Annotated in this window: 37 protein-coding genes and 6 tRNA genes; 36 read left to right on the forward strand and 7 right to left on the reverse strand. The window is 66.2% G+C overall.

Features of this window, described 5'->3' with window-relative positions; all coding sequences use genetic code 11:
• Positions 1-3 precede the first annotated feature (3 nt).
• On the forward strand, positions 4-528 hold the full coding sequence (locus tag BM013_RS33985; protein ID WP_093133417.1) for an OB-fold protein: 525 nt from the start codon (positions 4-6) through the stop codon (positions 526-528).
• Between the two features lie 89 nt (positions 529-617).
• Here BM013_RS33985 and BM013_RS33990 read toward each other — a convergent pair whose 3' ends face one another.
• Positions 618-1,385, reverse strand: a complete 768-nt coding sequence (locus tag BM013_RS33990; RefSeq protein ID WP_093133419.1) for a tetratricopeptide repeat protein — start codon at positions 1,383-1,385, stop codon at positions 618-620.
• 83 nt (positions 1,386-1,468) lie between these two features.
• The gene (locus tag BM013_RS33995) at positions 1,469-3,826 is read right to left on the reverse strand and encodes a TonB-dependent receptor (protein WP_093133422.1); all 2,358 of its coding nucleotides are present in this window, start codon (positions 3,824-3,826) and stop codon (positions 1,469-1,471) included.
• A gap of 408 nt (positions 3,827-4,234) precedes the next feature.
• Here BM013_RS33995 and BM013_RS34000 point away from each other — a divergent pair, with 408 nt between their 5' ends.
• The 4 genes from BM013_RS34000 to BM013_RS34015 all read left to right on the forward strand — a co-directional run bounded on the left by BM013_RS34000 (position 4,235) and on the right by BM013_RS34015 (position 9,896).
• Positions 4,235-6,313, forward strand: a complete 2,079-nt coding sequence (locus tag BM013_RS34000) for a carbon starvation CstA family protein (protein ID WP_093133424.1) — start codon at positions 4,235-4,237, stop codon at positions 6,311-6,313.
• A gap of 4 nt (positions 6,314-6,317) precedes the next feature.
• Positions 6,318-6,524 carry a YbdD/YjiX family protein gene (locus tag BM013_RS34005; RefSeq protein WP_093133427.1) on the forward strand — a complete coding sequence of 69 codons (207 nt, stop codon included), beginning with the start codon at positions 6,318-6,320 and terminating at the stop codon, positions 6,522-6,524.
• Positions 6,525-6,634: 110 nt separating this feature from the next.
• Positions 6,635-7,450: a class I SAM-dependent methyltransferase gene (locus BM013_RS34010; RefSeq protein ID WP_093133509.1), complete on the forward strand. Its 816-nt coding sequence runs from the start codon at positions 6,635-6,637 to the stop codon at positions 7,448-7,450.
• Between the two features lie 268 nt (positions 7,451-7,718).
• The gene (locus BM013_RS34015; protein ID WP_093133430.1) at positions 7,719-9,896 is read left to right on the forward strand and encodes a TonB-dependent receptor; all 2,178 of its coding nucleotides are present in this window, start codon (positions 7,719-7,721) and stop codon (positions 9,894-9,896) included.
• 15 nt (positions 9,897-9,911) lie between these two features.
• Here BM013_RS34015 and BM013_RS34020 read toward each other — a convergent pair whose 3' ends face one another.
• On the reverse strand, positions 9,912-10,826 hold the full coding sequence (locus BM013_RS34020; protein ID WP_093133432.1) for a LysR substrate-binding domain-containing protein: 915 nt from the start codon (positions 10,824-10,826) through the stop codon (positions 9,912-9,914).
• A gap of 76 nt (positions 10,827-10,902) precedes the next feature.
• Between BM013_RS34020 and BM013_RS34025 the strand changes: the two genes are divergently transcribed.
• Complete coding sequence (locus BM013_RS34025) at positions 10,903-11,961, forward strand: YeiH family protein (protein ID WP_093133435.1); 1,059 nt, start codon at positions 10,903-10,905, stop codon at positions 11,959-11,961.
• A gap of 128 nt (positions 11,962-12,089) precedes the next feature.
• Positions 12,090-12,503: an SEL1-like repeat protein gene (locus BM013_RS34030; RefSeq protein ID WP_093133437.1), complete on the forward strand. Its 414-nt coding sequence runs from the start codon at positions 12,090-12,092 to the stop codon at positions 12,501-12,503.
• 16 nt (positions 12,504-12,519) lie between these two features.
• Here the strand turns inward: BM013_RS34030 and BM013_RS34035 are convergent, their stop codons facing one another.
• Complete coding sequence (locus BM013_RS34035) at positions 12,520-13,359, reverse strand: hypothetical protein (RefSeq protein WP_093133440.1); 840 nt, start codon at positions 13,357-13,359, stop codon at positions 12,520-12,522.
• Positions 13,356-14,795 carry a DUF2314 domain-containing protein gene (locus BM013_RS34040; RefSeq protein ID WP_177225644.1) on the reverse strand — a complete coding sequence of 480 codons (1,440 nt, stop codon included), beginning with the start codon at positions 14,793-14,795 and terminating at the stop codon, positions 13,356-13,358. The genes BM013_RS34035 and BM013_RS34040 overlap by 4 nt, the downstream gene beginning before the upstream one ends.
• A 191-nt stretch (positions 14,796-14,986) precedes the next feature.
• On the opposite strand from BM013_RS34040, the gene BM013_RS41465 reads away from it, so the two are divergent.
• The 22 genes from BM013_RS41465 to BM013_RS34145 all read left to right on the forward strand — a co-directional run bounded on the left by BM013_RS41465 (position 14,987) and on the right by BM013_RS34145 (position 34,257).
• Positions 14,987-15,163 (forward strand): hypothetical protein, encoded by a 177-nt coding sequence (locus BM013_RS41465; RefSeq protein WP_177206456.1) that lies wholly within the window; start codon positions 14,987-14,989, stop codon positions 15,161-15,163.
• A gap of 95 nt (positions 15,164-15,258) precedes the next feature.
• A tRNA-Leu gene (locus BM013_RS34045) sits at positions 15,259-15,335 on the forward strand.
• A 23-nt stretch (positions 15,336-15,358) separates the two neighbouring features.
• A tRNA-Pro gene (locus tag BM013_RS34050) sits at positions 15,359-15,436 on the forward strand.
• 15 nt (positions 15,437-15,451) lie between these two features.
• Positions 15,452-15,527, forward strand: a tRNA-Trp gene (locus BM013_RS34055).
• A gap of 25 nt (positions 15,528-15,552) precedes the next feature.
• Positions 15,553-15,628: transfer RNA gene (locus tag BM013_RS34060), tRNA-Asp, on the forward strand.
• Between the two features lie 118 nt (positions 15,629-15,746).
• A tRNA-Cys gene (locus tag BM013_RS34065) sits at positions 15,747-15,820 on the forward strand.
• Between the two features lie 12 nt (positions 15,821-15,832).
• A tRNA-Leu gene (locus BM013_RS34070) sits at positions 15,833-15,918 on the forward strand.
• A 42-nt stretch (positions 15,919-15,960) separates the two neighbouring features.
• Positions 15,961-16,713, forward strand: coding sequence for an SIR2 family NAD-dependent protein deacylase (locus BM013_RS34075; RefSeq protein ID WP_093133445.1), 753 nt, complete (start codon positions 15,961-15,963; stop codon positions 16,711-16,713).
• Between the two features lie 210 nt (positions 16,714-16,923).
• On the forward strand, positions 16,924-19,185 hold the full coding sequence (locus tag BM013_RS34080; RefSeq protein WP_177225645.1) for a type VI secretion system Vgr family protein: 2,262 nt from the start codon (positions 16,924-16,926) through the stop codon (positions 19,183-19,185).
• A gap of 19 nt (positions 19,186-19,204) precedes the next feature.
• A complete protein-coding gene (locus BM013_RS34085) occupies positions 19,205-20,557 on the forward strand; it encodes a DUF2169 family type VI secretion system accessory protein (RefSeq protein ID WP_093133448.1) in 1,353 nt (450 codons plus the stop codon).
• Positions 20,554-20,910: a DUF4150 domain-containing protein gene (locus BM013_RS34090; RefSeq protein WP_093133451.1), complete on the forward strand. Its 357-nt coding sequence runs from the start codon at positions 20,554-20,556 to the stop codon at positions 20,908-20,910. Before BM013_RS34085 ends, BM013_RS34090 begins: the two co-directional genes overlap by 4 nt.
• A 57-nt stretch (positions 20,911-20,967) precedes the next feature.
• On the forward strand, positions 20,968-22,305 hold the full coding sequence (locus BM013_RS42165; protein WP_093133453.1) for a hypothetical protein: 1,338 nt from the start codon (positions 20,968-20,970) through the stop codon (positions 22,303-22,305).
• Positions 22,302-22,787 (forward strand): hypothetical protein, encoded by a 486-nt coding sequence (locus tag BM013_RS34100; protein WP_093133455.1) that lies wholly within the window; start codon positions 22,302-22,304, stop codon positions 22,785-22,787. The genes BM013_RS42165 and BM013_RS34100 overlap by 4 nt, the downstream gene beginning before the upstream one ends.
• Before the next feature lie 16 nt (positions 22,788-22,803).
• A complete protein-coding gene (locus tag BM013_RS34105) occupies positions 22,804-23,796 on the forward strand; it encodes a hypothetical protein (protein WP_093133458.1) in 993 nt (330 codons plus the stop codon).
• Positions 23,797-24,016: 220 nt separating this feature from the next.
• Entirely contained in the window at positions 24,017-24,499 is a 483-nt protein-coding gene (locus BM013_RS34110; RefSeq protein WP_093133462.1) for an Hcp family type VI secretion system effector, read from the forward strand.
• Positions 24,500-24,539: 40 nt separating this feature from the next.
• On the forward strand, positions 24,540-27,713 hold the full coding sequence (locus BM013_RS34115) for a type VI secretion system Vgr family protein (RefSeq protein WP_093133464.1): 3,174 nt from the start codon (positions 24,540-24,542) through the stop codon (positions 27,711-27,713).
• A gap of 26 nt (positions 27,714-27,739) precedes the next feature.
• Positions 27,740-28,195, forward strand: a complete 456-nt coding sequence (locus BM013_RS34120) for a hypothetical protein (protein ID WP_256221821.1) — start codon at positions 27,740-27,742, stop codon at positions 28,193-28,195.
• Between the two features lie 41 nt (positions 28,196-28,236).
• Entirely contained in the window at positions 28,237-28,677 is a 441-nt protein-coding gene (locus tag BM013_RS34125) for a DcrB-related protein (RefSeq protein ID WP_093133468.1), read from the forward strand.
• Between the two features lie 15 nt (positions 28,678-28,692).
• A complete protein-coding gene (locus BM013_RS34130) occupies positions 28,693-33,264 on the forward strand; it encodes an RHS repeat-associated core domain-containing protein (protein ID WP_093133472.1) in 4,572 nt (1,523 codons plus the stop codon).
• Between the two features lie 5 nt (positions 33,265-33,269).
• Positions 33,270-33,599 (forward strand): hypothetical protein, encoded by a 330-nt coding sequence (locus BM013_RS34135; RefSeq protein ID WP_093133475.1) that lies wholly within the window; start codon positions 33,270-33,272, stop codon positions 33,597-33,599.
• Between the two features lie 9 nt (positions 33,600-33,608).
• A complete protein-coding gene (locus BM013_RS34140) occupies positions 33,609-33,935 on the forward strand; it encodes a hypothetical protein (protein WP_093133477.1) in 327 nt (108 codons plus the stop codon).
• A 106-nt stretch (positions 33,936-34,041) separates the two neighbouring features.
• The gene (locus BM013_RS34145; protein ID WP_218153716.1) at positions 34,042-34,257 is read left to right on the forward strand and encodes a hypothetical protein; all 216 of its coding nucleotides are present in this window, start codon (positions 34,042-34,044) and stop codon (positions 34,255-34,257) included.
• 72 nt (positions 34,258-34,329) lie between these two features.
• Here the strand turns inward: BM013_RS34145 and BM013_RS34150 are convergent, their stop codons facing one another.
• Positions 34,330-34,848, reverse strand: a complete 519-nt coding sequence (locus BM013_RS34150; RefSeq protein ID WP_177225646.1) for a DUF4431 domain-containing protein — start codon at positions 34,846-34,848, stop codon at positions 34,330-34,332.
• 341 nt (positions 34,849-35,189) lie between these two features.
• Between BM013_RS34150 and BM013_RS34155 the strand changes: the two genes are divergently transcribed.
• Positions 35,190-35,465, forward strand: a complete 276-nt coding sequence (locus BM013_RS34155; protein ID WP_256221822.1) for a hypothetical protein — start codon at positions 35,190-35,192, stop codon at positions 35,463-35,465.
• Between the two features lie 51 nt (positions 35,466-35,516).
• Here the strand turns inward: BM013_RS34155 and BM013_RS34160 are convergent, their stop codons facing one another.
• Positions 35,517-36,983 (reverse strand): HNH endonuclease signature motif containing protein, encoded by a 1,467-nt coding sequence (locus tag BM013_RS34160; protein ID WP_093133486.1) that lies wholly within the window; start codon positions 36,981-36,983, stop codon positions 35,517-35,519.
• A 199-nt stretch (positions 36,984-37,182) separates the two neighbouring features.
• Here BM013_RS34160 and BM013_RS41470 point away from each other — a divergent pair, with 199 nt between their 5' ends.
• The 6 genes from BM013_RS41470 (at position 37,183) to BM013_RS34190 (ending at position 43,797) form a co-directional block, all read left to right on the forward strand.
• The gene (locus tag BM013_RS41470) at positions 37,183-39,597 is read left to right on the forward strand and encodes an AAA family ATPase (RefSeq protein ID WP_177225647.1); all 2,415 of its coding nucleotides are present in this window, start codon (positions 37,183-37,185) and stop codon (positions 39,595-39,597) included.
• Between the two features lie 2 nt (positions 39,598-39,599).
• Positions 39,600-40,658, forward strand: coding sequence for a 5-methylcytosine restriction system specificity protein McrC (locus tag BM013_RS34170; RefSeq protein WP_093133489.1), 1,059 nt, complete (start codon positions 39,600-39,602; stop codon positions 40,656-40,658).
• Positions 40,659-40,835: 177 nt separating this feature from the next.
• Positions 40,836-41,237: an IS66-like element accessory protein TnpA gene (locus BM013_RS34175; RefSeq protein WP_093129130.1), complete on the forward strand. Its 402-nt coding sequence runs from the start codon at positions 40,836-40,838 to the stop codon at positions 41,235-41,237.
• Positions 41,234-41,581, forward strand: coding sequence for an IS66 family insertion sequence element accessory protein TnpB (gene tnpB, locus BM013_RS34180; protein WP_093129131.1), 348 nt, complete (start codon positions 41,234-41,236; stop codon positions 41,579-41,581). The genes BM013_RS34175 and tnpB overlap by 4 nt, the downstream gene beginning before the upstream one ends.
• A 77-nt stretch (positions 41,582-41,658) precedes the next feature.
• A complete protein-coding gene (locus BM013_RS34185; RefSeq protein ID WP_093129132.1) occupies positions 41,659-43,227 on the forward strand; it encodes an IS66 family transposase in 1,569 nt (522 codons plus the stop codon).
• A gap of 51 nt (positions 43,228-43,278) precedes the next feature.
• Complete coding sequence (locus tag BM013_RS34190) at positions 43,279-43,797, forward strand: hypothetical protein (RefSeq protein ID WP_093129133.1); 519 nt, start codon at positions 43,279-43,281, stop codon at positions 43,795-43,797.
• Positions 43,798-43,839 lie beyond the last annotated feature (42 nt).

The following is a 43,839-nucleotide window of genomic DNA, read 5'->3' on the forward strand; positions in this document are numbered from 1 at the left end:
TCCATGACGACCGTTAGATTCCGTCCGCTCCTCGCCGTCCTCGCGGCACTCTGCATTGCCGCCCCGGCCATCGCTGCTGACAAGGCTGCGTTCGACTCGCCGGAGACGGAAAAATTTGTCCGCCGCCTGACCGCGGATCTCGACGCAAAGAGGTTGGCGCAGGTCGACAGCGTTTCGCTCGGACGTGAATACCGCGCGAACGAAGTCGCGGCGGACAGCAAGTACAAGGGCAAATACCTCTTCGTGAAGGCGACGGTCGAATCCGTGCGCAAGGATGCGTTCGGCAACATCGTGGTGATGGTGCGTTCCGACAACCAGTTCATGCCCAACAGCGTGCGTCTGGACAAGACGGTGGCCGTGATCACCGGCATGGAAAACAACGCCAAGCTCGTCTCGATGAAGACCGTGTCCGCCGCAGATGCCGCGGGGGCGCTCACGAAGGGACAGAAGCTGCGCGTGCTCTGTCAGGGCGATGGGATGCTCATCGGCGGGGTGATGCTGGCGGTTTGCGACACCATCAGCCAATAGCGAACAGCAAGCGCGGATGCGCCGGAGCAAGACGAGGCTCCGTGCGCCAAGCAGCCGCGTGAATCGGCCGGATTCGCAATGCCGCCGGGCTAACCGGTCTTGTCGTCCGACGCCAGCCGCGCACCGACAGCCTGTATCTCCGCGACAGGCGATCCCGACAGAAGCAGGGCGATGCGCTCTCTGTGCACCGCAGGCGCGGAGTCGGCGATGCGTTCGAACCAGCCGACCGCTTCGTCGACGCGCCCCTGCTCGACCAGCATGCTCGCGTAGCTGAACTGGCCCCGGAAATCTCCGCCCTCGGCGGCCGTGCGATAGCACGCGAAGGCGCGCGCGGAATCCTGCGCGACCACCAGGCCTTCTTCCAGGTAGCGTCCCACCATGTTCATGGACCGCGCGTGGCCCAGGTCCGCCGCGCGCTGGTACCACTCGAACGCCTGGCGCTGGTCCATGGCCGCGCCGCGGCCCGTCGCCAGCATGTTCGCCAGGTTGTACATGCCCCAGTCCAACCGGGCTTGCGCGGCCTGGCGGTAGTGCGCGAGCGCCGCCTGGTCGTTCTGCGCGGTGCCCCAGCCGTGCTCCAGGCAACGGCCCGCCATGTTGCTGGCCATTGCATGGCCCTGCGCGGCCGCGCGCTGAAACCAGCCGTATGCGGCCGCTTCGTTGCGTGCCATGCCACGGCCGTCGAGCAGCCATTGGCCCAGCACGGCCTGTGCGTCCGCGTTGTTCGCGCGCGCCGCGGCCGCGATCCATGTCGCGGCCTGGGCCGGCAGCCCTTTCAGGATCGTCTCCCACTGGGCACTGCCGATGGCGGCAAGGTCGGCCGCATTGGGGAAGACGCGATGCTCTGTGCTTGTCATGGAGGTCGCGATGAATTCGTGAAAAATCCGCCTCGAAGGCGAAGGCCCGCGAGACGGATTCCTGGGGTTCTGGCTGCTCAGCTTCAGAACGAGAAGCTGCCCATCAGCGTCACCGAGCGGCCGGGCGCCAGGTTCGCATAGTGGGTCGAGTAGGCCGTGGCGTAGTAGGTCTTGTCCGTCAGGTTCTGCACGTTGAGTTGCAGGTTGAAGTTCTTGTTGACCTTGTAGCCGACCATGGCGTCCACGCGGGTGTAGCCCGGCACGCCGCGCTTGATCAGCGTCGCGCCGCCGGTGCCGGCCGCGTAGGCATAGCCGCCGTAGACCTCGCTCTGGTAGTAGGCGCCCAGGCCGATGGTCCAGTCCTGCGTCGGCTTGTAGGTCGCCCAGATGCTGGCGCTGTGCTTCGGCGTGTTCGGGAACGGCTGGTCCGTGGCGGCGTTCTGCACGTAGACGGTGCGATTGCGCGCGTCGGTCGTGCTCGACAGGCCCAGGTTCTTGCCCTTGCTGTTCATCAGCGTGTAGCCGCCGAAGATCTGCAGCTGGCGCGTGACGTTGCCCGAGAAGCCGAGTTCGAGACCGCGCACCTGCTTGTCGCCCGCCTGCGTGACGCTGCCGTCGGTCGGGTTGGTGATGCGGGCGTTGGTGGTCTCGATCTGGAACAGCGCGCCGGTCAGCGACAGCTTGCGGTCGAGCAAGTCCCACTTGGTGCCGACCTCGATGCTGCGGTTCTTCTCGGGCTTCAGGTCGAGCGCGGTGTTGGCCACGCCGCCCACGGTGGCGCTGAGCGTCTGCGACTCCGAGCCCTGGCCCAGCGAGTTGCCGGCCGGGGTGGACGACGTGCCGATCGACGCGTAGATGCTGCCGTTGGTTGCCGGCTTGTAGACCACGCCGAGCTGGTAGTTCAGCAGCGTGTCGTTGCGCTTGAGCTCCTGGCGAAACGGGCTCGTGATGACCGGAAGGCTCAGGCCGCCGGCTGCCGTGGTGGTGGCATAGGGGTTGGTCTGCTCGGTCTTGTAGCTGTCCAGGCGCAGGCCGCCGTTGATGAGCCACTGCGGCGTCAGCTCGATCGTGTCGAAGCTGTACAGCGACGCGGTGTCGGTGCGGTAGCTGGTCGGGTTGTTGTTCGGCACGAAGGTGCCCGTCCACGGATCGTCCGGCGTGGGATAGAACAGGCTGGTGCACACATAGCTCGAGCGAACGCCCGCGCCGCCGGGGCACTTCTGCTGGGCCGTGTAGGCGCTGTTGAGCTGCGTGTAGCTGTCGTTGTCGGCCTTCTCGCGCGACAGTTCCAGGCCGAGCGTGTAGCTGTGCTTCACGCTGCCGGTCTGGACCTTGCCGGTGAGCTCCGACGCATTGGCGAAGGTGTCGATGTCGCGGATGCTGCCGTTGAAGCGGCGCCACACCAGTCCGCGCGCCACGTTGCCCTGGCTGTCATCGGGCTGGGTCCAGATGTAGTTCATGCTCGACTTGGTCAGCCGCGTGATGTTGCGGAACTTCATCTCGGGCGAGATGTCGTGCTCGACCTGCAGGGTCAGCGCGTCGGACTTGTCCTGGCGGAAGTCGCGGCCCGTCACCCCGTACCAGTTGTCGCGGTTGCCGCCGTAGGTCGGCTGGAGCTTCACCACGCCGGCCGAGGGGAACGACGAGGGCAGGCTGTAGGGCACGCCGCCATCGGGCACGTCGTCCGTCTGCATGTGGAAGTACGAGAGGGTCACGCGCGTGGGCGTGTTCAGGCCCCAGGTCACCGAAGGCGCGATGCCCCAGCGCTTGTTGTTCGGGCCGTTGCGGCCCGCCACGTCGGCGCTGAAGTCCATCACGTTGAGGCGGAACGCGCCGCTCTCGCCGAAGGTGCGGTTCAGGTCGATGGTCTCGCGGCGGTACTTGTCGCTGCCCAGGCCCACGGTGCCGGTGAAGAAGTTCTCGTTCTTCGGCGTCTTGCTGTACAGGTTGATGGTGCCGCCGGCACCGCCGCGGCCGCCGGAGCTGGAGTCCGGGCCCTTGATGACTTCCACCGATTCCAGGTTGAACACTTCGCGCGTGCTGGGCGCGATGTCGCGCAGGCCGTCGACGTAGGTGCTGGCCTGGCTGTCGTAGCCGCGCAGGAACGGGCGGTCACCCACCGGGTTGCCGCCTTCGCCGGCGCCGAAGGTGATGCCCGGCGTGGTGCGCAGTGCCTCGGTCAACGTGGTGGCGTTGATCTGCGTCATCACTTCCTGCGGGATCACGGTCACCGACTTGGGCGTGTCCAGCAGCGGGGCCGTCATCTTGGAAGACGACGACTGCTCGACCTTGTAGTCGCCCGCCGCTTCGACGCGGACTTCGTTGAGCGTCTGTGCGTGGACTGCGCCCACCGAGCCGATGGCCACGAGGGTGGCGGTGGTGGCCGTGCGGCCGGAAATGTAACGCGCAGGCGAGTGCTTGCGACTTCGGATGTAGCTCATTCGGATTCCTCCAGGTTGCGTAAGCCGCGTACCTGCGAAGCGCTCCCGCCCTCTGACGGCAGGAAGATCGCGGTGGTGCAATGGCGTTTTGTGGTCTTGCGCGGCAACGGGAATAATAATTACTCGCAATTCGATTTAGATTGAGCTTTACCTTTGGTTTGCAAAAGTGCATCGAACTTTGTTGTGGAGATAAGACAACGGCACGCGTTGTGAGGTAGGTGCGCGGTGATCGCGCCATCTGTTGCGACGAAGCAACGTCGCCCGGAAAGCTGCCACGCGCAGGCGTCTCCAGGCGCCCGCCCGGGTTTTCCATTACGCAAAGCCACGCACCCGTCCCGCGCGGTCCGACGGATGCGCCCCGGCGCGCGCCCGGGAAAACTCGGCGGGTTCAATACTGGAGACAACCGCATGCACAGCATCCGCCGCCATCTGGTGTGGCTGGTCGTGGCCGTGGTCGGCGCATTCGCGCTCGGCACCGTGGCCCTGACCCGTGGTGAAAGCGTCAACGCCCTCTGGGTGGTGGCCGCCGCGATCTGCACCTACCTCATCGCCTACCGCTACTACAGCCTGTTCATCGCCGACAAGGTGCTGGGGCTCGACGGCAACCGCAAGACGCCCGCGCACCGCCACAACGACGGGCTGGACTACGTGCCGACCGACAAGAACGTGCTGTTCGGCCACCACTTCGCGGCCATCGCGGGCGCGGGCCCGCTGGTGGGCCCGGTGCTCGCCGCGCAGATGGGCTACCTGCCCGGGCTCTTGTGGGTGCTGGCCGGCGTGGTGTTCGCCGGCGCGGTGCAGGACTTCATCATCCTGTTCATCTCCACGCGGCGCGACGGCCGCTCGCTGGGCGACCTCGTCAAGCAGGAGATGGGCGTGGTGCCCGGCATGATCGCGCTGTTCGGCACCTTCATGATCATGATCATCATCCTCGCGGTGCTGGCGCTGATCGTGGTGAAGGCGCTGGCCGAATCGCCGTGGGGCACCTTCACGGTGGCCGCGACGATTCCGGTGGCGCTCTTCATGGGCGTGTACCTGCGCTACATCCGTCCGGGGCGCATCGGCGAGGTGTCTTTGATCGGCTTCGTGCTGCTCATGCTGGCCATCTTCGGCGGCCAGGCCGTGAGCCAGAGCGCCGAGTGGGCGCCGCTATTCACCTTCGACGGCAAGGCGCTCACCTGGATGCTGGTGGGCTACGGCTTCGTGGCCGCGAGCCTGCCGGTGTGGCTGCTGCTGGCGCCGCGCGACTACCTGTCGACCTTCCTGAAGATCGGCACCATCATCGCGCTGGCCATCGGCATCGTGTTCGTCATGCCCACCTTGCAGATGCCGGCCGTCACGCAGTTCGCGCAGGGCAACGGCCCGGTGTGGTCGGGCAGCCTGTTCCCGTTCCTGTTCATCACCATCGCCTGCGGCGCCGTCTCCGGCTTCCACGCGCTGATCTCCTCGGGCACCACGCCAAAGATGCTCGACAACGAACGCCATGCGCGCTTCATCGGCTACGGCGGCATGCTGGCCGAGTCGTTCGTCGCGGTCATGGCGCTGGTGGCGGCCTCGTGCATCGAGCCGGGCGTGTACTTCGCCATGAACAGCCCCGGCGCGCTGGTCGGCACCACCGCGCAGCAGGTGGCGGCCACCGTGTCGGGCTGGGGCTTCGTCATCACGCCCGAGATGCTGCTGCAGACCGCCAAGGACGTGGGCGAGACCACCATCCTCGGCCGCGCGGGCGGCGCGCCCACGCTGGCGGTGGGCATGGCCCACATCCTCCACCAGGTGATCGGCGGGCAGGCCATGATGGCCTTCTGGTACCACTTCGCGATCCTGTTCGAGGCGCTGTTCATCCTCACGGCGGTCGACGCCGGCACCCGCGCGGGCCGCTTCATGCTGCAGGACCTGCTGGGCAGCTTCGTGCCCGCGCTCAAGCGCACCGACTCGCTGCCGGCCAACCTCGTGGCCACGGCGCTGTGCGTGGCGGCCTGGGGCTACTTCCTGTACCAGGGCGTGGTCGATCCGCTGGGCGGCATCAACACGCTGTGGCCGCTGTTCGGCATCTCCAACCAGATGCTGGCCGCGGTGGCGCTGCTGCTGGGCGTGGTGGTGCTGTTCCGCATGAAGCGCGAGCGCTATGCCTGGGTGGCCGCCGCGCCGGCGGCCTGGCTGCTGGCCTGCACGCTCACGGCGGGCTGGCAGAAGATCTTCTCGGCCGACCCGAAGATCGGCTTCCTCTCGCACGCGGCCAGGTACACCGACGGCATCGCCAACGGCGTGCTGGTGGCGCCGGCCAGGACGCCCGAGGCCATGTCGCGCATCGTGTTCAACGACCGCCTCGACGCGGCGCTGTGCGCGCTCTTCATGTTCGTGGTGCTGAGCGTGCTGGTGTACAGCATCAAGGCCTGCCTGGCCGCGCGCGCCGCCAACCGCCCGACCACGCACGAGACGCCGTTCGAACCCGTGGGCACCGCGCGCGCGGCCCACGCGGCGCACTGACGCCATGGCCCTCGCATTGCCGGAAGCCGGGCGCTACATCGCGCGCTCGCTCAAGCAGTCGCTGCGGCTCATGGTCGGGCTGCCCGACTACGACGTCTACCTGACGCACATGGCGGCCACGCACCCCGACCGGGCGCCCATGAGCTACGAAGCCTTCTTCCGCGAGCGCCTGGAGGCGCGCTACGGGGCAGGGAAGGGGCGCTGCTGCTGAGCGCGGCATTGCCGCGTTACACGTCTTTCCGATCGAGGCTGTTCCGGCGAGGCCGCCGGGTCTAGAGTTCCGCTCACTTCCGCGGCATTGCGGTCGGCATGGAGGGCGACATGGAACGCGACACGACCCAGGACCCGTTCGCGGAGTTCAAGAAGCGCCAGCGCGAGGCGTGGGCGAGCTTTGCGCCCACCGCCATGTTCACGCCGCCGGTGGCCGGCCACCTCGTCAGGTTCGCTCGGATCGCCAGGGGCGAGGTGGTGCTCGACGTCGGCACCGGCACCGGCGTGGTCGCCATCACCGCGGCGCGAAGCGGTGCGCGGGTGACGGGGCTCGACCTCACGCCCGAGCTGCTCGAACTGGCGCGCGACAACGCCCGCATCTCGAAACAGGAAGACATCGTCTGGACCGAAGGCGACGCCGAGAAGCTGCCTTACCCCGACGCCTCGTTCGACGTGGTGCTGAGCCAGTTCGGCCACATGTTCGCGCCCCGTGCCGAAGTGGCCATTGCCGAGATGCGCCGCGTGCTCAAGCCCGGCGGGCGCGTGGCCTTCGCCACCTGGCCGCCCGAGCATTTCGTGGGGCGCATGTTCGCCTTCGTCGGGCGCAACGTGCCGCCGCCGCCCGCCGGTGCGTCGCCGCCGCCGCAATGGGGTAACCCGGCCACCGTCACCCATCGCCTGGAGCCGCATTTCGAGGCGCCGTTCTTCGACCGCGGCATCATGCGCTACCCCGCGCTGAGCATCGAGCACTTCCGCATGTTCATGGAGCGCTCGATCGGCCCCATGCAGAAGCTCGTCGAGAGCCTGGCCGCCGATGCACCGAAGCTGGCGGCGCTTCGGGCCGAGTTCGACGCCATGGCCGCGCCGTACTACGTCGACAACGTGATGCACCAGAACTACCTGCTGACGCGCGCCGTGGCGCGGTGAGTATTGCGATGAGTGTTGCGGTGCGTCCACGCCGCAGCCGCTGCAGCAGGCGCTTCGCGGGCCGCCGCACTTAGAATCCGCCGGTCGCGCGACGCGATCCCTTCGCCACCACACGCCCCGGCCTCATGCGCCGGAGCGGGCCGGTGAAGGTACCCAACCCAGAAAATTCCAGGCAGGGCACATCCGGTTTCTCCATCCGAGCGGTGGAGAGCCGTGTGTCGCTTCGCGATTTCAAATCCAAAAAAATCGCCCTGGAGGGTAATCAGCCATGTCCGTCCGTTCGCGCGCGCAGCGTCTTCGCCTGCGCCACAAGCCCCTGTTCGTCGCCACGCTGGCCGTGCTGCATTGCGCGGCGCAAGCGCAAAGTGGCGCTGCCGCACCCAATGAAGCCAGCACGCTCAAGGAAGTCACCGTCAGCTCAGAGCAGGACGTCGGCTACGCGCCGTCCGTCGGCAGCACCGCCACCAAGGGCTCCGCGCCGCTGCGCGACATTCCGCAGGCGGTCAACGTGCTGCCGGCGCAGCTGCTGCGCGACCAGGGCGCGACCTCCATGCAGGACGCGCTGCGCAACGCGCCCGGCGTGTCGTTCAACGCGGGCGACGGCCAGCGCGACCAGGTGGTCATTCGCGGCTTCACCGCCATCGCCGACTGGTTCGTCGACGGCGTGCGCGACGACGCGCTGTACTTCCGCGACCTCTCGGACACCGAACGCATCGAGGTGCTCAAGGGCCCGGCCGCCGTGCTGTACGGGCGCGGCTCCTCGGGCGGCCTGGTCAACCGCGTGACCAAGAAGCCGGTCTTCGACCGCGCCTTCGGCGACGTCACGCTCGGCCTGGGCACGCACGACTTCAAGCGGCTCACCACCGACCTGAACACCCCCATCGGCGAGAACATGGCGTTGCGCCTCAACGTGGCGCGCGAGAAGTCGGGCAGCTACCGCGACCAGCAGTTCATCGACCGCTACAACATCGCGCCGTCGCTGGCCATCAAGTTCAGCCCGCAGACCGACCTGCTGCTGCAGTACACCAACGCCTACGACCAGCGGCTCACCGACTTCGGCATTCCCGCGCTCAACGGCCGCCCGGTGAACGTGCCCATCGGCACCTACTACGGCTCGGCCTTCGGCAAGCGCGACGACACCACCACCACCAAGGTGCAGTCGTTCACCGCCACGCTGAACCACCGCTTCAGCGACACGCTGAGCCTGCGCAACACCACGCGCTACGCGAGCTACAAGCTCGACCGCTACAACACGCTGTCCAGCGGCACCACCGACCCCGTGCGCCTGACCGTGGGCCGCACGCGCGGCTTCATCCTGCGCGACGAGAGCAGCTGGTTCAACCAGACCGACCTCACCTGGCGCAACGAGCTCGGCGGCTTCAAGCAGGAGTGGCTGGTGGGCGCGGAGTTCGGCCAGCAGGACAAGCGGGCGTATTCCGTGTCGTCGGCCACCGGCTTCGAGCGCGTGAGCATCCTGAACCCGATGGCCGCGCCGGGGCAGATTCCGCTTGCGAGCTACACGGCCAGCAGCGCGATCCCGAGCAACTCCCGCTTCCAGACCGCCGCGCTCTACGCGCAGGACCAGATCACGCTGGCGCCGCAGTGGAAGGCGCTGATCGGCGGGCGCTACGACGTGTTCGGACAGGACACCTCGTTCGAGCGTTCGCTGGCGCCGCTGTCGCGCACCGACCGCAAGTTCAGCCCGCGCGCGGGCGTGGTCTGGCAGCCGAGCGACACGCAGTCGTACTACGTGTCGTACAGCCGCTCGTTCCAGCCGTCGGCCGAGACCTTCGCGCTGTCCACCGGCAACACCGCCAACGACCCCGAGATCACCGTGAACAAGGAAATCGGCGCCAAGCTCGACTTCCTGGACGGCGCGCTCAACCTCACGGCCGCGGTGTTCAACCTGGAACGCTCGGGCATCAAGAACTCCGACCCGGCCAACCCGGCGCGGCAGATCAACGTCGGCACGCAGCGCACCAACGGCATGGAGCTGGCGCTGGCCGGCAAGCTGCCGGGCCGCTGGGACGTCAGCGCGGGCTATGCGTACCTCGACGGGCGCATGGTCAAGTCGCTGGCCACCGTGAGCTCGCTGCAGCTGCCGGTGGGCGCGCCGCTTCCCGTGCAGGGCAAGATCGCGCCGCTCACGCCGCGCCACTCGGCCTTCGTGTGGCTCATGAAAGACCTGGGCAACGGCCTGAGCGCCGGCGGCGGCGTCAACTACGTGGCCGCGCGCTACGCCTCGCTGAGCAACCTGGTGACGCTGCCTTCGTACGTCACGGCCGACCTGGCCGCGAGCTACAAGACCGGGCGCTACGAGGTGTCGGTGAACCTGAAGAACATTTCCAACAGGAAGTACTACGTGTCGGCGCACGGCAGCGTGGACAACCTGATCATGCCGGGCCCCGGGCGCGAGCTGCAGGTGGCGCTCACCGCCAAGTTCTGAACGCAGGGCGGTGGTTCAGCCCGGCGCGCGGGGCGCGCGCGCCGAGGCCGCGCCCTTGCGCTCCAGCAACTCGACCATCTTGAGCGCCGCGGGCGCGAGCGGCCGGTTCTTCAGCGCCAGCCGGTAGAGCGGGCGCGACAGCACCGCGCCGGGCAGCTTCAGCTCGCGCAGCGTGCCCAGCGCCAGCATGTCGGCCACCACCACGCGCGGCAGCATCGACAGGCCGACGCCGCTCGCCACGGTGCGCGCAATGGCCTCGTTGCTCGCCATCTCCATCCAGGGCAGGGCGGCGATGCCGTTGGCCTCGCACAGTGCTTCGGTGGCCTGCCGCGTGCCGGAGCCGGGCTCGCGCAATATCCAGTTCTGCCCGCCCAGCACCTTCGCCGTGACCGCGCGGCGCGGCAGCGCCGAGTTCGCCGCCACCACGATGGCGAGCGGGTCGGCCTTCCACTCGCTGACCTCGAGGCGCTCTTCGTCGACGCGGCCTTCCACCAGCGCCAGGTCGATGCGGCACTCCAGCAGCTGTTCGCACACCCACTGCGTGTTGCCCACCGTCACGCGCGGCACCACCGCCGGGTAGGCCGCGCAGAAGCCCGCCACGTACGGCGGCAGCCAGTAGCTCGCCACCGTGGTGCTCGCGCCGACGGTGAGGCTGCCGCGCTGCACGCCCACGCGCGCACGCACGTCGTCCAGCGCGGTGCGCTCCATCGCGAAGATGCCGCGCGCATGCGTGAGCAGCGACGCGCCCGCCTCGGTCAGCCTGAAGCCCTTGCCGGTGCCGCGCTCGATCAGCGTCAGGTCGAGCTGGTGCTCCAGCTCGCGGATGCCCTTGGACACCGCCGGCTGGCTGATCCACAGCCCCTCGGCCGCGCGTGAAAAGCTGCCCGCCTCCGCCACGGCGACGAAGAGGCGCAGCAGGTGCAGGTTCATTGCCATAACTTCAATTCATGCATCGGTGAAGTTTATGTCTTTGACTCATGTGGCGCCAGTTTCTAACCTCGGGCCCATGCAGTCTCCAGTCGCTTCCGTTTCGTTCCCCGGCTTCTCCTTCGTTCGCACCCGCGGCCCCGGCGTGCTGCTGGCCGCCTTGCTCGCGGGCATGGCGGCGCTGCTCTCGCAGTGGAGCCTGATGGCGCAGCTCGGCCTGAGCGCGCTCACGCTGGCCATCGCGCTCGGCATGGTCGCGGGCAACACCGTGTTCGCCTCGGTGGCATCGCGCGCCGGTGCGGGTGTCGACTTCGCGCGCAGCACGCTGCTGCGCGCGGGCATCGTGCTGTACGGCTTTCGCATCTCGCTGCACGACATCGGCGCCGTCGGCTGGCCCGGGCTGCTGATCGCCGCGGCCATGCTGGCACTGACCTTCAGCGTCGCCGTGTACGTGGGCACGCGCTGGCTGGGGCTCGACAAGCAGACCGCCGCGCTGATCGGTGCCGGCAGCGCCATCTGCGGCGCCGCCGCGGTGATGGCCACGCAACCCGTGGTGCGCGGCGAAGAGCACAAGGTGTCGATCGCCGTGGCCACGGTGGTGGTGTTCGGCACGCTGTCGATGGTGCTGTACCCGCTGGTGTTCCCGTACCTGGGCCTGTCGGAACATGCCTTCGGCCTGTTCGCGGGCTCGACCATCCACGAGGTGGCGCAGGTGGTGGCGGTGGGCGACGCCGTCGGCCCCGCGGCAGCCAATGCGGCCGTGGTCGAGAAGATGCTGCGCGTGATGATGCTGGCGCCGTTCCTCATGTGGCTGTCGTTCCAGACGGCCGCGTCGATGAAGGGCGCGACCAGCTTCAAGGCCTGCTGCAAGCAGGTGCGCGTGCCATGGTTCGCGGTGCTGTTCATCGTGGTGAGCGCGGTGCATTCGACGGGCGTGCTGCCGGCTTCGCTGGTGGCCGGGCTGGTGCAGTTCGACACGCTGCTGCTGGCCACCGCCATGGCCGCGATGGGGCTGCGCACCAGCGCCGCCAGCCTGCGCCGCGCCGGTGTGCAGCCGCTGAAGCTGGGGGCGCTGCTGTTCGTGTTCCTCACGGTGGGCGGCTACCTGGTGAATGCGGCGGTGCTGGCGCTGTTCTGAAGTGCTGAAGTACTGACCACTGCTGTGCGAGCCTCAGGCGGCAACTGAGGCGGCCTGCGCCAATTCCAGCTTCCCTCGATCGCGCGGCCGGGGGACCATCGCTTCCACGTCACTCGTGGAGAACGCCGATGTCATCCGAACTCAACCAGATCGCCAGTTGGTCGCTGCGCTGGCGCATCGTCCTGTCGGGCACGCTGTGCCTGGTGGCCGCGCTGTGTGCGGCGCACCCCGCCGATGCCGAGGTGCAGGCCGAGCAGCGCTACCAGATGGCGCTCGAGGCGCAGGCCGATCGCGACTACCGCACCATGCTCGAGCTGCTCAGGCAGGCCGCCACCGAAGGCCACGCCGAGGCACAGGAGATGCTCGGCATGGTGCTGCTGACCGGGCCCACGCTCTACGGCATGGCCGTGAAGGCCGACCGCTGCGAGGCGCGCCAGTGGATGCATCGCGCGGCGGCGCAGGGCAGCGAAACCGCCAAGGTGCAACTGACCTTGCTGAACCGGCTGCGCGCGTCGCCGGCCGGAAGAAACGCTTGCGAATGAAGCCGGCGTGCGGCCGCTATGCCGCAGCCGGCCGCACGGCGGGCTCGCGGATCGCCGCGCGCGCCAGCCGCCACGCGACGAACAGGAACACCAGCGGCAGCACGATGGTCTGCAGCACGAAGAGCGCGATGAGCTTCACGATGCGCTCGGCCCAGTCGGAGGCCGACTTCAGGATCTGGTCGTAGGTCGCCTTCAGGTTCGGCAGCTTCGGCAGCCAGCGTTCGATGCGGTCGCGCCAGCCTTCCTGCGCCACGGGGGCTTCCTGCGTGGCATCGACCACGGCGGTGGGCGACTTCTCGATGCCCGACAGCGCCGCCTGGTAGTCGTTGGCCATGAACGCGCGGTAGAGGCCCTCGTTCGCCACCGCGCCGAGCGGCACCGCGAAGCGCACCAGCAGCAGCCCGATCAGCAGCGACTGCAGCCAGCGCGGCGATCGGCCGCGCTGCCAGCGCCACACGGTCCACACCAGCGCCACGCCGCTCACCAGGTACGACATGAGGTGGTGCGCGCCGATGTTCAGCAGCATCAGCTGGATGCCGAACGACACGCTCGCCGCCAGCATGATGGCCGCGAACTGCTCGATGAGTTCGTTCAGCGGCTTCAGTGCCTGCCCCGGCGCAAAGCTCACGCCCACGCCGCCCGGCGTGGCATCGACCTGCGTGCCTTGCGCCACCGACACCACCGCGCCGAGCGCGCGCGCCGCGGCGAAGGTGGTCAACGCGCGCTTCAGTCCGTCGTTGACCTGCTCGCGCGCCGGCGCGTCGATGGGCGCTACCCAGCAGCCGACCAGCACCAACACCGCAACCAGCAGCAGGTAGGTGCGCTGCAGCGCCGGGTTCTTCGGTGGCGTGCTCATTTCTTGGCGCCTCCCTGCATGCGCATGATGATCTTCGTGGTCTCGTTGCCTTCCTCGCGCCCGTCGGGGTGGCGGCGCATGTAGTCGAACACCTTGGCTTGCGACACCTTCACCATCTGCCCGCCGCGCAGGTTGGGCACATCGACCGGCTCGTTCTTCAGCAGGCCTTCGATGGTGTCGCCGTTCCACTTCGCCACCTCGACCCACATCCATTCGTTGCCGCCGTCGCGCGTGGTGAACGGCGCCTTCACCAGGATGTACTCGCCAGGCTGCAGCCCCTTGGCGAAGACGTCGCGCAGCCTGGGCAACTGCGCATTGGCGGCCTTGCTGGCCGTCAGCAACTCGTCGTTGTGCTTGAGCCGCGTGACCGAGTCCTCGTCGGCGCCGAAGGCCGCGGTGAGCATGGCGGTCTGCTGCGCATAGCGGTCGGGGCCGGCGTAGCGATCGAAACGGATCTCGTACAGCCGGTTGCGCGGGTCGCCGTTTTCCCACTTGCCGTTGACCAGCGACAGCCTGGCCACCGCCGCGGCGTTGGGCTTGAGGCTCGCGAGCATCGGATCGCGCGCGGCCGCGTGCCTGAGCGCGCGCAGGTCCAGGTCGTACTGGCCGGCGCGCGCCAGCGTGGCGCCTTCGGCCATGGCCTGCGCGAACATGTTCACCAGGTGGCCCATCGGCCGGTTGCTCGACCACGAGAAGTCGCTCACCACCACGTCGGGCAGGCCGAACTTCGACATGCCCAGCGTGATCGCGCGCACGAGGCTGTCGCTGCGGTAGGCGTGGATGATCGTCTGCTGCGACATGTCGGGCACGTTGCCGGCCCATGAATCGATGCGGCGCTTCTGCCATTCGTCGGGCGTGAAGACCTCGCGCGTTTCCTCGTCCCACAGCAGGCCGCCGGTGTCGCGCGCCACCTGCAGCGTGAGCCGCAGCGCCTTCAGCATCGCGGCGGTCGATTGCTGCGCCGGATGCGCGAAGTCGAGGATCAGCGCGCGGTCGGCCTTCTGCAATGCTTCCGCCTGCTCGCGCGAGAGGCCGCGGCCGAAGCGCTGCAGCAGCTCCATGCTCGGCGCGCGGTAGTCCTGCAGCACGGTGGTGGTGTTCCAGTTCGCGTAGACCACGGGCTCGGTGGCCATGGCAGGCGTCGGCATCGCGGTGAGCAACCTGGGGCCGGCGCCAGGTTTCGACAGCGCGCCGCGCAGTGCGGCCAGCGGGTCGGTCGCCGGTGGCTTGGCGTAGTAGATGGCGAACTGGAAATGGACCGGGCCGACCTGCGGCGAGCCTGCAGGCACGGGCGCACCGGGCACGGCCTTGCTCGCGCCTTGCGTGGTGGCCTGCTGTTGTTGTTGCTGCGCAGTCGGTGTCGCGGCGATGGCGGCCGCGCTCAACGAGAAAGCAAGCGCGGCGAATGCGATGCAATGGATGCGTGTCTTCGGCATGGGCATGGTGTGAACGTGTTCGATGCTGCGGATGTGCGCATTCTCGTTGCGGCAAAAAACACGCTGAAAAAAAGTTCGCCGAAGTTGTTGACGATGGCGTAAAGACTATTTACAGTACGCTTCATTCGCGGTTCAGGCCGCAACCCGATTCAAAGCAAGCAAGCAAACCAAGCAACGCAACAGGACATCCAGTGAACACCGCCGTCATCCGCACCCACACCCTCCGCCCCGCATCGGGCCGGGTACTCGCGTGCGCCTTGCCGGCGTGGCCGCTCGATCAGTATCCGTGCCCGATGCCCGAACTGCAGGCCAACCTGTGGGCATGCGACGTTCAGGATCAGGTGCAACCGGGTGGAGCAAGCGCGTAGGCGCACAGCTCCCAAGCTCTCTCAAGCAGAGGCCCGGACACCGCAAGGTTCCGGGCCTTTCTTGTTTTTCATTTCACACCATTCATTCATATCCAGCCCCGGTGACGCAATTGGTAGACGTGTCCGCCTTAGAAGCGGAATTCTGGGAGTTCGAGTCTCCCCTGGGGCACCAAACGACAAGCGACTTTTTATTCTCTGGGTGTACTGTCAATCTGGTAGACGGCCTGCCTTGGAAGCAGGAGGCTGCAGGTTCAAATCCTGCCACCCAGACCATTGTTTTTCATTCAAGCGTGTGTAGCTCAACTGGCAGAGCACTGGACTCCAAACCCAACGGTTGAAGGTTCGAATCCTTCCGCGCGCGCCAACGGTTCTTTCGGTTCTTTCTCTTCGTCCCGCTAACTCAGTGGCCAGAGTGCCTCCCTGTCTAGGAGGAAGCCAGGGGTTCGACTCCCCTGCGGGGCGCCATTTCTTCAACCCTCATGGATCGTGAGCAGCATTGGCGACTGCAGCGGGCTGTAACCCCGCCTCTTCGGAATACTTCGTTCGACTCGAAGACGATCCACCATTTCTTCAACCCACTTCCGGTGCGGTAGCAAAGCGGCCATGCAGCGGATTGCAAATCCGCCCATCCCGGTTCGACTCCGGGCCGCGCCTCCATCAGTTTCTTCTCTCTCCATGGCGGAATCGGCAGACGCGCCAGTCTCAAACCCTGGAGCCTTCGGGCAGTGTCCGTTCGAGTCGGACTGGAGAGACCATGCAACCGCCGAGCCCGACCGCTTGGCCTACAGTCGCCCGCCATGTCCTCCGTCTCCAGCCTGAACCAGGATCGCCTTTCCGGCAAAGCGCAGGCGCAGCCGCGCAAGATCGTCGTCCTCTCCGGCTCCGGCGTCAGCGCCGAGAGCGGCCTGCCCACGTTCCGCGACGCCAAGGGGTTGTGGAACACCTACTCATGGCAGGAGCTCGCTAGCCCCGACGGCTGGCAGCGGCATCCCGAGGCGGTGCAGGCCTTCTACAACGAGCGCCGGCAGAAGGCGTGGCAGGCGCAGCCGAACGCCGCGCACCTTGCCATCGCATCGCTGGAGCCGGCCTGCGAGGTGGTCATCGTCACGCAGAACGTCGACGCGCTGCACGAGCGCGCCGGCTCGCGCCAGGTCGTGCACCTGCACGGGCAGCTCGCGTACGCGCGCGGCACGGCGCAGTCGAACCCGAAGCGCTACCGCATCGACGGCGACCCGATCGCCATGGGCCAGCTGTGCGAAGACGGCACGCAGCTGCGGCCCGACATCGTGTGGTTCGGCGAAGCGGTGCAGCACTTCGACGAGGCCGAGCGGCACGTCGCCACCGCATCGCATGTGCTGGTGGTGGGCACCTCGCTCACCGTCTACCCGGCGGCGTCGCTGGTGCAGTACGCCGACCGCGCCGCGCAGAAGGTGCTGGTGGCGCTCGACATGCAAGAGGTGCCGCGCGGCTTCACCTTCCTGCAGGGCCACGCGACCGAAGTCGTGCCCGCACTCGCAGCGCGATGGCTCGCCGAGATCGGCGCAACTTAAAACTTATGGTTTTGTTCGCTCGGCCCGCGTGTCGGCGAACCGCCCGAATTTGCGGCGAATGACGCAATAGCACCCTTCGAACGTCCGAATGCAATCGATCTGTCACGGTTGATGCGGAACATGACGACGCAAACGCGCGAGCACCGATGAAGAGGCGGCCGCTCGCAGCGCCGCAGTTCCATCGAACAATTCGAATGCAGGGAGAGTGTCATGCCATCAGGCCCGGCGCGGTCCGTCCGCGTACTGAGCGTGTCTTGTGCCGCCATGCCCGTGCTGGGCGGCCAGCCGGCGCTGGAGCCGGTGCGCATCGAGGGTGAAGAGCAACTCGGCCGGCTGTACCGCTACACGGTCACGCTCGCCACGCCCGAGCAGGCCGGCTACAACGAGCGCCAGGCCGCCAACGTGAACATCAAGCAGCTGGTGGGCGAGACGCTCACCGTGCACGTGCTGCTCGACGGCCGCCCCGGCGCCGACGGCGACAAGCGCCACATCGGCGGGCTGGTCACGCGCGTGCGCTTCCTGCGGCTGGAGAACCGCCGCGCGCTGTACGAGGCCGTCATCGAGCCGTGGCTCACGCTGGCCACGCGCACCAGCGACTACAGGATCTTCCAGAACAAGAGCGTGACCGACATCGTGGCCGAGGTGCTGGCCGACTACGACTTCGCGCACGAGATCAAGACCACCCGCGGCTACCCCGCGCGCGAGTTCCAGGTGCAGTACGGCGAGTCCGACTACGACTTCGTCTCGCGGCTGCTGCACGAGTGGGGCCTGTACTACCACTTCGAGCATGCCGAAGGCAGCCACAAGCTGGTGATCGTCGACGACATGGCCTCGCACCAGCCCTTTGCCAACGCGGCGTACCAGAAGGTGCCGTTCCACGGCGCCGACGACACCGTGCGCGAGGAACACTGCGACCGCTTCAACGCCTGCGAGACCTTGCAAAGCGGGCGCTGGGTGACCGACGACTTCGACTTCAAGCGCCCCAAGGCGCGCCTGCAGCAGGTGAGCGCCATGCCGCGCAAGACCTCGCAAAGCGGCATGGAGCGCTACGGCTGGCCGGGCGACTACGTGGTGGAGTCCGAGGGCGAGCAGATCGCGCGCACCCGCATGGAAGAAAGCGGCAGCGAGGGCGAGCGCGCCAACGGCTCGGGCAACCTGCGCGCGGTGGTGCCGGGCTGCCTGCTCGCGCTGGAGCGGCATCCGCAGAACGAGTCGAACCGGCAGTACCTGGTGACGGGCGCGCGCCTGTGGCTGCAGGACATCGGCGACGCCAGCGAACAGCAGCCCTTCGAATGCCGGGTCGACTTCGAGGTGATTCCCACCGCCAAGACCTACCGCGCGCCCGCGCCCGCCGTGCCGCGCCCGCGCACCACCGGTCCGCAGACGGCCATCGTCACCGGGCCCGCGGGCCGTGAGATCTGGACCGACGAATACGGCCGCGTGAAGCTCAGCTTTCACTGGAACCGCTACTGCAGCAAGGACGAGAGCAGCTCCTGCTGGGTGCGCGTGTCCTCGCCCTGGGCCGGCACCAACTTCGGCGGCATCCAGATCCCGCGCATCGGGCAGGAGGTGATCGTCGACTTCGAGCACGGCGACCCCGACCGCCCGATCGTCACCGGCCGCGTCTACAACGCCGACAACATGCCGCCGTGGGACCTGCCGGCCAACGCCACGCAAAGCGGCCTGCTCACGCGCAGCTCCGAAGGCGCCACCGACGCCAACGCCAACGCGCTGCGCTTCGAGGACAAGAAGGGCGCCGAGCAACTGTGGCTGCACGCCGAGCGCAACCAGGACATCGAAGTCGAGAACGACGAGACGCACTGGATCGGCCACGACCGCACCAAGACCATCGACCACGACGAGACCGTGCACGTGAAGCACGACCGCACCGAGACGGTGGACCACGACGAGACCATCACGGTGCACAACGACCGCACCGAGACCGTCGACGGCAACGAGACCATCACCATCCACAAGAACCGCACGCAGACGGTCGACCTGAACGAGACCATCACGGTGCACAAGAACCGCACCGAGACCGTCGACCTCGACGAGACCATCGGCATCGGCATGAACCGCACCGAGCGGGTGGGGCTGAACGAGACCATCCACATCGGCGAGCACCGCAGCGTGACCATTGGCGGCGCGAAGATGGAGACCATCGCACTGGCCAAGGCCGAGACCATCGGCCTGGCCAAGGCGCTGACCATCGGGCTGGGCTACCAGGTCACCGTGGGCGCGGCGATGAACACCACCGTGGCGCTGATGCAGACCGAGCAGGTGGGGCAGTCCAAGCGCGTGAACGTGGGCAAGACGCTGACCCTGCAGGCCGGCGAACGCATCGAGCTGGTGTGCGGCAAGAGCTCGCTGGTCATGACGTCCGAGGGCGTGGTCACCATCAACGGCTCGTCCTTCGACTTCTCCGCGAGCGGGCCGGTGCAGGTGACCGGCAAGGACATCGACCTCAACTGAGGACACGAAAGACCGCGCCGTGGAGTTCCGCAATCTCACGCCCTTCGACGCCCTGTGCTTTCGCGCGGCCACGCCCGGCGACCGCGAGTACCGGGTCGTCGCCATGAAGGTGGGCTACAGGCTCGTGCGCGCGCGGCGAGGGTCGCACGCGGTGCAGTGGCGCGCCGAGGTGAACGACGACGACCCCGTGCCCCTGGCGCTGGCCGACGGCTACTGGGGCGGGGAGGGCGCATCGAGCCCGCGCGAAGAGAGCGACCTGGCCCCCTACAAGCCGCGCTGCGACCTGATCGTGAATGCCACCGCCCATGCGCCGCGCGGCATTCCCTCGCCCGAATGGGAGGTGCGCGTGAAGGTGACGGCCGGCCGCCAATGGGCGCAGCCGCCCGAGCCGCCCAAGCCCTTGCACCCGGGCGCGCGGCTGACGCTGCAGCAGCAGGCCGCATGGGACGAAGACAGGCGCCATGCCGAGGCGCTGGCCGCGCCGCGCACGGTGCTCGACAAGCGGCTGCGCGTCGGCGGCCCGTCGCTGCTGTACCTGCGCAACGGGCGCGAATGGGCGCGCACGCCGTCCGAGCCCGTGGCGAGCCTGCCCATGCGGTGGGAGCACGCCTTCGGCGGCCGCAGCCTGCTGCGCCGGCCCGATGCGCGCGACGACGAGCCGCCGCTGCTGAACGAGGTGTGCTTCTCCAATCCGCTGGGCCAGGGCTGGGTCGACCGGCGCGCCATCGAGCAGGCGCGCCATGCGGGGCTGCCCGACATCGAGCGCATGCCCGCGCCGCAGATCGAGCCCGCGCAGGAGCGCATGCAGCAGCCGGTGCTGGCGAAGCATGCCGGCGTCGACCTCGACGCGCGCGCCATGGCCGAGGTTGCCAAGGGCTACGGGCGCGAGCCCGCGGGCCTGGGCGTGGTGGGCCGCGCCTGGGCGCCGCGGCTGGCGTTGGCCGGCACCTACGACGACACCTGGCTCGCGCAGCGCCACCCCTGGCCGCCGCGCGACTTCGACTTCGGCTACTGGAACGCGGCGCCCGCGGACCAGCAGATTCCGTACCTGCCGCCCGATGCGCGCATCGAGCTGTGGAACCTGAGCGACCCGGCCTCGACGCCGGACGGCCACCTGTGCGTCACGCTGCCGGGGCATCGCGCGCTGGTGCTGCTGCGGCTGGACAACGGCGCGTTGCTGCCGCTGCCCATGGTGACCGACACCGTGGTGGTGGACGGCGAGGGCATGACGCTGTCGCTCGTGCACCGCGTGTGGGTGCCGTCCGATGCGCCCGTGCGTGTCATCGAGGCGCGCTTCGAGACCGACCCCGCCGCGCCGCTGGTGCGCGGCGCACGGCAAGGGCGCACCGCCGCCATGGAGCCCACGCCATGAGCGCCAACGTCGCCGCGCGCAAGCAAGGAGGCTGGAAGGTCGTGAGCCTCGCCCCCGACGTCTGCAAGACGCCCATGGGCAGCTCCATTCCGCCCGTGCCTTACCCGGTCACGGCGCAGCTCGACAGCACCACCGCCGTGGCGCGCAGCGTGCGCGCCAACGGGCACCCGGTGGTCGTGTACGACATGAGCGTGGTGCCCACCACCATCGGCGACGCGGCCGGCGCCGCCAAGGGCGTGAAGAGCGGCACCGTGCAGGGCAAGTGCTACCCCAAGGAACACAGCGGCACCGTGCGCGCGGAAGGCAAGCTCTTCGTGCGGCACGACGACCTGTTCTGGATGAACGGCCAATGAGCGGGCCGGCGCTGGGTTTCGACCGCCGGCATGGCGCCCCGGTCCACGGGAGGCGCCATGGCCTTCAGTGAAGGCTGGTACGCCACGCCGTCCCAGGGGGCGCGGTCGTTCCAGTATTTCAAGACGCCCGAGCTCGTCACCGCGCAGGGGTACTTCTCGGGCAACGACCAGATCCTTCAGTGGGGCAGCGAGCAGTTTCCACAGGGCCAGCCCGGCCACTGGACGCCGGACCTGAAGCCGCTGCAGAAGGCGGACTCGGGGGACTGGTGGGACAACCCCGAGACCGACAAGAAGCCCAAGCCCTCTCTCGATCCGCGCGCGGGCGGCACCAACGCCAACGGCAACACCGTGGGCCCCGTCGTCGGCGAAACGCCCTCCACGCAGGGCTCCGCCAAGCAGGCCAACCCCGAGGCCCAGCCCGAGACGCCGAAGGAAGAGAGCTGGTGGGGCAGCTGGGGCAGCGCCATCACGCACACCGTGCTCGACGTCGGCGGCGTCATTCCGGTGGTGGGCATTTTTTCGGACGGCGCCAACGCAGCCATCTACGCGGCCGAGGGCGACTACGTCAACGCCGCCATCTCCGGCGCGTCGGCCGCGGCCAACCTGGTGCCCGGCGGCGGCATCGCGGCCAAGGCCGGCAAGATCGCCATCAAGGGGGCGTTGAAGGGCGGCGAGCGGGTGGGGATCAAGCAGGCCGAAAAACTGCTTGCCGAGCGGCTGCTGAAAGAAAAGCTCGAGAAGGAGGCTGCGGAGGCGGCCGCCAAGAAAACCGAGGAAGCCGCTGCCAAGAAGGCTGCCGAAAAAAAGGCGGGCGCGGAGACCGAAGCGGGCGGTGGCGGGTCGAAGAAGAAAGACACCGAGGTCAAGAACAAGGGCAAGAAGCCCAAGTGCGGCGGCCGCGCAACCTACGGCAAGCAGGCCGGCGACTTTCTCGAGAACGAGATGGAGCGCGACCACATTCCCAATGTGGCGTCGCTCAAGGCCAAGGCCGAGAAGATGCTGCGCGACGACGGCATCGACCTCACGCCCTCGCAGCGCGACGCGCTGTTCGGCAAGGTCGCAAAGAACGGCCAGCGCGAAGGCGGAAAGATCTACACCCACGCGCAGACCATCGCCGTGCCCAAGGACGTCCACCGGGCGAGCCCCACCACCGGCAACCGCGACAACCACAAGGATTCGAAGAACCTTGCGGAAGCCGCCCGGCGCGACACCAGGAACCACAGGGACGCGATCAAGAAAAGTGACAATCACAAAGACTGTGCCAAGGCCCTGGAAGAAGCTTCGGAGGTCATCGACAAGATCTCCAACGAACAGTACGAGAAGTTTCTGAACGGCCTGATCGACGATGCACTCAAGGGCTCGCGAACCACGAATCCATGGAAAGGAATCTTATGAAAGCGCCCAGCCAATACCCGCAGGCCCAGGACTTCGTCTCGGCCATCGCCAAGCCCTTCGACAGCGACGCGGGGCGCAAGGTCGTGGCCCCGTTCGGCATCGCCTGGTCGGATGCCACCAAGCTCGACAGCGGCCTGGAGATCTACACCGTCAGCGCGCAGCCGCTCGGCATCGGCTACACCTTCAAGGACGAAGGCCTGGTGTTCGAGCGCGAGCACCACGACCTCGGCGAAGGCCCCTTCCTCATGACCCACTGCGGCTTCTGGGGCCACGAGGACGAGTACGAGATGTACAAGGGCCCGCTGTGGAAGGACCTGCGCTTTTCCGACACGGTGGCCGACGCCGTCGCCAAGCTGGGCCCGCCCACCCGCGTCGGCCGCCTCGACATCCACTTCTGGGAACTGCCCGACTTCAGGTTGACCATCCAGTGGAAGAGCGCGCAGCAGATTCGCGTGGTCTCGTACTGGATGAAGCAGGACTGAAGCCCCAAGGCACGCCGTGAGCCTGTTCGCCTTTGTCTCGCTGCTGGGCGCGGATGCCGCCGACGAAAGGCTCGTTGCGCTGCTGGACGAGCTCGGCGTGCGCCGGCGGCCTGAAAAGCCCGTGCCCTTCAACAGCCCGTACGAGCTGCTCTTTCGCCTGAGCAAGCATGGCATCTGCCTGTCCTTCCAGGACCTGGCCTATGTGGAGAACCGGCCGCCGCGGCAGTGGGGCAACGGCACGCTGCAGTTGCGCGCCGTCACGGTCACTGCGGGCGTCGAGGGCCAGTACCTCCCATACACCGGCGAAATGCCTTACGGCATCGCATGGAGCGACACGCGCCAGCAGGTGCGCGAGCGCATGGCGCAGCACCACGGCAAGCTGCATGCCTACCTGCGCGACTGCTGGTGGTTCGGCGAGCGCCACATGAGCCTGACCTACCAGCCCGGCGACCTCACGCAGCCCGAGCGCCCGGGCGTGTTCGACCTGAGCTTCGGCCTGTTCTACCCGCCCACCGAACTGGTGCAGCCGGCCAGCTACCCGGACTCCCAGGCGCTGGTCGCGCTCTTCGGCAAGTCGATGAACTCGCCGGAATTCCAGCAGGCCTTTGCGTCCTTCGACACCGAGAACTGGCGCGCCGAAAGCGAAGACGGTCACCTCGACCGCCGGCGCGCCTTCGGCTTCGAGCTGTACTTCGACCCGGCCAGGCCCGCCGCCGACGGCACGCCTGCCTTCGCCGGCGCCAACCTCACGCGCGCCCGGCTCGGCCCCTCCCGCGAATGGAAGGGCACGCTGCCTTTCGGACTGCACTTCGACGACACGCCGGCGGTGCTGAGGCAGAAGATACCGGCGCCGCCCCTGCTGTGGGACGACGGCATGGCCGTGTGGAACTTCGCCAAATGGGCCTTCCCGCAGATGGACGTGCGCGTGAACTGCGACACCGTGCGCAACTGCGTCGAGTGCATCGCGCTGCTGGCGCCGGGCTACCTGCGGCGCGATGAAAGTGCGTGAGTAGCCGTTTCTTCCGCTCTGGCAGGCCTTCCTATCGGGTTTTGTAGTTCTTTCTTCTCGTGCCTTTGGGCACTGGCACGGCCTGCGTACTTCCCCTAATGTTCAGCTCTGGCGAAGGCTCCACGGCTTTCGTAAGAAGAAAGTCCCATGTCGCCGTGTCACCGGCACGCGGGGCTCTCCGGCAAGAGTCATCCAACACGCAACCAAGGGAGCAGAGCAAATGGCAGTAGACATGTTCATGCGCGTCGAAAGCGCAAACGGCGAATCGAAGGACGCGAACCACAAGGACTGGAGCGACATCAAGTCGTTCTCGTGGGGTGCCACGCAGCCCGGCAACATGGTCAGCGGCGGTGGCGGCGGCGTGGGCAAGGCCAGCTTCAACGACCTGCAGGTGCTCGCGCGCATCGACAAGGCCGCGCCCGCCGTGCTGAAGAACTGCGCCAGCGGCAAGCACCTGGCCAAGGTCGAGGTGTCGGTCTGCAAGGCCGGCGGCTCGCAGATCGAATACACCCGCGTCACGCTCGAGGAAGTGCTGGTCACCTCGGTGCAGTACACGGCCGAGCAGGGCTCCGACGTGGTGTTCGTGCAGTACGCCTTCCAGGCCGCCAAGGTGAAGCAGCAGTACTGGGAGCAGACCGACAAGGGCGGCAAGGGCGCCGAGACGGTGCTGGGCTGGAACATCAAGGAAAACAAGGAAGCGTGAGGCCCGTCGGCGCACCGCCCCGTACCGCCGATACCGGCCGATGACCCGCAGCTTCATCGCCCACAGTGCGCTGGGCGAGCGCCTCAAGTTCCGTTCGATGACGGGGCACGAGCGCATTTCCACCCTGTTCGAGTCGCGCGTGCGGCTCGTGAGCGACATGGCCGGCATCGCGCCCAAGCGCATGCTCGGCGAAGACATGACCGTAGAGGTCAACCTGGCCACCGAACTCGGCGGGCCGGGCACCCGCTTCATCAGCGGCCAGGTCACGCGCTTTGCCTGCGTGGGCAAGGACGACGGCGACATGTGCGTGTACGAGGCCACGCTGCGCCCGTGGCTCTGGTACGCCACGCGCCGCTCCGACTTCAGGATCTTCCAGTTCAAGACGGCCCCGCAGATCCTGCAGGAGGTGCTGGCGCCCTACGGCTTCGCCATCGACGCGAAGCTCGGCGGCAACTACCGCACCTGGGAGTACTGCGTGCAGTACGCCGAGACCGACTTCAACTTTGTCAGCCGGCTCATGGAGCAGGAGGGCATCTACTACTACTTCTCGCACGCCATGGGCAGCCACCAGCTGGTGCTGTGCGACGGCCCCGACTCGCACGCGCCGCTGCCCGCCGGCCCGGTGAAGGTGCCGTACCACGCGGGCGTGCTCGCGGCGCAGATCCTGGAGCAGGACTTCATCGACAGCTGGAGCCACGGCGAAGACATTGCGCCGGGCAACTTCGCGGCCGACGACTACGACTTCAAGAAGCCCAACGCCGAGATCGACACCCTGCGCCGCCAGCCGGCCGGCCACAGCCGCGACAGCTTCGAGCGGTACGACTGGCCCGGCGGCTACACCGAGCTAGGCGACGGCGAGAACTACGCGCGCCTGCGGCTGGAGCAACTGGCCGGGCGGCGCGAGCTCATCACCGCCGAAGGCAACCTGCGCCACATGGCGCCGGGCTACCTGTTCGAGCTGGCGCGCCACCCGAACGCCGAGGACAACCGGCGCTACCTGATCGAGGCGGTGAGCCACGACTTCCAGGAGAACGCCTTGCGCGTGGTGGGCGCGGCGGACGCGGCCTACAGCGAATCGACCAGCAGCACGAGCTACCGGCAGACCGTCGACGTGCTGCCCGACAGCGCACCGTACCGCCCCGAGCGCGCCACGCCCCGGCCCCGCACCACCGGCCCGCAGACGGCCGTGGTGGTGGGCCCGGAAGGCGAAGAGATCCACACCGACGAGTACGGCCGCATCAAGGTGCAGTTCCACTGGGACCGCTACGGCCGGCGCGACGAGAACTCGTCGTGCTGGATCCGCGTGTCGCAGACGTGGGCCGGCAGCAACTACGGCGCCATGCACATCCCGCGCATCGGCCAGGAAGTGATCGTCGATTTTCTGAACGGCGACCCCGACCACCCCATCGTCACCGGCTGCGTGTACAACGCCGCGCAGATGCCGCCGTGGGAGCTGCCGCGCCACAAGACGCAGACCGGCTTCCAGACCCACTGGAGCAAGGGCGGCGGCGGCAAGCACATGCTGCGTTTCGAGGACGCCCGCGGCAACGAGCACATCGAGCTGTCGACCGACCACGGCAACACGCACCTGCACATGGGCTACCTGATGAACCAGGGCTCGGGCGTGCAGCGCAGCTACGGCTTCGAGCTGCGCACCAACGAGTGGGGTTCCATTCGCGCCGACAAGGGCCTGCTGCTGACCACCTACACGCAGGACCACGCGCAGAAAGTCTCGCGCGACAACCCCGACGGCCACGAGCACATGGGCGCCACGCTGGCGCAGAGCAACGCGCTCATGCAGGCCGCGGGGCAGGCGCTGGCGTCCACCAAGGCGCTGGTGAGTTCCATGGCGCAGGGCAAGAACCAGCAGCTCATGGGGCTGGTGCAGGGCGTGCAGTCGGCCGGCGGCGTGACGCAGGCCATCGCGGCGCTGGCCGCGGGCGGCGCGCCCGAGGCGGGTGTGTCGGACAACCCCGACCCGGCCATGGCCGACGCGCAGCAGATGCTCGACCTGTCGCGCAAGATCGACAAGCCCGTGGTCTCCATCGTGAGCCCCGAAGGGCAGACCATGATCAGCCCCAAGCCGATCGTCGTGAGCTCGGGGCAGAGCGTGTCGATGCGCTCCACCTCCGCCATGACCCTGACCACCGGCGCGCAGCTCACGCAGCTGGTGGCCGGCGGCATGCTCACGCAGGTGAGCGAGGGCGGGCAGGTCAACGTGGTGTCGGGCGGCGACATCGTCTCGCACGCGAGCGCGGGCGCCATCAACCTGGTGTCGAAGACCGACGCCTCCGTCACCTCCACCGACAGCAACGCCACCGTCACCGGCCGCAAGTCGGTGGTGATCCAGGCGGCCGAGCAGGACGTGTTCGTCACCGGCAAGACCAGCATCTCGCTCATCTGCGGCAAGTCGTCCATCGTGCTGCTGGCCGACGGCACCGTGAAGATCAACGGCGTGAAGGGCCTCGTCAACTTCACCGGCGACCTCGACCAGCGCGGCGGCAAGATCTTCCTGAACTGCGAGGCGCCCGTGGGCAGCCAGGGCGAGGAAGCCGCGATGGAAGATGCCGTTCCCCTGGAGCCCGCGGCGGCCGCCACGTCGGCCGAGGCCAGCCAGCGCAGCGTGCCCGCGGCCGCGCGGTCCGGCTACGCCAGGACCGGGCTGGGCCGCGACGTCGATGCCATTGCCGCGCGGTCGCCCACGTTGCAGCGGCAGCTCAAGTTCCTGCAGGGCCAGGGATGGAAGATCGGCTACGGCCCCGCGGGCGGCGGCACGTACGCCAACACCAATCCGGGCGTCAAGAAGATCGTGATCGACAGCAAGGACGCGAGCGACCCCTACAGGAGCGCGGCCTCGCTGTCGCACGAGGTCGGGCACGCGGTCTATTCGTACCGCTTCAAGCCCAACGTGTCGTCGAAGTCCGCCTTCGTCACCAGCATGCTGAGCTCCGAGGGCGAGGCCGCGCTGAACCAGATCCAGGTGCAGCGCGAAGTCTGGCGCGCGGCCAAGGTCGACATCCTGAAGGGCGCGAACCCCACCAACGTGGCTGCCTTCAACGAGGCCTACAACGGCATGGTGAAGGGCGGCACCCGGGAGGCCGCGCGGGCCGCCGCCGGCGAGTACTACGGCACGCTCCACACATCGACCACCGGCGAGCAGTACACGCAGTACTACGGCAACTCGTACGACAAGAGCCATGGCGGCAAGCACTGAGCCATGCCCTCCAGGAGACGCCACCCATGAACCAGGCCGCCATGACCGAGAACACCGCCGTCACGCTGTGGCAGGCCATCGAAGCCCTGGCCGCGCAGCTGCCGTTTTCCATGCAGGGCGTGGGTCGCACGCTTCGCACCACCCTGAGCGACACGCATGCCGAGGGCGGCGACGTGTTCCGCTTCTTCGAGGGCACGCCGGTGCGCCTGGCCGACGGCACCGAGCTGTCGCGCATCGACCTGCGCATCAAGCGCGAGGGCGCGCACCCGGGCTTTCTGGTGCTGGACCTGCAAGGCCGCTGCGTGCCGATGACCGAGGTGCGCCAGCACTACGCCGCGCTGGACCTCAGCGACGTGCCGCGCGGCCGCTCGCTCGACGAATCGACCAGCTACACCGCCGCGCTCGGCTGGGGCCGGCTGTCGTTCGGCTTCGCGCAGCGCAACCCCGACTGCCTGGCCCATGTGGCCTTCGATCCCGCGTAAGCGGCCCACCCGCACCAGCAGCCCACCCGGAAAGCAGCCCCATGAGGTACCACATCAACGAAGGCCAGTTCGACGTGCCCGACGACGGCCGCATCGACCGCTCGATGAACGTGCTGGCCATGCCCGACGGCTCGGGCACCACGCTCATCGTGAGCCGCGACGCACTGCAGGCGCAGGAGAGCCTGCCGCAGTTCGTCACGCGGCAAATGGCCGACCTCACGCGGCAGGTGAGCCAGCTGAAGGAGCTGTCGCGCGGCGACGTCGCCATCGGCTCGCCCGCGCACAACCTGCGCGGCATCGAGCTTGCAACCCAGTTCAAGCAGAACGGGCAGGCGCTGTACCAGCGCCAGGCCGTGTTCCAGCAACGCCCAGGCAGCCCCGCGGTGCTGGTGCTCACCGCCAGCAGCCCCGTGCCTTTCGATGCCGAGGCGCTGGCGCTCTGGCAGCGCACCCTCGCGAGCTTCCAGCCCAGGGCGGCCTGACGCCGCGCGCACACCATGGCCGGTAAACCCGCCGCGCGGCTGCACGACCCCATTGCCCACACCAACGCGCACGCGCGCTTCTGGGCCAAGTTCGCGGGCGGGCTGATCGGCGGCATTGCCGTGGGCTTTGCGGTGGGCGTGGCGGCCGCCGCGGTGGTGGGCACCGGCGGCCTTGCGGGGCCATTGGTGGCGGGTGCGGTGGTGGTGGGCGCGCGCATGGCCGGCGGCTACCTTGGTGCGAGCCTGGGCGAATCGATTGCCGATGCGCTGGTGCCCGAGACCCTCACTGTCACCGGCATGATCACCAGCGGATCGTCGGACGTGTTCATCGACAGCAAGGCCATAGGCGCCGCGCGCGCCTCGCCCGACCTGCCGATGGACACCGTGAGCTGTTCGAAAGACTCGCCGCAGATACTGCTGGCCGAGGGCGCGGAGACCGTCTTCATCAACAGGGGCGTGGCCTCGCGCAAGGACGACCAGACCGAGTGCGGCGCCAAGGTCAGCGAAGGCTCGCCCAGCGTCTTCATCGGCGGGCCGACCGCGCGCGTGCGCGAGGTGGCCGACGAGGTGCCGCTGATCTCCAAGGTGCTGGTGACCATCTTCAACGTGGTCATGATCTACCGCGGCCTGCGCTGCCTGCCCAAGCTCGCGCGGCAAGGCAAGAACGCGCTGCCGTGCTTGATCGAAGGCGCGGTGGGGCTGGGCATGGGCATCCACGGCATGGTGAGCTCCTTCGGCAACCCGGTGCATGCGGCCACGGGCGGCAAGTTTCTGGGCGGCGAGAGCGAGCTCGACTTCTCGCTGCCGGGCCCGCTGCCCATTGCGTGGCAGCGCTTCTACAGCAGCCACGACCTGCGCCAGGGCGGCGCGCTGGGGCAGGGCTGGAGCCTGCCCTATGCGATGGAGCTGCGGCTGGGCACCGGCGCCGCGGGCGAACGCGTGGTCACGCTCATCGACGAGCAGGGCAGGCCGATCGAGCTGCCCGACATCGAGCCCGGCGAGCGCCAGTACAGCCTGCGCGACGGGCTGGACCTGTGCCGCACCGAGAGCGGCCATTACTTCATTCATGTGCCGGGCGGGCTGTTCTTCGTGTTCGAAGCGCCGCGCGACGAGCCGCCGCGCGCGCAGACGCTGAAGCTGGCGCGGCTCGAAGACCGCAACGGCAACTTCATCGACCTGCGCCACGACGCGCTGGGCCGGCTGAGCGAGCTGACCGACAGCACCGGCCGCCTGCTCGCGCTCGACTACGCGGGCGACAGCCGGCGCCTGGGCGCCGTGCGGCTTGCAGCGGGCGCGCAGGGCGAATCGCCGGGCTTGCTGGTGGCCTACCGGCACGACGCCGAAGGCCGCCTGCTCGACGTGACCCACCGCAACGGCGACGTGGTGCGCCGCTTCGGCTACGACGCGCAAGGCCTCATGCACTTCCACGCCGATGCGGCCGGGCTGGAGTGCCACTACGAATGGCGCGGCGCGGGCAGCGGCGCGCACGTGGTCCGCCATTGGACCAACGACGGCGAGCGCTACACCGTGCGCCGCATGCCGCCCCCCGCGGACGACGCGCTGGCCCTTGGCCAGACCCTGGTGGTCGACCAGCTCGGCCGCGAATTTGCGTGGCACTGGAACGCCGACCACCAGGTCACCGATTACATCGACGCCATGGGGCAGCACTGGCACGCGCAGTACAACGCGCTTCGCCAGCTCGTGGCCATCACCGAGCCCGGCGGCGCCGTCACCCGTTGCGCATACGACCCCATGGGGCTCCTGGCCAGCCGCACCGACGCGCTCGGGCGCACCCGCAGCACCGGCTGGACCGAGCTCGGCCTGCCCTGGCGGGAAACCCTGCCCGACGGCAGCGCGTGGACCTATGCCTACAGCGACCAAGGCAACCTGGTGCGCGAGACCGATCCGCTGGGCCAGGTCACCGAATACAGCTACGACCGGCGCGGCCTGCCCATCGCGACGACCGACGCCAAGGGCGGCACCCACCGCATGGCCTGGAACGCGTGCGCGCAACTGGTCTCGCTGACCGACTGCTCCGGCAAGACCACGCGCTACGCCTACGACGGCTGGGGCCACCTGCAGGCCGTGACCGACGCCGCGGGCCAGCGCACGCGCCTGACCCACGACGCCATGGGCCGGCTGCTGTCGGTATCGCAGCCCGACAACAGCCACCGGTCTTTCAGGCACGACGCGGCCGGCCGCATCGTGGCCGCCACCGATGCGCTGAGCCGCAGCACCCAGTTCGCGCTCGGGCTGCGCGGCCAGCCGCAGGTGCGGCAGGACGCCGAGGGCCGCCGCATTGCGTGGCACTGCGACAGCGCCCAGCGCCTGCAGTCGCTCGTCAACGAGAACGGGCTGCACTTCGAGTTTGTGCGCGACGCCGCCGACAGGGTGGTCGAAGAGCGCCGCGTGGGCGGCACGCGCGTGCAGGTGGACTACGACGCCAACGGCTGGCCGGTGTGCATCACCCACGTGCCGGGCATCGGCGACGAAGACCTCGAACTGCGCGACAGCGCCGAGCCGCGGCGCGCGGCCCGGCCCCTGCGCACCGAGCTGCTGCGCGACGCCGTCGGCCGCCTCGTCGAGAAGCGCACCGCGAGCCACCACTACCGCTACCGCTACGACGCGCTCGACCGCTTGACGGAGGCCGTCAAGCTCGAGGTGGTGCAGCCCGGCGCGGGCGACGAGCTGCGCGCCCTGCATCGCACCGCCTTCGCCTACGACAAGCTCGGCCGCCTGGTCGGCGAAACCGCCGTCGACGAGCTCACCGGCGAAACGCACAGCCTGGGCCACACGCACGACGAACTCGGCAACCGCACGCAGACCCTGCTGCCCGCCATGGCGGGGCAGCAGGGCGTGCAGCGCGCGCTGAACTACCTGTACTACGGCTCCGGCCACCTGCACCAGGTCAACCTGTCGCAGCGGCACGGCGATGCGCCCGCGGTGCACCAGCTCATCAGCGACATCGAGCGCGACGACCTGCACCGCGAGGTGGCGCGCAGCCAGGGCGCGCTGTCGACCCGCTTCGCGCTCGACCCGCTGGGCCGTCGCGCCGCCGCGTGGTGCCGGCCAGGTTCGTTGAACACCGCCTTCTCGCCACGCGACGCCGCATGGCGCCAGGCCATCGACCACAGCGGCACGCCGCAGGCGCACCTGCTCGACGGGCTGATGAAGGAATACAGCTACGACCCCGTGGGCGAACTGCGCCAGAGCCGGCATTCGCTGCTGGGCGCCGCGGCGCACCGCTACGACGCCACGGGGCGCATCGAGGCGACCGCGCGCACGGGCGTTGCCGGTGCCGCCGGTGCTGCTGGCGCTGCTGGCGCTGGCGGCGCTGCCGGCGCGGCCAACCAGGAACGCTTTGCCTACGACCCCGCGGGCAACCTGCTCGACGCGCCGATCGGTGGCGCGGCCTCAGGCGCCGCACCCGGCTACGTGCGCGACAACCTCGTGCGCGTGTTCGAGGACAAGCGCTACAGCTACGACGGCCACGGCCGGCTGGTGCGCAAGCGGGCGGGCAAGCACACCGAGCAGCGCTTCGAGTGGGACGACGAGAGCCGGCTTGTGGCGGTGCACACCACGCGGCGCCCTCGCACGCCCGAGGCCACCACGCAGGTCACGCGCTTCGACTACGACGCCATGGGGCGGCGCGTGGCCAAGCACGATGCGTTCGGCGGCACGCGGTTCGTCTGGGAGGGAATGCGGCTGATCGAGGAGCGGCGGGGCGCGCAGGTGGTGAGCTATGTGTACGAGCCCGACGGCCATGTGCCGATGGCGCGGCTCGACGCGAAGGCCGAGCCGGCCCAGGCATCGGCCGTGGCGCAGGTCTTTCACTTTCACAACGACCCGGCCGGCCTGCCGGAAGAACTGAGCAGCAGCGAAGGCAACCTGTGCTGGCGCGCGAGCTACAGGACGTGGGGCGCGACCGTTGCCGAGCAATGGGAAGTCACGGCCCTGAATGGCCGTCCGGCCGCATCTGTCGATGCAGCGCCCCAGGCCGTCGAGCAGAACCTGCGCTTCCAGGGGCAGTACCTGGACCGGGACACGGGGCTGCACTACAACACCTTCCGGTTTTATGACCCGGACATCGGGCGGTTCATTCAGCCTGATCCGATCGGCCTGGCTGGGGGCTTCAACCTGCACGGGTACGCGCCAAACCCGATCGCCTGGGTCGACCCGTGGGGGTTGAGCTGCAGCTTCAACAGCAAAACCAACAGATGGAGAAACAACGAGACGGGACGCTTCACATCGCGGCCCAGCAATCCGGCGGACCTCGTTCGCAACGGCAAGGTCGATTACGGCGACCTGGCCGCGTGGGCCAACCAGAACCGACTACCGAACAACTGGACCCCGAACGCGACCAAGTTTCCGTCGGGGGGCTTCAAGTACGAATCAGCGCCGTATTCGGCGCACGGCCACGGCGCCAATCCGACGGCGGTCGGCAACTGGCCGACCTCCAACGCGGCGCTGGGGCCCACCGTCAGCATCAAGGGACCGAGCGGGAACTTCCGAACCGATGGAACTTGGGGTACTTTCGGGTCTAACCCCAATGGGGCGCACATTCCGCTCATCAACTCGCCCTTCTAGTGCCCATGACCCCGAAAGAACTACTGGAGGCTGCCGCAAAGTTGCCTACCGTCGCGTCGCTCGACGAAGAGTTGAGCTTGATCCGCGGCATCAGGGCGCTGGATCTGGCCGACATAGCGAAAGACCTGGCGTCGTTCACGTCGCTCATCGAGCTCGTCCAAACCTCGCACGCAGGCAATGGAATCTTCGAGATGGGCGAGGCCGAAGAAGCGCAAGCCGTCGATTTCTTCCAGTGGCTCAAGTCCCTGGAGCAGAAGTTGGGGATGCCGTTGACTCCGTATGCCGACGGCCTGGACCTGACCCGCGCCGAACTGGCGAAGCGGATGCCTCGATAGCGGTGCCGAATGCTCGACATCTACTTTGTCGAACCGGCACGCCGGCACTTGCCGAAAGATCCCAGCGGCCTGGAGCATGCGGGCTGCGTCGATCTTGACGCGCATCGCTCGCTCGCAGCGCTGTTCGACAAGTGCATCCGGGAAGGCGTGAACCTCAAGTACTTCGACGATTCGCTGCTGCGTGCCGAGCAGGTTGTGACCATGCTCGAGATATTCACCACCAGCGCCCCCGAACCTGGCGCTCAACGCGGGCACATTGCGGCCTTCAAGTCGATGCACGCGATCTTGACCCGCGCAGTGGCACAAGGCATGGGGCTCGCGGCGTTCTGCGACTGATGCTCCGGCACCTTGAGCCGAAGACGCCTGCACTGCCGCCATTCGTTTCTACATCTCGTCCAAGGCACCGCTGTTCGCCGTCGACTGCTTCGACAGGAAGTGGGGCATGGTCGAGCGAGGCACGGCCAATCACCCGATCGATCCGGCGCGGTTGCCCGAAGTGGTCAAGACTTCGATCAACGCGGGCCGCTCCGTTCTTGCCGCGCAGGGTCTGCAGGAAGTGGCGCATGCGTACTTCTTCTTGCCCGCGCCGGCCTGCACCACGCAGCTCGACGGATTGCCCGCGACCGTGTTCGAGAGCCTGTACGCCGACATCGTTTGACTTGCCCCTCGAGCTGTCATTGGACCGGCGATCCAGAAACTCAAGACCTTCGCCACGCCGAGAGATGCAGGGCTACTCGATCGGCGTGATCGACACAGCAAAGATCAGAACGTTCGTCTGGTGGTTGCCGTTGTCCGAATGAAAGAGCTTGCCGGTGACCTTCACCGGCTTTCCCTTCAGGCGCTTGAACGCCGCCATGTTCTTGTCGTCGAGCGCCAGGTGCAGCAGCACCACGCCTTTTTCGGCGGACCAGTCGCGCGGCTCGTCTTCCGGAACGGAGATCGGCTCGGCGAGCCGTATCGCCGGGAACTTGAGCTTCTTGCCGTCGGGTGTCATGCCGTCACCGGAGAGCAGCGTGCCTTGCAGGGTGACGACGGCGGGGTCGTAGGGCAGGGTCTTGGCGGTGGCGATCGACGCGAAGAGTGCCAGGGCCAGGGTGGCGAGAAAGCGGTTCATTGCAGAGGGCGTGCGTTGTTGTTCGGAGTTGTCTGGGCGGGCGGTCGACATGGCCTGAAAGATGCCGCGCAATGGCCAGCGCGAGAAGCAATCGAGAGCCATCGTCAGTGCGCCGAACAGGATGTGCTTGGCCAAGTCATTGCCACGCTTCTTCCACGGAGCCGAATCTCGCGGACCGCCGATTGTGAAGGCCGCTCGGCGCGACGCGTGCTGTTGCCGGCGTTGTCGGCAGCGCATTTCTTTGGCTCACCGATGTGGGAAAAGTTGGCTTGATGCGCGGTTTGTTCGCCGCATTGCAGCCCCGCGTTGACGCTTCTGTTCTTACATTTGAACGACCGCCGCGCCTCACGGCGGGACATCGAAATGCACACCGCAGCGATGGCTATGTGAGGCACAAAAGGCGACGGCCAAGGTGCGCTAACACCCTGACCGTCTGACCACTCAACGTGCAAACACTTTGCAGGAGCGCACATCAAATGGCTGACGAAATTATCGCCGGGCAAGCCACGCCCACCCCCCGCAGCGCAACCGCCCCCGCAGACGCGGCCGACCTTCTTGAGAAAAAGTCGACTCAATTGCAATCATTGCTGAAATGTTGCTACGGGGACTGCAGCGTATGGTTCGACGCAATAGGCAAGGTGAACCGCGACAGCGTGATGTGGATCGCGTCAGACCTTGCCGATGAAGTCGCGGCGCTTTCGCAGCAGGTGCTGATGCGGCTCAACGAGGCGGACCTGTCGACGCCTAGGTGACTTGATAAAAAGGTGAGCGACAAGCTGTCGAAGCACGGCATCCAAGATCCCTCACGAGGCGGCGGCGTCAGCACCTGGGTGCGCAGAATACCAAGCGCAGGAGTTCGCGTGGACTTTGAGTGCCTTGGGACTGGGGGCTTTTCCAGGATCGACAGGCGTTGTAATTCGTCTGCCTTGAAGCGACGCGTACTCTGTTCCGATCAGTTTGGGGCTGACATGAACGGTGAGGCTCGTTGGATCGATGCGTAGCAAAAACAGGTCGAACAATGTATGAATGTCTGCTCGAAGAAGCAGGCCATTCGAGACAACGTTCGTCTGGTCACCGCGATAGGGATGGATATGCGCGGCTTCGAGCACGTCAACGAGATTGCAATCGGTGAGGCAGCACCGATCCTCATAGGCATTTCGCAGCGCGTCTCGAAAAGCTGACTGCCCACGCCGACGCACGACGGCGGCAAGGGTCTTTGATCTGGCATCTTCAATGTCGGTCGGGTCAAAAATGCCCGCTTGCTCTGCCTCTCGTTCGGCCTCCTCTAACTTGAGGAGCAATGGATCCTCGGTCTGCCGAACCTTCAGCGTCTTGCCGATCAACGGGCGATACAACTCCCAAACCCCGTGACGGGTGATGTCGTACAGCTTGTAAACAGTCTGTCGGCCGCGCCCCTCCCGATAGATTTGGTCGTACTCGCTGCCGCTGTCCGTTCTGCGAGGTCGTACGTTCACGCCGTACTGACCACGCGACGCACTGTTGACTGAAAGCATGGAGAGGTCCGGGAAAAAGTTGCCTAGTTCGAACCCTGGGATTTTTGCAAGGACAACCCGCTTGATCTCCGCCATCGACGCGGCGCCGTCGAGTTCAATCAATGCATCGAGAACAATTTCCCAGGTTCTTTTGCTCCCGTAGCGATAGGGGCCGTTGGGTTGTTCCGCATCTGGCCTTGGTTGTTCGCCGAGGAGTAATACCTCGTCAACCGTTGGAAGTAGTTGCTCCAGTGTCGCGATATCGCGGACATTGAAATCACCGACCTCGAATTCGCACGAAACGCGTGGCGTGAGTTGAACCCACAATGCACCGGGTCGTTGAATGTCATAGGCCACCATCGTGCAATCAAAGACGGCGTTCAACGCCGCCGCGCCGGTCTCTAGGTCTTTTAGGAATCCAACAATAGGGACGCTTTCCTCGAGCGCGATGTCCAGCCGGTGACGGTGTGCCTTGCTGGTTCCTGAGTCCGTTGTCTTTGGCTCTTCAGCCAGCCTGTACCAAAGGTCGCCGCTTTGCCTATCTCGTTGAACTGCGGGGATTCGGTGCGGCTCCCCTGCGGAGTCCGACTTGTCGATGTAGTAATTCCAGATCGTCGTTACTAGCACGTTCGCGCCGTCTCTTTCTGCGGTGCTCATGCTGACGTCGAATGCAGACCACTGTTGCCCAGCTGCTTGGCCACCTAGTTCGTGGAATGCGGCGTTGTGAGGTGTGCTGAAGTTGGGGGTTTTGCTCATGGCGATTTCTGAAAAATTCATGTCAGTTCAGGAGATTTGCGGCTCGCCAGGGCCTGTTCGGCAACAGACGAGGCACTGGCGCCACAAAGCGAGCGCTTTGGGCGAGCGTGTGGGGGCGTTGGCGGCTGGGCTGGGAGACAGAAGTTAAAGTCTGTCTCCAATAGTAAACACGGAGGCGAGTATGAGTCGCTACTGCGGAAATAATGACTCCACGCCACTCTTGAGCGCCGTCAACCATTGGAGGGATCGAGCGTTCCTGGCCGATGGCGCGGTGTTTGATGGTCGCGCTCTCTGGACGGTTGAGGGCTTGGAAGCACTCGAGACCCACTTCGTCCGGAATCTTGACGAGGGCGTAGGAACGTTCATTGCCAAACTAGAAAGTCAACTCAAGACGACATCGCCCCATGTGAAGCAACTCGCGGCCGAGATGCTTTGGCTCATGTTTCTTTGCCCGAGCAATATGGGCGCCGCAAAGAAACGCTCAACTATTGAAACTATCTGGCAATGGTCAGGAGAAGAGTTGCCCTCGTCCGCCGCGGAGCTTCTCTCCGATGCAGCTCTAGGCGGCATCGGCAGCGCCGGCCCCGGCTTCAACAATCATCGTTGGCGAGAGCTCACGTTTTGCATCAACACGATGCTGATTTTTAAGCGGCTTCCGGTTGCTGAGCGGAAGCTACTTATCGCCGACGGCTGGAGGTTTGCGAAATGGCTGTCAGAGGTGCCGGACGCCACGGCGCGGCAATTCCGGCACATGCTGCTGTTCATGCTCTTTCCAGATGATTTCGAGAGAATCTTTGGAAGACTGGATCGTCGCGCGGTTGCGGTCGCTTTCTCTGGACTCAGCAATCAGGCCGTAAATGCGCTCTCACCCTTGGAGCTCGACCGGACTCTGCGTCGAGTTAGATCTGAGCTTGAGGAAAAGCACAGCACGCCCGAGTTGGACTACTACACGCCGCCCCTAAAAGGCATGTGGCAACAGCAGGACTTTCGGACTGCCACTCAGGACATCACCGCAGACCACGTACTTCTGGCGATAGCCCAGATTGATAGAGACGGCGTTGATCTCAAAGAGGCGTCAACCGGGTATGACCTCTTGTATGCGGCTCATCGCTATCCGCCAAAGCTGGTGCTGTCGTTGGCTGCGAAGCATGCGAGAGGAACAGAGTTCGATCGATCTCAATTCGCAGGAGGTGAGGACTCGTCCGCGTTTAGATTGCTGCGCTCGCTTAGCTTTGAGATCGTGCCCAAAGCGGTGCTGCCGGACATCCTCAAGCGCTTTCTTACGCAGGCATCAACTGGCTCGGGACTGGCCGTGAGCGGTTATCCGACGGAGTACAGAGGCCTTCAGGTAAAGGTGAGTTTCGGCAAGGGTGTGCTAGCTCGGGTCCCATGGATTGCATTCTTGGGTGCAGGCCACGCGCCCACCAAGGGCAGTTACCCCGTATTGCTCTACTACCGAAAGGCTGGGTATGTCATTGTCGCGTACGGCATTGGCGAGACGCACGACACCGTTCCGTTGTGGCGAAATTTGGATTCGACTCTCACGATTGAGCAGTATCTGGCGGCCCAAGCCGCGACAGAGCCTGAGCGATACGGGGACTCCTACGTTGCACAAGCCTTCTCAGAAGATCATCTCGCCGATATCGATCAGATCGCTGTTGCTATCGACAAAGTAATTGATGAATACAAACCGCTGTTGTCTGCCACCCAAGACAGCACCACGGCGATAGATGTCGTCGGGGAGGAAACAGAAGACGAGTTGTATACGCTCGACGAGGCGCTTGAGGGGCTCTTTATCGACAGGGATGCTTTTGGAGGCATCGTTCAGCGGTTGAGGTCAAAGCACAACCTTATATTGCAAGGGCCGCCTGGGGTTGGGAAGACCTTTTTCGCCCGGAGGCTAGCCCAAGCATTGGTGGGAAATCGATCGAGCGCGCGAGTTGGTGTTGTGCAGTTTCATCAGACCTATTCATATGAAGACTTTGTTCAAGGGTATCGACCGACGGGAACAGGATTTCAGTTGAAAAACGGTGTGTTCTACGAGTTCTGTCGTAGAGCTGCAGCGGATGCAGACAATGATTACGTCTTCATCATCGATGAGATCAATCGCGGGAATCTCAGCAAGGTTTTCGGTGAACTAATGATGCTGATTGAGGCTGACAAACGAGACCCAGATTGGGCCGTTCCTCTGACCTACGCGAACAGCCTGGATGAGAAATTTCACGTACCTAAAAACGTCTACTTACTGGGCTTGATGAATACAGCTGATCGTTCGCTAGCGATGGTTGACTACGCACTCAGGCGGCGTTTTGCGTTCATTGACCTTGAACCGGGGTTTAGCTCACCTCAGTTCAGGGAGTACATGAGAAACGCCCGAGCATCTGAAGAGCTAATTCATAGAGTAGTACGGGATCTGCAAGATTTGAATGCCGAGATTGAAGCGGACCGCGCAAACCTTGGGCCGGGGTTCAGAGTGGGGCACAGCTATTTTTGTAGCGTTCACGGACCGGATGGGGCCACTCACGATTGGTACAAAGATGTCATTGAGACGGAAGTACTTCCGTTGCTTCGCGAGTATTGGTTTGATGACCCTTCGAAGGTCAAGCAGTGGGAGAGTCGACTATTGGGGGCCTAGGCATGGAGCAACCACGAATTCCCATTGCCAACCTGTACTATCTTCTTTGCTACTCCTGGAATCAGCTGGAGCAAGGAGAGTTGATCGATGTGTCTAAGTGCCCGTCGACTGAGCTTGTTGATCTGTTCGCGTTGGTCCTCTATACAGGTGTTAATCACCTGGCTCGTCGAGGTTTGGAGCAGGGCTATGAGGCTCACTTAGATGAGCTATCGAGCCCGCGAGGCCGAATTGACGCGCTGAGCTCCGCAAGGCGATTTTTGACTGTTCATGGGCGTGCGGCTTGTCAGTTTGATGAACTAACAGCGAACACGCTTAACAATCAAGTGATCAAGAGCACGCTGAGGCTGCTTTGCCAGTCAAGAGAGTTGCATCCATCGTTGCGCCCCACCGTGACGAAGGCATACAGGAGCCTTTTGGGGATAGCCTCGCCTACGCTGACAGCGCAGAGCTTTCGGAAAGTGCAGCTGCACTCGAATACGCGCTTCTATCGCTTTCTGTTGAATGTTTGCGAACTAGTCTTTCGCAGTGCGCTACCGAACACGAGTTCAGGCGAGGTGCGTTTCCGCGACTTCGTGCGTGATGAAAGGGCGATGGCGCGCGTATTCGAGAATTTCCTCTTCAATTTCATAAAGAGGGAAGCTCGCGGCGTCACCGTGAAGCGGGACCGTATCGGTTGGGACGCTGCAAGTGACAGTGACCCCGCGCTGCTGATGTTGCCTTCGATGAACACAGATATCTCTGTGTACTCATTTTCGGGAAGGTTGATCATCGATGCTAAGTACTACAGCAGCTCGGTGAGCTTCTTTCGGGACAGCACCAAATATCACAGCGCAAACCTCTATCAGCTGATGAGCTATCTGACCAATGCGCAGTCGCAGGAGGCTGAGATCGTGCGTGGCATGTTGATATATCCGCGTGTGGATCGGACGCTGCGGGACAGCTACATAGTTCAGGGGCACCCGCTGACGATCGCCACGGTAGATCTTTCTCGCGATTGGCCGTTGATTCGAACTGAGTTGCTGGAGGTGCTCGAAACGGCAGGGGCTTCGGCATATACCTAGTCAGCACTTGTTTTCTGGCGTTTTCTTTGGGCCGCTATGCGCGTATAAGCGCACTAAGAGTGTGAAAAGACGTAAGCGTCTCCTCAGTACCCTCTGTTTTCACTGAAGGCTGATGTGCAGGATCGGTGGCCCATGCACGCTGCGATGGTGTGCATGAAGAACCGCTAATGCACATCAATGAACGATCAATACACCCCGAGCAAGCGCCGTCGGCGCGAGCACAGCCCAATGTTCAAGCGCGAGTTGGTCGCGCGCAGCTTGGTGCCCGGTGCGTCGGTGGCCGCCGTCGCGCTGGAAGCGGGCATCAACTCGAACCTGCTGTTCGCATGGCGCAGGATGCATCTGAGCACGCAAGAGCAGCCCCAGACGCCGGCACCGTCGAAGCCCTCGCCAATGCTGCTGCCCGTCACCATCGAAGCTGCGTCGATCGCGCCATGCTCTTCACCCACGGTGGTGGCGCCTCGCCAACCTGCCGGGACCATCGAGATCGATGTCGGCGGTGTGCGCGTCCGACTGCGTGGCGCGGTCGACGAGGCCAGCGTGCGCCATGTCCTGCAGACGCTGAAGGCGCTTGCGTGATCGGCCTTCCTACAAGCACCCGCGTCTGGATCGTCGCCGGCCATACCGACATGAGGAAGGGATTCAATGGCCTGTCTGCGATGGTGCAGACGGCGTTGGAGACCAACCCGTTCTGCGGCCACGTCTTCGTCTTCCGCGGCCGACGCGGCGACATGCTCAAGGTCCTGTGGTTCGATGGCCAGGGATTGCTGCTGCTGGCCAAGCGCCTGGAGCGCGGCCGATTCGTCTGGCCGCAGGCGCAAGGGGGCAAGATCTCGCTCACGCCGGCGCAGCTGTCGATGCTGCTCGAAGGCATCGACTGGCGCATGCCGACGCGCACCGATCAGCCCGCGCTCGCGGCTTGAACCGCGCTCAAGAATTCGTCTTCTGAACGCACGGGTCCCGGTCAACTCCGGGTAGGTCCGATGGCATAGTAGAGGGCGTGCCGAACACCGCCAACGCGCCCCACACCGTCGACTCGCTGCTGCGTGTCGTGCAGGCGCGTGATGCCGAAGTCGTCATGCTCAAGCTGCTCGTGGACAAGCTCAAGGTGCAGTTGCTGCGCCAGGTTCGCTCCCGCTTCGGCGCCTCCAGCGAACAGCTGGACGACCCGCAGATCGCGTTGATCGCAGACCTGTCGATGCACGAGCTTGCGCCGGTCGCGCAGACACCGAAGGTGCAAGCGGCCAACAGCGAAGGCTTCGACCGCAGCTTGCCCGCACACTTGCCTCGAGAGAACCATGTGTACCGGCCCGAGGCATCGGATGCCCGCCACGACGCCGTCGGCCAGGCCTGCGGCTGCAGTGCGTGCGGCGGCCGACTGCGTCAGATCGGCCAGAACGTCTCTGAACAACTGGAGTACGTGCCCTCGCGCTTCAAGGTGATCCGCCACGTGCGCCCCAAGCTCGCCTGCATGGCGTGCGAATCCATCTTCCAGGCAGCAGCGCCGAGCCGGCCCATCGCACGTGGCATCGCCGGTCCCGGGCTGCTGGCCCACGTGCTGGTGTCCAAGTACTGCGACCACCAACCGCTGTACCGCCAGAGCCGCATCTACGCCCGCGAGGGCGTCGTGATCGAACGCTCCACGATGGCTGGCTGGGTCGGCCAGAGCGAGAAGCTGCTGGACCCGTTGGTTGCAGCGCTCGGGCGCTACGTGCTGGCCGGCTCCAAGCTGCATGCCGACGACACGCCGGTGGCGGTGCTCTCGCCCGGGCGAGGCCGGACCAAGACCGGAAGGCTGTGGGTCTATGTGCGTGACGATCGGGCATCGGCGAGCACCGACGCGCCGGCGGCGTGGTTGCGTTACTCGCCCGACCGCAAGGGCGAACATCCCCAGGCGCACCTGAAGAACTTCAAGGGCGTGTTGCAGGCCGATGCGTATGCCGGCTTCGCCAAGCTCTATGCAAGCGGCAACGTCATCGAGGCTTCGTGCTGGGCGCACGCGCGCAGGCCGTTCTGGGATCTGCACGAGAGTCAGGGGCGTGCGCCAGGCTCGATTGCGGAACAAGCGCTCAGGCGCATTGGTGCGCTGTATGCGATCGAAGCCGGCATCCGTGGTCGCCCGCCGGCTGAGCGATGCAGGGAGCGCCAGGCGCGGGCCGGGCCGCTGCTCGAGGAACTATTCGCCTGGTTGCGAGGGATGCTCGCCCAGGTGTCGACCAAGTCGGAGCTCGCGCGCGCCATCGGCTACACGCTCACGCGGCTCGGGTCGTTGACGCGCTACCGTGACGATGGACGCATCGAGATCGACAACAACGCCGCCGAGCGCGCGTTGCGCGGTGTCGGCCTGGGCCGCAAGAATTACATGTTCATGGGCTCGGACGCCGGGGGCGAGCGCGCTGCGGCCATTTATAGCCTCGTGGAAACAGCCAAGTTGAACGGGATCGATCCACAGGCTTATCTGCGCGATGTGCTCGGGCGCATCGCGGACCATCCCATCAACCGCATCGACGAGTTGCTGCCGTGGAACATCGGTGCGCCGCAACACCTCGAGCAGCGGCTGGTCGCCTGAGGACCTCGTGCCCGGGCGACTACAACCTGACAACGCCAAGAGGACAACGCAGTGAACCCGCAAGGCACCGACCCCAAGCTGATCGATGCGCTTAATCGTGCGACCAGCCTGGAGCTGTTCCAACTGAGCGCCATCATCGAGCGCATGCTGGCCGATCCGCGACGCATCATCGCTGTGCGCACGAACATGAACCTCGGCCAGATGGTGCGCTTCCTCGACTGGCGCGACGGCCAGATGCGCAATGGCAAGGTGGTCGCCATGAAGGACACGCAGGTCACCTTGCACGAGGAAGGCACGCGGCGCGAATGGAAGCTGCCCTATGCGGCCGTCGAGCCGCCAAGTCCTGCCAGTGCAACTGCATCGACCCCTACGCGTCCCGCGCCGCTGAAGAGCATGCCTGCGCGAGGTGACTTCCGCTGCGGCGAGAAGGTCTCGTTCGACGACAAGTACCTCCAGCCTCAGGTGGGCATTGTCGTGCGCATCAACCAGCGCACTGCCACCGTCGACACCGGCAACGGGCACTCATGGCGCGTTCCCTTCCATATGCTGCGACAGGTCTTCGACATCTGATCGAACGGCAGAGGTCAAGGGGGGTGCTGAGCTGACGCTTAC

Origin of the sequence: Variovorax sp. OK605 (assembly GCF_900115445.1) — a bacterium.
GTDB lineage: Bacteria > Pseudomonadota > Gammaproteobacteria > Burkholderiales > Burkholderiaceae_C > Variovorax.

Bases quoted from the DNA above. Each gene is read 5' to 3' on its own strand.
- BM013_RS33985 (WP_093133417.1), top strand. From the start codon at position 4: ATGACGACCGTTAGATTCCGTCCGCTCCTCGCCGTCCTCGCGGCACTC.
- BM013_RS33990 (WP_093133419.1), bottom strand. From the start codon at position 1,385: ATGACAAGCACAGAGCATCGCGTCTTCCCCAATGCGGCCGACCTTGCC.
- BM013_RS33995 (WP_093133422.1), bottom strand. From the start codon at position 3,826: ATGAGCTACATCCGAAGTCGCAAGCACTCGCCTGCGCGTTACATTTCC.
- BM013_RS34000 (WP_093133424.1), top strand. From the start codon at position 4,235: ATGCACAGCATCCGCCGCCATCTGGTGTGGCTGGTCGTGGCCGTGGTC.
- BM013_RS34005 (WP_093133427.1), top strand. From the start codon at position 6,318: ATGGCCCTCGCATTGCCGGAAGCCGGGCGCTACATCGCGCGCTCGCTC.
- BM013_RS34010 (WP_093133509.1), top strand. From the start codon at position 6,635: ATGGAACGCGACACGACCCAGGACCCGTTCGCGGAGTTCAAGAAGCGC.
- BM013_RS34015 (WP_093133430.1), top strand. From the start codon at position 7,719: ATGTCCGTCCGTTCGCGCGCGCAGCGTCTTCGCCTGCGCCACAAGCCC.
- BM013_RS34020 (WP_093133432.1), bottom strand. From the start codon at position 10,826: ATGAACCTGCACCTGCTGCGCCTCTTCGTCGCCGTGGCGGAGGCGGGC.
- BM013_RS34025 (WP_093133435.1), top strand. From the start codon at position 10,903: ATGCAGTCTCCAGTCGCTTCCGTTTCGTTCCCCGGCTTCTCCTTCGTT.
- BM013_RS34030 (WP_093133437.1), top strand. From the start codon at position 12,090: ATGTCATCCGAACTCAACCAGATCGCCAGTTGGTCGCTGCGCTGGCGC.
- BM013_RS34035 (WP_093133440.1), bottom strand. From the start codon at position 13,359: ATGAGCACGCCACCGAAGAACCCGGCGCTGCAGCGCACCTACCTGCTG.
- BM013_RS34040 (WP_177225644.1), bottom strand. From the start codon at position 14,795: ATGCCGAAGACACGCATCCATTGCATCGCATTCGCCGCGCTTGCTTTC.
- BM013_RS34075 (WP_093133445.1), top strand. From the start codon at position 15,961: ATGTCCTCCGTCTCCAGCCTGAACCAGGATCGCCTTTCCGGCAAAGCG.
- BM013_RS34080 (WP_177225645.1), top strand. From the start codon at position 16,924: ATGCCATCAGGCCCGGCGCGGTCCGTCCGCGTACTGAGCGTGTCTTGT.
- BM013_RS34090 (WP_093133451.1), top strand. From the start codon at position 20,554: ATGAGCGCCAACGTCGCCGCGCGCAAGCAAGGAGGCTGGAAGGTCGTG.
- BM013_RS42165 (WP_093133453.1), top strand. From the start codon at position 20,968: ATGGCCTTCAGTGAAGGCTGGTACGCCACGCCGTCCCAGGGGGCGCGG.
- BM013_RS34100 (WP_093133455.1), top strand. From the start codon at position 22,302: ATGAAAGCGCCCAGCCAATACCCGCAGGCCCAGGACTTCGTCTCGGCC.
- BM013_RS34110 (WP_093133462.1), top strand. From the start codon at position 24,017: ATGGCAGTAGACATGTTCATGCGCGTCGAAAGCGCAAACGGCGAATCG.
- BM013_RS34115 (WP_093133464.1), top strand. From the start codon at position 24,540: ATGACCCGCAGCTTCATCGCCCACAGTGCGCTGGGCGAGCGCCTCAAG.
- BM013_RS34120 (WP_256221821.1), top strand. From the start codon at position 27,740: ATGAACCAGGCCGCCATGACCGAGAACACCGCCGTCACGCTGTGGCAG.
- BM013_RS34125 (WP_093133468.1), top strand. From the start codon at position 28,237: ATGAGGTACCACATCAACGAAGGCCAGTTCGACGTGCCCGACGACGGC.
- BM013_RS34130 (WP_093133472.1), top strand. From the start codon at position 28,693: ATGGCCGGTAAACCCGCCGCGCGGCTGCACGACCCCATTGCCCACACC.
- BM013_RS34135 (WP_093133475.1), top strand. From the start codon at position 33,270: ATGACCCCGAAAGAACTACTGGAGGCTGCCGCAAAGTTGCCTACCGTC.
- BM013_RS34140 (WP_093133477.1), top strand. From the start codon at position 33,609: ATGCTCGACATCTACTTTGTCGAACCGGCACGCCGGCACTTGCCGAAA.
- BM013_RS34145 (WP_218153716.1), top strand. From the start codon at position 34,042: ATGGTCGAGCGAGGCACGGCCAATCACCCGATCGATCCGGCGCGGTTG.
- BM013_RS34155 (WP_256221822.1), top strand. From the start codon at position 35,190: ATGGCTGACGAAATTATCGCCGGGCAAGCCACGCCCACCCCCCGCAGC.
- BM013_RS34160 (WP_093133486.1), bottom strand. From the start codon at position 36,983: ATGAATTTTTCAGAAATCGCCATGAGCAAAACCCCCAACTTCAGCACA.
- BM013_RS34170 (WP_093133489.1), top strand. From the start codon at position 39,600: ATGGAGCAACCACGAATTCCCATTGCCAACCTGTACTATCTTCTTTGC.
- BM013_RS34175 (WP_093129130.1), top strand. From the start codon at position 40,836: ATGAACGATCAATACACCCCGAGCAAGCGCCGTCGGCGCGAGCACAGC.